This is a genomic window from Pseudonocardia sp. CA-107938 (assembly GCF_050936315.1).
In the GTDB taxonomy this organism is placed as follows: Bacteria; Actinomycetota; Actinomycetes; order Mycobacteriales; family Pseudonocardiaceae; genus Pseudonocardia.
The window spans coordinates 5,210,063-5,267,733 of the sequence record NZ_JBNJNA010000001.1; the positions used below are offsets into that span (position 1 = coordinate 5,210,063).

General features: G+C 73.4%; 49 protein-coding genes (2 of these 49 running past the window's edge). 23 read left to right on the top strand and 26 right to left on the bottom strand.

Annotated elements, in window-relative coordinates; genetic code table 11:
• Positions 1 to 2,447, bottom strand: partial view of an ATP-binding protein gene (locus ACQEVB_RS25745; RefSeq protein ID WP_432976079.1) — the 5' portion only. It extends 1 nt beyond the left edge of the window; only the first 2,447 of its 2,448 coding nucleotides appear in the window; it begins with the start codon at positions 2,445 to 2,447; only part of the stop codon is in view: it crosses the left edge, with 2 bases visible at positions 1 to 2.
• Between the two features lie 109 nt (positions 2,448 to 2,556).
• Here ACQEVB_RS25745 and ACQEVB_RS25750 point away from each other — a divergent pair, with 109 nt between their 5' ends.
• A complete protein-coding gene (locus ACQEVB_RS25750) occupies positions 2,557 to 2,976 on the top strand; it encodes an ester cyclase (RefSeq protein ID WP_432976082.1) in 420 nt (139 codons plus the stop codon).
• A gap of 145 nt (positions 2,977 to 3,121) precedes the next feature.
• On the opposite strand, the gene ACQEVB_RS25755 is transcribed toward ACQEVB_RS25750, so the two are convergent.
• The 3 genes from ACQEVB_RS25755 to ACQEVB_RS25765 all read right to left on the bottom strand — a co-directional run bounded on the left by ACQEVB_RS25755 (position 3,122) and on the right by ACQEVB_RS25765 (position 6,895).
• On the bottom strand, positions 3,122 to 3,949 hold the full coding sequence (locus ACQEVB_RS25755; protein WP_432976085.1) for a LytR/AlgR family response regulator transcription factor: 828 nt from the start codon (positions 3,947 to 3,949) through the stop codon (positions 3,122 to 3,124).
• A gap of 148 nt (positions 3,950 to 4,097) precedes the next feature.
• The gene (locus ACQEVB_RS25760; RefSeq protein ID WP_432976088.1) at positions 4,098 to 5,927 is read right to left on the bottom strand and encodes a flavin-containing monooxygenase; all 1,830 of its coding nucleotides are present in this window, start codon (positions 5,925 to 5,927) and stop codon (positions 4,098 to 4,100) included.
• A gap of 140 nt (positions 5,928 to 6,067) precedes the next feature.
• Positions 6,068 to 6,895 carry an LLM class flavin-dependent oxidoreductase gene (locus ACQEVB_RS25765; protein WP_432976091.1) on the bottom strand — a complete coding sequence of 276 codons (828 nt, stop codon included), beginning with the start codon at positions 6,893 to 6,895 and terminating at the stop codon, positions 6,068 to 6,070.
• 334 nt (positions 6,896 to 7,229) lie between these two features.
• Between ACQEVB_RS25765 and ACQEVB_RS25770 the strand changes: the two genes are divergently transcribed.
• The 5 genes from ACQEVB_RS25770 to ACQEVB_RS25790 all read left to right on the top strand — a co-directional run bounded on the left by ACQEVB_RS25770 (position 7,230) and on the right by ACQEVB_RS25790 (position 13,375).
• On the top strand, positions 7,230 to 8,105 hold the full coding sequence (locus tag ACQEVB_RS25770; RefSeq protein WP_432976094.1) for a PfkB family carbohydrate kinase: 876 nt from the start codon (positions 7,230 to 7,232) through the stop codon (positions 8,103 to 8,105).
• A gap of 87 nt (positions 8,106 to 8,192) precedes the next feature.
• Positions 8,193 to 9,059, top strand: a complete 867-nt coding sequence (locus ACQEVB_RS25775; RefSeq protein ID WP_432976096.1) for a hypothetical protein — start codon at positions 8,193 to 8,195, stop codon at positions 9,057 to 9,059.
• Positions 9,056 to 9,850 carry a DUF6585 family protein gene (locus ACQEVB_RS25780; RefSeq protein ID WP_432976099.1) on the top strand — a complete coding sequence of 265 codons (795 nt, stop codon included), beginning with the start codon at positions 9,056 to 9,058 and terminating at the stop codon, positions 9,848 to 9,850. The genes ACQEVB_RS25775 and ACQEVB_RS25780 overlap by 4 nt, the downstream gene beginning before the upstream one ends.
• A 40-nt stretch (positions 9,851 to 9,890) precedes the next feature.
• Positions 9,891 to 11,639: an ABC transporter transmembrane domain-containing protein gene (locus ACQEVB_RS25785; RefSeq protein WP_432976102.1), complete on the top strand. Its 1,749-nt coding sequence runs from the start codon at positions 9,891 to 9,893 to the stop codon at positions 11,637 to 11,639.
• Positions 11,636 to 13,375 carry an ABC transporter ATP-binding protein gene (locus ACQEVB_RS25790; RefSeq protein WP_432976105.1) on the top strand — a complete coding sequence of 580 codons (1,740 nt, stop codon included), beginning with the start codon at positions 11,636 to 11,638 and terminating at the stop codon, positions 13,373 to 13,375. Before ACQEVB_RS25785 ends, ACQEVB_RS25790 begins: the two co-directional genes overlap by 4 nt.
• 3 nt (positions 13,376 to 13,378) lie before the next feature.
• Here ACQEVB_RS25790 and ACQEVB_RS25795 read toward each other — a convergent pair whose 3' ends face one another.
• The 5 genes from ACQEVB_RS25795 to ACQEVB_RS25815 all read right to left on the bottom strand — a co-directional run bounded on the left by ACQEVB_RS25795 (position 13,379) and on the right by ACQEVB_RS25815 (position 20,133).
• Positions 13,379 to 13,762: an STAS domain-containing protein gene (locus ACQEVB_RS25795; protein ID WP_432976108.1), complete on the bottom strand. Its 384-nt coding sequence runs from the start codon at positions 13,760 to 13,762 to the stop codon at positions 13,379 to 13,381.
• Positions 13,763 to 13,905: 143 nt separating this feature from the next.
• Positions 13,906 to 14,802, bottom strand: a complete 897-nt coding sequence (locus tag ACQEVB_RS25800; protein WP_432976111.1) for a carbohydrate ABC transporter permease — start codon at positions 14,800 to 14,802, stop codon at positions 13,906 to 13,908.
• On the bottom strand, positions 14,799 to 15,719 hold the full coding sequence (locus ACQEVB_RS25805) for a carbohydrate ABC transporter permease (RefSeq protein ID WP_432976114.1): 921 nt from the start codon (positions 15,717 to 15,719) through the stop codon (positions 14,799 to 14,801). Before ACQEVB_RS25805 ends, ACQEVB_RS25800 begins: the two co-directional genes overlap by 4 nt.
• Complete coding sequence (locus tag ACQEVB_RS25810; RefSeq protein ID WP_432976117.1) at positions 15,716 to 17,110, bottom strand: extracellular solute-binding protein; 1,395 nt, start codon at positions 17,108 to 17,110, stop codon at positions 15,716 to 15,718. Before ACQEVB_RS25810 ends, ACQEVB_RS25805 begins: the two co-directional genes overlap by 4 nt.
• 14 nt (positions 17,111 to 17,124) lie before the next feature.
• Entirely contained in the window at positions 17,125 to 20,133 is a 3,009-nt protein-coding gene (locus ACQEVB_RS25815) for an alpha-mannosidase (RefSeq protein ID WP_432976119.1), read from the bottom strand.
• A 137-nt stretch (positions 20,134 to 20,270) separates the two neighbouring features.
• Here ACQEVB_RS25815 and ACQEVB_RS25820 point away from each other — a divergent pair, with 137 nt between their 5' ends.
• From ACQEVB_RS25820 to ACQEVB_RS25865, 10 genes are all read left to right on the top strand, one after another.
• Entirely contained in the window at positions 20,271 to 21,398 is a 1,128-nt protein-coding gene (locus ACQEVB_RS25820; protein ID WP_432976122.1) for a LacI family DNA-binding transcriptional regulator, read from the top strand.
• 55 nt (positions 21,399 to 21,453) lie between these two features.
• Positions 21,454 to 22,026, top strand: coding sequence for a TetR/AcrR family transcriptional regulator (locus tag ACQEVB_RS25825; protein ID WP_432976125.1), 573 nt, complete (start codon positions 21,454 to 21,456; stop codon positions 22,024 to 22,026).
• Between the two features lie 29 nt (positions 22,027 to 22,055).
• The gene (locus ACQEVB_RS25830) at positions 22,056 to 22,700 is read left to right on the top strand and encodes a maleylpyruvate isomerase family mycothiol-dependent enzyme (RefSeq protein WP_432976128.1); all 645 of its coding nucleotides are present in this window, start codon (positions 22,056 to 22,058) and stop codon (positions 22,698 to 22,700) included.
• A 4-nt stretch (positions 22,701 to 22,704) separates the two neighbouring features.
• Positions 22,705 to 23,892: a phosphotransferase gene (locus ACQEVB_RS25835; protein WP_432976131.1), complete on the top strand. Its 1,188-nt coding sequence runs from the start codon at positions 22,705 to 22,707 to the stop codon at positions 23,890 to 23,892.
• A gap of 111 nt (positions 23,893 to 24,003) precedes the next feature.
• Positions 24,004 to 24,147, top strand: coding sequence for a hypothetical protein (locus ACQEVB_RS25840; RefSeq protein WP_432976134.1), 144 nt, complete (start codon positions 24,004 to 24,006; stop codon positions 24,145 to 24,147).
• A gap of 129 nt (positions 24,148 to 24,276) precedes the next feature.
• A complete protein-coding gene (locus tag ACQEVB_RS25845) occupies positions 24,277 to 24,684 on the top strand; it encodes a DUF1801 domain-containing protein (protein WP_432976137.1) in 408 nt (135 codons plus the stop codon).
• A gap of 38 nt (positions 24,685 to 24,722) precedes the next feature.
• Positions 24,723 to 26,333 carry a histidine kinase gene (locus tag ACQEVB_RS25850; protein WP_432976140.1) on the top strand — a complete coding sequence of 537 codons (1,611 nt, stop codon included), beginning with the start codon at positions 24,723 to 24,725 and terminating at the stop codon, positions 26,331 to 26,333.
• Positions 26,334 to 26,363: 30 nt separating this feature from the next.
• Positions 26,364 to 27,107, top strand: coding sequence for a beta-phosphoglucomutase family hydrolase (locus ACQEVB_RS25855; protein ID WP_432976143.1), 744 nt, complete (start codon positions 26,364 to 26,366; stop codon positions 27,105 to 27,107).
• A complete protein-coding gene (locus ACQEVB_RS25860; RefSeq protein ID WP_432976146.1) occupies positions 27,104 to 29,461 on the top strand; it encodes a glycoside hydrolase family 65 protein in 2,358 nt (785 codons plus the stop codon). The genes ACQEVB_RS25855 and ACQEVB_RS25860 overlap by 4 nt, the downstream gene beginning before the upstream one ends.
• A gap of 2 nt (positions 29,462 to 29,463) precedes the next feature.
• The gene (locus ACQEVB_RS25865) at positions 29,464 to 29,949 is read left to right on the top strand and encodes a DUF6328 family protein (RefSeq protein ID WP_432976149.1); all 486 of its coding nucleotides are present in this window, start codon (positions 29,464 to 29,466) and stop codon (positions 29,947 to 29,949) included.
• On the opposite strand, the gene ACQEVB_RS25870 is transcribed toward ACQEVB_RS25865, so the two are convergent.
• Complete coding sequence (locus ACQEVB_RS25870; RefSeq protein WP_432976152.1) at positions 29,943 to 30,695, bottom strand: nuclear transport factor 2 family protein; 753 nt, start codon at positions 30,693 to 30,695, stop codon at positions 29,943 to 29,945. The two genes, ACQEVB_RS25865 and ACQEVB_RS25870, sit on opposite strands and share 7 nt — an antisense overlap.
• A gap of 57 nt (positions 30,696 to 30,752) precedes the next feature.
• Positions 30,753 to 31,454, bottom strand: coding sequence for a helix-turn-helix transcriptional regulator (locus ACQEVB_RS25875; protein WP_432976155.1), 702 nt, complete (start codon positions 31,452 to 31,454; stop codon positions 30,753 to 30,755).
• A 171-nt stretch (positions 31,455 to 31,625) separates the two neighbouring features.
• On the opposite strand from ACQEVB_RS25875, the gene ACQEVB_RS25880 reads away from it, so the two are divergent.
• Positions 31,626 to 33,869, top strand: a complete 2,244-nt coding sequence (locus ACQEVB_RS25880; protein WP_432980570.1) for a HelD family protein — start codon at positions 31,626 to 31,628, stop codon at positions 33,867 to 33,869.
• Here the strand turns inward: ACQEVB_RS25880 and ACQEVB_RS25885 are convergent, their stop codons facing one another.
• A complete protein-coding gene (locus tag ACQEVB_RS25885) occupies positions 33,870 to 34,598 on the bottom strand; it encodes a TetR/AcrR family transcriptional regulator (protein WP_432976158.1) in 729 nt (242 codons plus the stop codon).
• A gap of 60 nt (positions 34,599 to 34,658) precedes the next feature.
• On the opposite strand from ACQEVB_RS25885, the gene ACQEVB_RS25890 reads away from it, so the two are divergent.
• Entirely contained in the window at positions 34,659 to 35,039 is a 381-nt protein-coding gene (locus ACQEVB_RS25890) for a VOC family protein (protein ID WP_432976161.1), read from the top strand.
• A 33-nt stretch (positions 35,040 to 35,072) separates the two neighbouring features.
• Here the strand turns inward: ACQEVB_RS25890 and ACQEVB_RS25895 are convergent, their stop codons facing one another.
• The 3 genes from ACQEVB_RS25895 to ACQEVB_RS25905 are packed head-to-tail and all read right to left on the bottom strand — an operon-like array spanning position 35,073 to position 37,877.
• Positions 35,073 to 35,834 (bottom strand): 3-oxoacyl-ACP reductase, encoded by a 762-nt coding sequence (locus ACQEVB_RS25895; protein WP_432976164.1) that lies wholly within the window; start codon positions 35,832 to 35,834, stop codon positions 35,073 to 35,075.
• Positions 35,831 to 36,553, bottom strand: coding sequence for a gamma-glutamyl-gamma-aminobutyrate hydrolase family protein (locus tag ACQEVB_RS25900; protein WP_432976167.1), 723 nt, complete (start codon positions 36,551 to 36,553; stop codon positions 35,831 to 35,833). The genes ACQEVB_RS25895 and ACQEVB_RS25900 overlap by 4 nt, the downstream gene beginning before the upstream one ends.
• A complete protein-coding gene (locus ACQEVB_RS25905; protein ID WP_432980573.1) occupies positions 36,534 to 37,877 on the bottom strand; it encodes a glutamine synthetase family protein in 1,344 nt (447 codons plus the stop codon). Before ACQEVB_RS25905 ends, ACQEVB_RS25900 begins: the two co-directional genes overlap by 20 nt.
• 166 nt (positions 37,878 to 38,043) lie before the next feature.
• On the opposite strand from ACQEVB_RS25905, the gene ACQEVB_RS25910 reads away from it, so the two are divergent.
• Positions 38,044 to 38,466, top strand: coding sequence for a hypothetical protein (locus ACQEVB_RS25910; RefSeq protein ID WP_432976170.1), 423 nt, complete (start codon positions 38,044 to 38,046; stop codon positions 38,464 to 38,466).
• Positions 38,467 to 38,476: 10 nt separating this feature from the next.
• Entirely contained in the window at positions 38,477 to 40,897 is a 2,421-nt protein-coding gene (locus ACQEVB_RS25915) for a GcvT family protein (RefSeq protein WP_432976173.1), read from the top strand.
• 18 nt (positions 40,898 to 40,915) lie between these two features.
• On the opposite strand, the gene ACQEVB_RS25920 is transcribed toward ACQEVB_RS25915, so the two are convergent.
• The gene (locus tag ACQEVB_RS25920) at positions 40,916 to 41,746 is read right to left on the bottom strand and encodes a class I SAM-dependent methyltransferase (protein WP_432976176.1); all 831 of its coding nucleotides are present in this window, start codon (positions 41,744 to 41,746) and stop codon (positions 40,916 to 40,918) included.
• Between the two features lie 47 nt (positions 41,747 to 41,793).
• On the bottom strand, positions 41,794 to 43,608 hold the full coding sequence (gene recQ / locus ACQEVB_RS25925; RefSeq protein WP_432976179.1) for a DNA helicase RecQ: 1,815 nt from the start codon (positions 43,606 to 43,608) through the stop codon (positions 41,794 to 41,796).
• A 120-nt stretch (positions 43,609 to 43,728) separates the two neighbouring features.
• Between recQ and ACQEVB_RS25930 the strand changes: the two genes are divergently transcribed.
• Positions 43,729 to 44,073, top strand: coding sequence for a hypothetical protein (locus ACQEVB_RS25930; RefSeq protein WP_432976182.1), 345 nt, complete (start codon positions 43,729 to 43,731; stop codon positions 44,071 to 44,073).
• Positions 44,074 to 44,105: 32 nt separating this feature from the next.
• Here ACQEVB_RS25930 and tuf read toward each other — a convergent pair whose 3' ends face one another.
• From tuf to ACQEVB_RS25945, 3 genes are all read right to left on the bottom strand, one after another.
• Entirely contained in the window at positions 44,106 to 45,263 is a 1,158-nt protein-coding gene (gene tuf, locus ACQEVB_RS25935; RefSeq protein ID WP_432976185.1) for an elongation factor Tu, read from the bottom strand.
• A gap of 163 nt (positions 45,264 to 45,426) precedes the next feature.
• Positions 45,427 to 46,932: a hypothetical protein gene (locus tag ACQEVB_RS25940; RefSeq protein ID WP_432976188.1), complete on the bottom strand. Its 1,506-nt coding sequence runs from the start codon at positions 46,930 to 46,932 to the stop codon at positions 45,427 to 45,429.
• A gap of 61 nt (positions 46,933 to 46,993) precedes the next feature.
• Positions 46,994 to 48,196: an MFS transporter gene (locus ACQEVB_RS25945; protein ID WP_432976191.1), complete on the bottom strand. Its 1,203-nt coding sequence runs from the start codon at positions 48,194 to 48,196 to the stop codon at positions 46,994 to 46,996.
• 59 nt (positions 48,197 to 48,255) lie between these two features.
• Here ACQEVB_RS25945 and ACQEVB_RS25950 point away from each other — a divergent pair, with 59 nt between their 5' ends.
• Entirely contained in the window at positions 48,256 to 49,239 is a 984-nt protein-coding gene (locus ACQEVB_RS25950) for a DUF5937 family protein (RefSeq protein WP_432976194.1), read from the top strand.
• 84 nt (positions 49,240 to 49,323) lie between these two features.
• Here ACQEVB_RS25950 and ACQEVB_RS25955 read toward each other — a convergent pair whose 3' ends face one another.
• Together ACQEVB_RS25955 and ACQEVB_RS25960 are read right to left on the bottom strand one after the other, a co-directional pair.
• Positions 49,324 to 51,165, bottom strand: coding sequence for an ABC transporter ATP-binding protein (locus ACQEVB_RS25955; RefSeq protein ID WP_432976197.1), 1,842 nt, complete (start codon positions 51,163 to 51,165; stop codon positions 49,324 to 49,326).
• The gene (locus ACQEVB_RS25960) at positions 51,162 to 52,991 is read right to left on the bottom strand and encodes an ABC transporter ATP-binding protein (protein ID WP_432976200.1); all 1,830 of its coding nucleotides are present in this window, start codon (positions 52,989 to 52,991) and stop codon (positions 51,162 to 51,164) included. The genes ACQEVB_RS25955 and ACQEVB_RS25960 overlap by 4 nt, the downstream gene beginning before the upstream one ends.
• 136 nt (positions 52,992 to 53,127) lie before the next feature.
• Between ACQEVB_RS25960 and fgd the strand changes: the two genes are divergently transcribed.
• Positions 53,128 to 54,150, top strand: a complete 1,023-nt coding sequence (gene fgd, locus ACQEVB_RS25965; protein ID WP_432976203.1) for a glucose-6-phosphate dehydrogenase (coenzyme-F420) — start codon at positions 53,128 to 53,130, stop codon at positions 54,148 to 54,150.
• Positions 54,151 to 54,182: 32 nt separating this feature from the next.
• Here the strand turns inward: fgd and ACQEVB_RS25970 are convergent, their stop codons facing one another.
• From ACQEVB_RS25970 to ACQEVB_RS25985, 4 genes are all read right to left on the bottom strand, one after another.
• On the bottom strand, positions 54,183 to 55,088 hold the full coding sequence (locus tag ACQEVB_RS25970) for an RNA polymerase sigma-70 factor (RefSeq protein ID WP_432976206.1): 906 nt from the start codon (positions 55,086 to 55,088) through the stop codon (positions 54,183 to 54,185).
• Between the two features lies 1 nt (position 55,089).
• Complete coding sequence (locus tag ACQEVB_RS25975) at positions 55,090 to 56,259, bottom strand: NAD(P)/FAD-dependent oxidoreductase (RefSeq protein ID WP_432976209.1); 1,170 nt, start codon at positions 56,257 to 56,259, stop codon at positions 55,090 to 55,092.
• Positions 56,260 to 56,385: 126 nt separating this feature from the next.
• Positions 56,386 to 57,198 carry an AfsR/SARP family transcriptional regulator gene (locus ACQEVB_RS25980; RefSeq protein ID WP_432976212.1) on the bottom strand — a complete coding sequence of 271 codons (813 nt, stop codon included), beginning with the start codon at positions 57,196 to 57,198 and terminating at the stop codon, positions 56,386 to 56,388.
• Positions 57,199 to 57,390: 192 nt separating this feature from the next.
• Positions 57,391 to 57,671 carry the 3' end of an ATP-binding protein gene (locus ACQEVB_RS25985; protein ID WP_432976215.1) on the bottom strand. 688 nt of this gene lie beyond the right edge of the window, so 281 of the gene's 969 nt are visible here — the last part of the coding sequence; its start codon lies beyond the right edge, outside the window; the stop codon is at positions 57,391 to 57,393.

Sequence of the window (57,671 nt, forward strand, 5' to 3'; positions counted from 1 at the left end):
CACCGTTCCCGCGATGGCCGTCCGATCGCCACCTCGACGTCGTGCTGAACGCGCGGGTTCATGGGTGGCAGGCGGACCTCGAGCCGGGCGAGGAGCTCGTCGCGCGCTGCGCAGAGCTGCGTCGCGCGCTCGAGCGCACCCTCGGCCAGCGCGACGCCGGCGAGGCCCTCGAGGCACCACGACAGGTACATCGGGTTGCCGATCTCGTCGAACAGGTCGCGGCTCTGCGTGAACAGCTCCCGCGCGCGGTCGATCCGCCCGTCGGCCAGCTCGACGTGTCCCAGCTGGGTCGTGGACATCGCGGTAGCCCACGCGTCGCGGTACCGGCGCGCGGAGGCGAGCGCGATCTCGCTCAGCCGGCGCGCCTCCGCGGTCCGCCCGGACAGCATCTCCACGTGCCCCAGGTGGGCGAGCAACTGGTCGGCGGTGTGGTCGTCGCCTCGGCCGCGGGTCAGCCGCTCGCACTCCGACAGCGCCGAACCGGCGAGCTCGAGGTCGCCGGCGAGCGTGGCGTTGGTGCCGACGAGCCGCAACCCCTCGACGACGAGTCCGGCGTCGTGCGTCTCCCGGCCGAGCTCGATGCACTCGGTCGCCAGCAGGTGGGCGCGCTCCGCGGAGCCCGTGTGCATGGCGTGCCAGGCGAGCAGCTGCAGCGCCGCGCCGGTCTCGCGGCTCCGGCGCACCGCGCGGCTCTCGGCCAGCCCGCGTTCGGCGAGCTCGGCGGCCTGCGTGGTGCGGCCCATCAGGAGCAGGTCGTAGGCGAGTGCGACGAGCGCGGCGGCGCGTGCGGCTCGATCGCCGGCTCGCTCGGCGAGGGCGAGTGCGGCCTCGTGGTCGGCGACGGCGTCGGCGTAGCGGTCCTCCGACCGGGCGAGCACACCGCGGAGGGTCAGCGCGTTCACCCGGTCGCCGTCGGTGCCGGCGCGCTCGGCGAGGTCGACCAGGTCGGCGCACCAGCGGGTGGCCTCGGTGACCGCGAAGATCTCCATCGCCATCCGGGCCGCCGCTGCCAGTGCGGCGATCCGCGGTCCCGGCGGTCCCCCGCCGGGGAGGGCGAGCACGGCCTCGGCCGCGCGGACGCCTTCGTGCGCGAGCCCGTGCTCGACCCAGAACTCGGCCAGGCAGCCGAAGATCCGCACGGCGTCCGTCGTCTCGCGACGGGTCACCGCGTGCTGCAGGGCGGCCCGCAGGTTGTCCTGCTCGCGCTCGGCGTCGGCAGGCCCGAGCCCGGCGCAGAACGTCACGAACGCCGTGACCTCCGCCTCGCCCCCGCCGGACTCGCCCAGCTGTTCCAGGCCGTACTCGCGGATGGTCTCCAGCATGTCGACGCGCCCCTCGGCTCCGGTGGTGACCACGCTCGCCTCGACGAGCTCGCCGAGCGTGTCGAGCTCCGCGACCGCGGCCAGGGGGCATCCGCCGACGAACACCGACAGCGCGCGGAACAGCTCGCGGCCGCGGGGCGACAGGAGCTGGTAGCTCCAGTCGATCGCGTCGCGCATGGTGCGCTGTCGGGCCGGCAGGTCCCGCGGCCCGCCGACGAGCACCGGAAGGCGCTGGTCGAGCCGCGCGAGCAGCACGGCAGGCGGTAGCGTCCGCAGCCGGGCAGCAGCGAGCTCGATCGCCAGCGGCAGACCCTCCAGGCGGCGGCAGATCCGCGCGACCGTCTCGTCCGGTTCCAGCGACAGCCCCGCGGCGGTCGCGCGTTCGACGAAGAGCTGTGCTCCCGGCGCATCCGGCCGGTCCGTCTCGAGCGGCGCGATCCGGTACTCGCGCTCGGCGCGCACCCGCAACGGGACCCGGCTGGTCACGAGCGCGTCCAGGCCGGGACAGGCGGACAGCAGGGCCAGCACGTCGGATCCCGCGTGGACGACGTGCTCGAAGTTGTCGAGCAGCAGCAACGCGCGCCGATCCCGGAACGCTGCGACGAGCCGGTCCAGTACCGGCACCGAGCTGCGGTCGTCGAGCCCGGCCGCCCTGGCGACCGCCGCCGTGACCTGCCCGGCGGCACCCAGCGGCGCGAGGTCGACGACCACCGTGCCGTCGGGGTAGCCCTCGCGGAGCCGCTCCAGCACGTCCAGGGCGAGGCGGGTCTTCCCGACGCCGCCCGGCCCGGTGAGCGTGAGCAGCCGCGTCTCGCCCCGCACCAGCAGCTCGACGAGCGCGGCGGACACGCCGACCCGGCCGATGAGCGGGGGGAGCAGCTGCCCCGACGGCACTCCGGACGGCCCGGCCGGTCGGGCGGCGCCCAGGAGCGCGCTCCGGTCGGCCTCGTCGAGATCCAGGGCGTCCGCCAGCAGCCGCACGGTGTCGAGCCGGGGCAGCCGGTTCGGGTCGCGTTCGAGATCGCTGACCGCGCGCGCACTCACCCCCGCCTGCTCGGCCAGCGCCTCCTGCGTCAGGCCGGCCGCGAGCCGCAGCCGTCGCAGCTGGCCGGAGAAGGTGCTCATCGTTCTCCCTCGCTGCGCATCGTGGACCTGTCGCAGATCCTGTCAAGTGTCAGGCGGACGGTGGGTCGCCGTCGTGTTCGCGTCACGTGCGAACCCGCAGCCTGGGTCCATGACCCCAGACGAGATCCGGGCACGGGCCCGGCGCATCACCGAGGAGCTGTTCAACCAGGGCGATCTCGCCGTCGTCGACGAGCTCATCGATCCCGGCTACACCCAGTACCTGGCGGTGGAGGGCCGCACCACCGGCGCCGACGAGCTGACGGCGTTCGTCACGGCCATGCGGCACGCGTTCCCGGACCTGCGCGCGCACACGGAGCAGCAGATCGTCGAGGGCGACACGCTGGTCCAGCGGCTCACGCTCAGCGGCACGCACGACGGTGCCGAGTTCGGGGGGCTACCGGCGGCCACCGGCGCCCAGCTGCAGGTCGACCTGGTCGACATCTACCGGATCGGCCCGTCCGGCCGGTTCGTGCAGCGCTGGACCCTGTGGGACGAGCACGCCGTGCGGACCCAGCTGGGCATCGCCTGACCTGCGGAGGCAGCCCGGTCAGGGCACGACCGGGGCTGCCCCCTACGCGACGGGGAGGGTTCGTCGCGTTGCCGCGATCCAACCGGACCCGACGCCGCGGCACGACCCCCGAAAGTCGCCCCGCGACCGGTCGAGTCGACTCAGGTCAGCTCAGGTCGGACCAGTCGCCACGCAGCTCGGCGCGCACCGCGGCCAGGTGCCGGCGGCTGACGGGCAGCTCGACCTCGGCCGGGTCGCCGCCGGTGTCGACGTGCACGACGTGTCCGGGCGTCGTCTTGCGCAGCGCGGTGATCCGGCCGCGCGCGACGAGGAACGAGCGGTGGATGCGCAGGAAGCCGGCGTCGCGCCAGCGGGCCTCCAGCTCCCCGAGCGGCATGCGGACCAGGTGGTTCTCGCCGTCGGTGTGCAGCCGCACGTAGTCGCCCTGCGCCTCGACCCAGCGGACCGCCGAGCGCGGCACCATCGTGGTGGTACCGCCGAGCTCCACCGGCACGACCTCCTCGACGGCGGGCGCCGTGGAACCGGCGCGGACGGCGGCGATCCGGTCGAGGGTGGTGGTGAGCCGGGCGGAGTGCAGCGGCTTGAGCAGGTAGTCGACCGCGCCGAGGTCGAACGCGGCGACCGCCTTGTCCTCGTGCGCCGTCACGAACACCACCAGCGGCGGCGACGGCAGCGCGTTGCACGCCCTGGCCAGCTCCAGCCCGTCGACCCCTGGCATGCGGATGTCGAGGAAGACCACGTCCACGCCGGGGGCGGAGCTGTCGGTCCGCCGCGGGTCGGCGGCGAGGATCCGCATGGCCTCGACGGCGTTGCCCGCGGTCAGGATCGTGCCGACGTGCTCGTCGGCGCCGAGCAGGTACACGAGGTCGTCCAGGGCGGGACGTTCGTCGTCGACGGCGAGGACGGTCATGCCCTCGCCCGCGATGCCCGCACCGGCCGCCGGGCCGCGTCTGTCCAGAGTCGCTGCGATCACGGTTGCCCCCACCTCTGGGCCGGACGCCGGTCCGGCAGTTCTGCACCTACCTTCCTCCCAACGAGTGATGTCTATAACGGAAACGCATCACTGTTGGTAACGGCCTGAGCAGCAGCTTCGTGGTGCAGCGCCCGAACGGGTGGCGCGCTCACGACAGGTGATGGCGCTCTTGCAGGGCGTGGACGGGCGTGTCGATGCCCTCCTGGCGGGCCTTCAGCTGCAGCGCGAGGTAGAGCGAGTAGTAGCGGGACTGGTGCAGGTTGCCGCCGTGGAACCACAGCCCCTCCTGCTGGGTCGGCTTCCACATGTTGCGCTCCTCGCCCTCCCACGGGCCGGGATCCTTGGTGGTGTCGGAGCCCAGGCCCCACACCTTGCCCACCTTGTCGGCGATCTCCTGGCCGACGATGTCGGCGGCCAGTCCGTTCATCGAGCCGTACCCGGTGGCATAGACGACGACGTCGGCCGGCAGCTCCGTGCCGTCGTCGAGCCGCACGGCGTGCTCGGTGAGCTCCACGACCTGGCCCTGCACGACGGGGATGTCGCCGTTGGCCACCAGGTCACCGGCGCCGACGTCGATGTAGTAGCCGGACCCGCGGCGCAGGTACTTCATGAACAGGCCGGAGCCGTCGTCGCCCCAGTCGTGCCGGAAGCCCGACTTCTCCAGCCGTTCGTAGAAGTCCTTGTCCCGCTCCGCCATCGCCTCGTACTGCGGGATCTGGAACGTGTGCAGGATCCGGTAGGGCAGCGACGCGAAGATCGTGTCGGCCTTGAACGTGGTGACGCCGGCGGCGACGGCCCGCTCGGAGTAGAGGTCGCCGAGCCCGATGTCCATCAGCGTGTCGGACTTCACGATGTGGGTGGAGCTGCGCTGCACCATCGTGACGTCGGCACCGACCTCCCACAGCGCCGCGCAGATGTCGAACGCCGAGTTGTTGGAGCCGACGACGACGACCTTCTTGTCCTTGTACGCGTCCGGCCCGGGGTGCTGGGAGCTGTGGTGCTGCTCGCCGGCGAAGACGTCCTGACCGGGGAACACGGGTACGTTCGGCTTGCCCGACACCCCGAGCGCGAACACCAGCTGCTTCGGCTTCAGCACCACCTCCGTGCCGTCCCGGTCGACGGTGACCGTCCACTCCTTCGCGGCGTCGTCCCAGGTGGCGGTGCGCGCGGTGGTGGAGCCCCAGTAGTTGACCTCCATGACCCGCGTGTACATCTCGAGCCAGTCGCCGATCTTGTCCTTCGGCGCGAACACCGGCCAGTTCGCGGGGAACGGCAGGTAGGGCAGGTGGTCGTACCAGACCGGGTCGTGCAGGCAGAGCGACTTGTAGCGGCTGCGCCAGTTGTCGCCCGGGCGGGGGTGCTTGTCCACCACCACGTGGTCGACGCCGAGCTGGCGCAGCCGGGCGCCGAGCGCGATGCCGCCCTGCCCGCCGCCGATCACCACGACGTACGGCTGCCGGTCGGTGCCCAGCCCCTCGACCTCCGCCGTGCGCCGCTCCTTCCACGTCACCCGGCCCTTGAACGCCCCGTGCTCCACACCTCGTGGCCGGGTCGGGCCCCGGCGCTCCTCGTGCCCCTTCAGCTCGTCGAGGGTGGTGAGGAACGTGAACGCGCCCTCGTCGGTCAGCCGGACGAGGCCGGACCCCCGCCCGACCGCCGTCTCGAACGTGACGTATGCCGTGACGACGCCGTCCGCCTCGTCCGGCTCCTCGCCGTCGGCGACGCGGAAGTGCGAAGCGCCGGTGCGGGCCGCCGTCGCCGCCACCAGGTCGGCCACCCCGTCCCGGTTCTCGACGGTCGTGATGTTCCAGGTGAACGCCACGAGGTCGCGCCAGAAGCTCGTGGGGGCGAAGAGGGCGGCCGCGCGGTCGGCGTCGCCCGCGGTGAGGGCGGACTCGAGGTCGGCCAGCCACTGCTCCGCGCGTCGCCGCGCCGGTGAGGGGGCAGCGGCCGGCACCGGTTCGAGGATCTGCGTCATGGGATCGGCCTCTCCGGTCAGCGGCACCGCGACGTTGCGGCGCCTGCATCCGAACCAACCCGATCCACGGCGGCGAGGGAAGGGGTCCGGCGCCGTCGCCGCGCACGGACCTGCCTCGACGGTCAGGTCGGTCCCGCCGGCTACCGTCCGGCCAGCTCGGCGACGACGGACGCGAGGGCACGCGCGCCCTCGGTGCCGACCACGAAGTAGGTGAACCCGAGCTCGGCTCGTCGCCGGTGGATCTCCTCGGCTGCGGCAGCGGGGTCGTCGGGCAGGAACGCCAAGGAGTCCGCCGCCCGGACCTCGGCCGGGTCGGTGCCGGGCCCGGCCATGAACGGGGCGACCGAGTCGCCGACCACGGGCACGTGCAGCGCCAGCTCCAGGTCGCGCCGGTTGTCGAAGCCCTGCACCCGTTGCGTCGTCGTGGCGCGCGTCTCGGTCTGCGGCATCACGAAGGTCACCGTGTCGGCGAGCTCGGCGGCGAGTGCCTCGGACTGCGCGCTGCCCGCGGCGATGACGACCGGGGTGTGCCCGTCCAGGCCGTCGAGGTCGCGCAGGGCCGCGACGACGTCCCGCACCTGGTCCGGGCGCTCGCTCAGCGGAGTGGTCGGCAGCCCCAGCTCACGGAGCTGGGCGTTGAGCCCCGGCCGGCCGGTGCCGATGCCCATCTCGAACCGCCCCTCGGTGAGCACGGACAGCGAGTGCGCCTCCCACGCGGTGATCCACGCAGGGCGAACCGGCGACGCGTACACCCAGGTCCCCACGCGCAGGTCGGTGACCGTCGCCGCCACGGCGAGCGCCGGGCCCGGTGCCGGCTGCCACTGCGGCACGTCGGGCATCAGGATCGTCGAGTAGCCGCTGTCGGCAAGACCGCGCAGCTGATCACGCCACGACGGCAGGTCGGTGCTGATCGGCGCGACGACTCCGAACCGCAGCGGCCTGACCTCGCGCGTCGCATCGGTCGTCATGGGGCATTCCCTCCCGGTGGCCCGGCCGTATGCCGGGCGTCGTCTCCTCCACGAACGGGCGGCAGCGCGTTCGACACCGCACGACGATCGGTCGTGCGGTGATCAGCCTCGTGGTCGGATGCGGCCCTCGACAGTGCTGGCGTCACGACCTCGCGCACCGTTCGGCATGTCGCACGCATGCGGAACACACATGCGGCAGCGCGTCGGGCGCGTTCGCGTGCCAGGATCCGCAACTCGCCGGCGCGGAAACCGCGACTCGCGGACCTGGAGACCGCGACTCGCGGGCCGGTGTGGGGGCGCGGGCGGCGGCACGCCGGCCTGGCAAGGTGGGCGGGTGCGGACGCTGGTGGTCGTGGGTGCGGTCAACGTCGATCTGGTGGTGCGGGCGCCGCGGTTGCCCGGCCCCGGGGAGACCGTCGTCGGGCCGGAGATGCGCCGCTTCGGCGGCGGGAAGGGCGCCAATGCGGCGGTCGCGGCGGCGCGGGCCGCCGTCGACGGGGTGGCCGTGCGCTACGCGGGTGCCGTCGGCGACGACGAGCTGGGCACGAGTGCGCTGGCAGAGCTGCGCGCCGCCGGCGTCGACGTGTCGGCGGTGGCCGTGGTGGACGGGATCGCCACCGGGGTGGCGCTCATCGTCGTCGACGAGCGCGGCGAGAACCAGATCGCGGTGGGCGCGGGCGCCAACGGGCGGGTGGATCCGGGGACCGTGCGCGCGGCCGTCGAGGGCGCGGCGGCCGTGCTGGTGAGCACGGAGATCCCTGCGGACGCCGTCGTCGCGGCGGTGGAGACCGCTGCTGCGGCGGGCGTCGTCTGCGTGCTCAACCCGGCCCCGGTGCTGCCCGAGCTCGCCGGGTTGCTCGACCACGGGCCGGTGCTCACGCCCAACGCCGGGGAGCTGACCGACCTCGCCGCCGCGGCCGGCCTGTCCGGCGACACGCCGGCAGCGACGGCTGCCGCGCTGGCCGGGCGCACCGGCGCGCCCGTCGTCGTCACGTTGGGCGGGGGCGGGGTATTGGTGGCGGAGCCGGGTCACGAGCCCGTCCACCTGCCGGCCGAGCCGGTCACCGTCGTCGACACGACCGGCGCCGGGGACGCGTTCAACGGCACCCTGGCCGCCCGCCTCACCGCGGGCGACGACGTCGTCGCGGCCGCCCGTGCCGCGAACGCGGCCGCGGCGCGCGCCGTGACCACCAGCGGTGCTCGCGGCTGACGCTCCAATGTGACAGCCGTCACACCCGACCAACCGGGGGTGGCCGCCGTCGGTCGCCCGCCGGGACACCGGACGGGGAGGGACCGCATGACCACGCCGCAGGAGACCGGTTCGACGGCAGAGGACCTCGACACGACCCACGCACGGCTCGTGGCCGCCGCCGATCGCGGTGACGAGAACGCGCGCGTGGAGCTGGGCTGGCTGTGCGAGCTGCTCGGCCGCCGGGACACCGCAGAAGCCCACTACCGGCGGATCGACCGGAACCCGGTCGCGCTGCGGAACCTGTGGCTGTTGCAGGCCCGCACGGGTCACCCGACGCTCGCCGAGATGTACCGCGGGCTGGCCGCGAAGGCCGGCGACGAGTACGCGGGCCGCCGCGAGCACCGGTCGCTGCCCGAGCAGCACGCGAAGCAGATCTTCCGGCACCGGTCGCAGAGCTGGTACGAGCACGTCGAGCGGCGCTACCGGCCGCTCGCCGAGGCCGGTGACCCGAGGGCGATGCGGATCCTCGGCGAGGCCGCCGAGGGCCGCGGCGACACCTTCGGCGCCGCCGACTGGCTCGGCCGGGCTGCCGCCGCAGGCGAACCGGTCGCGCTGGCCAGGGCAGCGAAGGAGCGCCGGTCGACCGCCGTCGGCCGTGGTGTGCTGCTGGTGCTGGGTGCGCTCGTGGCGGCCGGCGTCGGGATGTGGCTCGTCCAGCCCGACCCGGCGCCAACCGTGAGCGCACCGGTCTGCGACGGGCAGACCATGGGTCCCGGGGACGAATGCATCGTCCTTCGCGGCGGTGGTGAGAGCTTCACCTACGAGCAGCGGATGGCGGAGCAGACAGCCGCCCGCAGCGCGTGGAAGGGCGACCAGCCCGGCGACGAGGTCGCGGGCTGGCTGCTGATCGCCGGCGGTGTCGTGGCAGCGGCCGGTGGGGCCGGCATGGTGGCGCGGGGAGGTCGGTCGTGACCGCGCCCGGGCCGACGCGCACGGTGGCCGAGGCCCCGCAGCCCGTGCGCGCGGCCGCCCTCGCCCACGGGCTCGGCGACCGGTACTTCGAGTACGGCGCCGCCGCGACGAAGGTGCTGGGCACCTGCCTGACCGCGCTGATCGGCGTCGCCGTCGCGATCTTCCTGTGGTCCGGCGTGGCGTCGACGAAGGACCCCGGCTTCCTGGTGGTGCTGGCCGTGCTCTTCACCATCGGCGGGGCCATGGCGGTGTACTCGGCCGGACAGGCGTTGGCGAAGACCGGCTCGACGATCCACCTCTTCGACGGAGGACTCGTGCACGCGACCGGCGGTGGCGCCGTCGCGTACCCGTGGACCGACACCGAGGTGCGGCGCGAGATCACCAACCACGTCCGCGGCAAGACGGTGACCAGCACCGACCACGTCTACCGGTTCACCAGACCGGGAACGCCGGAGCTGCGGCTGGAGTCGACCGCGTTCCAGCTGGCCGATCTCGGCCCGGAGATCGAGCGCCGGCTCACGACGGCAAGGGCGCCGCGCGACCTGGAGGCCGTGGCGTCCGGGCACACGGTGCGCTACGGCCCGCTCTCCGTCGACATCGCGACGCTCGGCACGCCGAAGGGCCTCGTGAAGTGGACGCAGGTGCGCGCGGTCGACGCCCACCAGGGGCAGGTCCGCATCTGGCTGTTCGAGGCGCGCAGGCCGCAGCAGGTGCCCGTCTCCGAGGTGCCGAACGTGTTCGTGTTCCTCGCCATGGCCGACGCGCTGCGGATCGACGCCCAGCGCGCGTAACCCGGGTGCCCCCGACGCGGCTGCTTCCTACGATCGGGACGTGCGGTTGCTTGGGGGGCTCGGTGTCGGCGATCTCGAGCCCGATCTGCGCGGGCCCGCCCGTTACCTGATCTGGCTGCTGCGCTGCCAGCCGTGGCGGCTGCTGCGGGCGATGGTGCTGAGCTCGCTGTGGATGACCGGGTTGGCCGTGCCGCCGTACCTGGTCGCCCGCGCCGTCGACGACGGGCTGCGCGCCGGCGACACCGCCGCGCTCCTCGGCTGGACGGCCGCGGTGGTCGTCATGGGCGTGGTCAGCGCGCTCCTCGGCGCGTACCGGCACCGCACGATGACGCTCATCCGCAACGACGCGGCGATGCGCACGCACCGGGTGCTCGTCCGGCACGCCGTCCGCACGGGCGCGGCGCTGCCGCGGACCGTGAACTCCGGCGAGGTCGCGAGCGTGGGCGGCACCGACGCGCGCACGATCGCCGAGTCGCTGACGTTCGCCGGGCCGGGGTTCGGCGCGATCGTCGCGTACGTGGTCGTCGGGGTGGTGCTGGCCGGGATCTCGCCGCTGATCGCCACCGTCGTGCTGGTGGGGGTGCCGGCGATCCTGGTCGGGCTCGGTCCGCTCCTGCGCAGGCTGCAGGGAGTGCAGGGCTCCTACCGGCGCCGGCAGGGCGAGCTGACGGCCAGGGCCGGCGACATCGTGGCCGGCCTGCGCGTGCTCGCCGGGCTGGGCGGTCAGCGCGGCTTCCACGACCGGTACGTCGAACGCTCCGCCGACCTGCAGGACGCCGGCTACCGCGTCGCCGGCACGAGCAGCTGGGTGCAGGCCGTCGGCCTGGGCGCGCCCGCGCTCTTCCTGGGCGGCGTCGTGTGGCTGTCGGCGCACCTCGCGGTGCGCGGCGAGATCAGGGTGGGCGAGCTCGTCGCCGTGTACGGCTACGTCGCCCAGCTGATCGCCCCGGTCGCGTTCCTCGTCGACGGGGCGGCGGGGCTGGCGCGCGGGCTCGTCTCGGCCCGGCGGATCGTGGCTGTGCTGTCGGTCCGCCCGGACCACGTCGACGACCGGCCGTGCGCCGCCTCCCCAGCGGTCGGCGGCGAGCTGCACGACCCGGTGTCGGGCGTGCGGGTGCCGGCCGGGTTGCTGACCGCGCTCGTCGCCGACGACCCGGCCGACGCGGTGGCGGTGATCGACCGGCTCGGCCGGTTCAGCACCACCGACGCGGGCGCGACCTGGGGCGGCGTGCCCGTCTCCGCCGTGCCGCTCGCCGAGCTGCGGTCCCGCGTGCTCGTCGCCGACAACCTGGCCCACCTGTTCCCCGGGGCCCTGCGCGCCACGTTCGGCGACGCCGAGCCGGCGGCGGTCGCCTCCGCCCTGCGCACCGCCGTGGCCGAGGACGTCGTCGACGGGCTGCCCGGCGGCCTCGACGGCCGGCTCGACGCGCAGGGCCGCAACCTGTCCGGCGGACAGCGGCAGCGGCTGCGCCTGGCCCGGGCGCTGGCCGCGGAGCCCGACGTGCTGCTGCTGGTGGAACCGACCTCGGCCGTCGACGCGATCACCGAGGCCGCGATCTACGAGCGGTTGCGGGCGAGCCGCGCCGGACGCACCACGGTCGTCGCGGCGAGCACCCCGCTGCTCCTGGACCAGGCGGAGCACGTCGTCCACCTGGTGCGCGGCCGCGTGCATACCGCCGGTACGCGCGCGGAGCTGCTGCGCGACCGGCGCTACGCGGAGCTGGTCCGGCGCGCCGACCCGCCGGAGGAGTCCGACCTGCCCGCCGCGCCGGTGGAGGTGGCCCGGTGACCAGCGACGCGGCGACGGCGCTGCCCGTCGCCGACCGGGCGGCGGTGCGGCGCGAGCTCCGGGCGCTGCTCGCCGGTGATCGGCGGGCGGTGGTCGGGGTGCTCGCGCTGACCGCGGCGGCCGCCGCCGCAGCGGCCGTGGCACCGTGGCTGGTCGGGAAACTCGTCGACGGCATCGCCGGCACGGGCCCGCCCGTCGACGTCGACGTGGTGGCGGCGCTGGTGCTGGTCGCCACCGTCGCCCAGATCGGGATCGTGCGGGCGGCCCGGCGCGCCGCGGCGCGGCTGGGGGAGCGGGTGGCGCGGCGGCTGCGTGACACGTTCGTGGGACGCGTGCTGGACCTGCCGCTCGCGGTGGTGGAGCGCGCCGGTACCGGTGACCTCACGACCCGCAGCTCCACCGACGTCGCCGTCGTCACCACCATGCTGCGCGACGCGATGCCCGACGCCGTCGTCGCGGTGGGGCAGGTGGCGGTGCTGCTCGGCGCACTGTTCGTGATCAACCCGCTGGTCGGTGCGTGCGCGATGGTCGGGGTACCGCTGCTCGTGGCCGCGACCCGCCGGTACCTGCGCCACGCCGCCGCGGCGTACCTGGCCGAGGGGGCGGCGGCGTCGGACGTGGCCGAGGAGCTGGCGGTCACCGCGGAGGGCGGGCGCACCGTCGAAGCGCTGCGACTCGGCCCGCAGCGCATCGCTGCCGCCGAGTCCGCGATCGACGGGCTGTGGCAGGCGCGGATGCGCACGCTCGTGCTGCGGCTGCGCCTCTTCCCGGTCTGCGAGTTCGCCTACAGCCTCCCCTCGGCCGCGGTCCTGCTGGTCGGCGGGCTCGGTCCAGGCGTGGTGAGCCTCGGCGCGGTCGTCACCGGCAGCCTCTACGCCTGGCAGCTGATCGAGCCGATGGACCGCGTCCTGCAGCGGTTGGAGCCCCTCCAGAGTGCGCTGGCGTCGCTCGCCCGCGTCATCGGGGTCGGCGAGGTGCCGAGGGCGGTGCAGGTGCCGGTGGTGCCGGCGTCGGGGCCGGAGGGGGAGCTGCGGGTCACCGCGGTGCGGCACGCCTACGTCCCCGGCCGGGACGTACTGCACGACGTCGGGCTGACCGTGGCGCCGGGGGAGCGGCTCGCGCTCGTCGGGCCGTCGGGGGCGGGGAAGTCGACGCTGGGCCGGCTGGTCGCGGGCATCGACCGTCCGCGGGCCGGCACGGTCACCGTCGGCGGCCGCCCCGTCGCGGATCTGGGACCGCAGGAACGCCGCGTCGTCATGGTCACCCAGGAGCACCACGTCTTCCTCGGCACGCTGCGCGACAACCTCGCGCTGGCCGCGCCGCACGCCACTGACTCCGAGCTCGTCGCCACCCTCGACGCCGTCGGCGCCCGGTGGGCGGCGGCGCTGCCGGACGGGCTCGAGACCGCGCTCGGCGCCGCCGGGACCGAGCTGGACGCCGGGCAGGAGCAGCAGATCGCGCTGGCCAGGGTGGTGCTCGCCGATCCCGACGTCGTCGTGCTCGACGAGGCGACGTCGTTGCTGGACCCCGCCACGGCACGCGCGGCGGAGCACTCCATGTTCGCGGTGCTCCACGGCCGCACCGTGATCGCGATCGCGCACCGCCTGCACACGGCGCACGACGCGGACCGCGTCGCCGTCATGGAGGACGGGCGCATCGTCGAGTGCGGTCCGCACGACGAGCTGATCGCCGCCGACGGGCCGTACGCGCGGCTCTGGCGGCACTGGCACGGGTGAGCGTCAGGCGCTCAGGGCCGACTCCACGTCGGGGTGCAGGGGCAGGATCTGCTGCAGGTTCATCGTGGTCCACGGGCGGATCACCGCGTCGTTCTCGGGCGGGGCCACCAGCCGGACGGCCGGCCCGAGCGCGCCCGGGGTACGGGTGGTGGTGCGCCCGGCGAGGTCGGCCAGGATCCCCAGCCCGGACGAGCCGAGGAACGTGACCCCGGACAGGTCGATGACCACCGTGGTGGCGTCGGGGCGCTCCTGCCAGACCCGCTCCAGCGCGTCCATCAGCTGGCGCGCGGTGAGCAGGTCGACCTCGCCCTCGACGGTGACGACGGTCGTGTCGTCGCTCGTCCGGCCCACGGTCACGGCGATGGTCGGTCGGTCACCGGAACTCATTCTGACCACGTTAGTGGGAACGGACCTCCCTCGCCCGGTCCACCGCACCCTCCCGTCGAGAACGACGTTACGGTGATTTTGAATCGATACAGTTCGCCACAACGTCGTTCTCGACGAGGGCGCGGGCCGGGGTCGAGGTCGGCTCAGCCCTTCACCGCACCGCCGAACGTGAACGCGCCGCCGAGCCGCCGCGACAGGAACAGGTACAGCAGCACCGCGGGCGCCGAGTAGATCATCGAGTAGGCGGCCAGCTGCCCGTAGACGACGCCGGCGTACTGGCTGAAGAACGAGTAGATGCTCACCGACGCCGGCAGCTGGTCGTTCGACACCAGCAGCATGAAGGGCACGAAGAAGTTCCCCCACAACCCGATGAACGTGTAGAGCGTCACCACCGAGAGGCCGGGCCACATCAGCGGCAGCACGACCCGGCGCAGCGCCTGCATCGACGAGGCACCGTCCGTCCAGGCCGCCTCCTCCAGCTCGATCGGCACCGAGTCCATGAAGTTCTTGGCCAGCCAGATCGCGATCGGCAGGGCCGTGGTGGCCATGAACAGGATGGTGCCGAGGTAGGTGTCGATCAGGTTGATCTGCACGAACAACCCGTTCACCGGCACCATGATCGCCGTGATCGGCAGGCCCGTCATGAACAGCACGGTGAGCATGAACGGGCGCTTGAACCGCGACCGGTACCGCGACAGCGGGTACGCGGCGAGCACCGCCGCGACCATCGTGACCAGCGTGGCCCCGCCGCAGAGGATCAGGCCGTTGAGCATCGGCCGGTAGGTGGTGTCCTCGTTGAGCACGGCCCGGAAGTTGTCCAGCGACCACTCCCCGGGCCACTGCACGGAAAGCCCAGCCTTCGCGTCGAACGAGGCGAACACCAGCCACAGCAGGGGGACGACGTAGCAGGCGCCGATGCCGACCAGCACCAGGTTGACCACGCCCTTGCCGACCAGCCCCCGGGACCGCCGCCGGTGGGCCACGACAGCCGGTGCGGTGGTCGGTGAGGTCGTGATCGGTGCGGCGATGTCCGCGCTCATGCCGGGTTCTCCTCGAGCTTCAGGCCCCGCAGGTAGACCAGCGAGAACAGGGCGCCGATGCAGAGCAGGATCAGCGCGAGCGCCGTGCCGTACCCCAGTTGCGAGTACTGGACGGCCTGCTCGTACGCGAACACCGGCATGGTCCGGCTGTGCCCGCTGGGCCCGCCCTTGGTCATGGCCCAGATCAGGCCGAACACCGAGAGCGTCTGCAGGGTGATCAGCATCAGGTTGGTCGCGATCGAGCGCCGGATCATCGGCAACGTGATCGAGATCAGCGTCCGCCAGTTGCCGGCGCCGTCGACCCGGGCCGCCTCGACGATGTCCTGCGGCACGTCGGAGAGCGCCGCCGAGTAGACGAGCATCGAGAACGCGGTGCCGCGCCAGATGTTCGCGATGGACACGGCCAGGATCGGGAACGTGAAGAGCCAGTTCTGGCCGGATCCGCCGAACCAGGCGAGCACGTTGTTGAGCGTGCCGCCGTCGCCGAGGAAGGTCAGCCAGAGGTAGCCGATGACGACCTCGGGCAGCACCCACGCGCCGATGACGATCGCGCTCACCACCGCGCGCACCGCGGCCGTCGCCGAGCGCATGAGCAGCGCCAGCAGGAGGCCCAGCACGTTCTGCCCGATGATCGCCGAGACGACGGTGAAGAACAGCGTGTACAGCACGGACGACCGGAAGTCCGCGCTGCCGAACGCCTTCACGTAGTTGTCGAACCCGACGAAGTTCGTCTCCGACGCGCCGGTCAGCTGCAGGTCGGTGAACGAGGCGATGACGCCGTAGAGGATCGGCCCGGCCAGGAACACGCCGAGCAGCAGCACCGCCGGACCCAGCGGCAGGCCGCGCACGAGCGCGCGCCTGCCGCGGGCCGGCCGATCGAGACCCTGCAGCGCGGTCCGGTCGGCGGTGACGGTCATGACCCGGCGGGCTGCACGTCGTTGCCGGCGATGGACTTCACCTGCTCGTCATAGCCCTGGGCGGCCTGCTCGACGGTCGCCGAGCCGGTGATGAGCTTCTCCGTGGCCAGCTGGATCTCCGCGGAGATGCGGGGGTAGACCGCGTAGGCGGGCCGGTACTTCGTGACGTCGACGAGCGAGGCGAAGAACCCGTTGGTCGGGTTCGCCGACAGGTACGTCTGGTCGTTGGCGACGTCGGTGCGGACGGGGATCTGCACGTTGTCGATCGCCCAGGTGAGCTGGCGCTGGCGGTCCGACAGCAGCTTGGTCAGCTCCCACGCGCCGTCCGGGTTGTCCGAGTTGTTCGGGATCGCCCAGGTCCACCCGCCGGACAGGCTGATCTTGCCGGGCGCCTGACCGGTCTGGGTCGGCATGTACGCGGTGCCCATCACCTTGTTCCAGTCCGGCCACGGGCTGGCGCCGGTGGGCAGCCAGTTGTTCGTGAGCCACGAGCCGTCGATCGCGATGGCGAGCTTGCTCTGCGGCAGCAGCTCCTGGCCGACCTTGTTGGTCCAGGTGGTCTCCAGCGCCTGCTGCGGGGACGGGCCCAGGCCCTCCTTGAAGACCGTGTCGACGAACCGGAGCGCGTCGGTGAAGCCCTTGCTCCCGGTGATCCACTTCTGCGACGCGTTGTCGTAGAGGGTGTCCTGCGTGCCGTAGAGCAGCATCTCGAAGCCCTGCATGGACGACGCCTCGCCGACGCCCTTGCCGGCGTAGACGTTCAGCGGGATGACGCCGGGCACCTTCGCCTTGACGGTGCGGGCCGCGGCGAGGATCTCGTCCCAGTTCTTCGGCTGCCAGTCCGCCGGCAGGCCGGCCTGGGCGAGGAGGTTCTTGTTGAACCAGATCCCGCGGGTGTCGGTGCCGTCCGGGATCCCGTACGTCTTGCCGTCGAGCGCCTTGCCGGCGCTCTGCGCGGTCTTGGTGAAGTTCGCCCAGTCCGACCAGCCGGCGATGCGGTCGTCGAGCGGGCGCAGGAAGCCGGCCTTGATGTCGGAGTTGATCTGGAACGTGTCCTCGTAGACCAGGTCGGGCGACGTGCGGGTCGAGCGCATGGCCAGCTGCAGCTTCGTCGGGTACTCCGCCTCGCCGGCGAGCACCGGCTGCAGGTCGACGGTCACCCCGGGGTGGCTCTTCTCGAACTCCGCCTTGACCTTGGTCAGGAAGTTCTTCTGCACCTCGGAGGCGCCGAACTGCCGGTAGCTGACCGTGATCTTCGACGTGTCGCCGGGGGCGGCGGCACCGCCACCGCCGGATCCGCCGCCGCACGCGGCGATCGTCGCCATCGCGACGACGGCCGTCGCGGCGGCCAGGATCCGCCGGGAGGCTGACGTCGTTGTCTGCCGTGCCATCTGTGTTCCTCTCGTCAGGCTCGCTCGAAGCGCAGGGTGAGGATCTGGAAGGGGCGCAGCGCCACCTCGACGCCGCCGTCGACGAGCTCCGGGGGCTCCTCGTCGAACGGCCGCTCCAGCAGGTCGGTCACCGCGACCGACGCCGCCGCGAAGCCGAGCGCGAGCCGAGCCTTCGCCCGCGCGCCGTGGGCCTCGTACACGCGGACGACGACGTCCCCGGACGCGTCGTCGGCGAGCTTCACCGCCGAGACGACGACGCCGTCGTGGCTGGAGCTGACCAGCGGGACGACCGCGCCCGAGCCGGGCACCCGCCGCTCGGGCAGGTTGATGCGGAAGCCCTCGCGGGTCGCGCCGCCGACGTCGACGCCCGGCACCAGCGCGTACCGCAGCACGTGCTCGCCCTGGTCGGTCTCCGGGTCGGGGTAGCGCGGGGCCCGCAGCAGCGACAGCCGCACCGTGGTCGTGGTGCCGCCGTCGGGGCGGATCGCGCGCGCGACGTCGTGGCCGTACGTCGCGTCGTTGACGACGGCCACGCCGTACCCCGGCTCGGCGACGTGCAGGAACCGGTGCGCGCAGATCTCGAAGCGCGCCATGTCCCAGCTGGTGTTCTCGTGGGTGGGCCGGTGCAGGTGCCCGAACTGGGTCTCCGCCGTGGAGCGGTCGGCCCGCACGTCCAGCGGGAACGCCGCCTTGAGGAACGTCTCGGTCTCGTGCCAGTCGATCTCGGCGGTGCAGTCGACGCGCGGCGAGCCGGGGGAGAGGGTGATCGTCTGCACCGCGGTGGACGAGCCGAACGAGCGGCGCACCCGCACGCCGGCGGCCCCGTCGACCGCCACCTGCTCGATGCCGTCGACCTGGTCGAGGTCGGTGACGACCCGCCGGTACGTGTGGTCGACGTCCCAGGCGTCCCAGTGCGCCGGCAGGTCGGGGTGGATCTGCAGCAGGTTGCCGGCCGTGCCGGGCGCGATCGCCTCCCGCCCGGAACCCGCGTCGACGACGGAGACCAGCAGGCCGCGCTCGTCGACCCGGGCCGTGACCAGCCCGTTGTCGAGCACGTACCCGCCGCCGTCGGCGGCGACGGTCACCGGGTCGGTGGCCGCGGCCGGGGCAGCGGCGCCGGCGGCCACACCGGACCGCTCGTGCGGGGCTGCGTTGAAGACGAGCTCGCCGTCGCCGTCACCCGCCAGTGCCTGCTGCGCGGCGGCGATGATCGCCTCCAGCTCGCCGAACAGGCGCTGGTAGGTCTTGCGGCTCTCGCGGTGCACCCAGGCGATGGAGCTGCCCGGCAGGATGTCGTGGAACTGGTGCAGCAGCACCGTCTTCCAGATCTGGTCCAGCTCGGCGTACGGGTACGGGTGCCCGGCGTGGACGGCGGCGGTGGCGCTCCACAGCTCGGCCTCCCGCAGCAGGCTCTCGCTGCGCCGGTTGCCCTGCTTGTTCTTCGCCTGGCTGGTGTAGGTGCCCCGGTGCAGCTCGAGGTACATCTCGCCGACCCACACCGGCGCCTTCGGGTACTCCGCCAGCGCCTTCTCGAAGAACTGCGCGGGCGGCTCGATCTCCACCCGGGCCGAGCCCTCCAGGTTCTCCAGCCGGGCGGCCCGGCCCAGCATCTCCCGGGTGGGCCCACCGCCGCCGTCGCCCCAGCCGAACGGGACGATCGAGCGGTTGGCGCGGCCCTTGTCGGCGAAGTTGCGGACGAGCCTGCCCATCTCGTTGCCGGTGAACGCGGCGTTGTAGGTGTCGACGGGCGGGAAGTGCGTGAACACGCGGCTGCCGTCGAGCCCCTCCCACCAGAACGTGTGGTGCGGGAACGTGTTGAACTGGCTCCAGCACATCTTCTGCGTGAAGAACCACTTCGACCGCGACAGGTGCACCAGCTGCGGGAACGCCGCGGTGTAGCCGAACGAGTCCGGCAGCCAGATCTCCTCGGTCTCGATGCCGAGCTCCTCGAGGAAGAAGCGCTTGCCGTGGACGAGCTGGCGGGCCAGCGCCTCGCTGCCGGGCATGTTGGTGTCGGACTCCACCCACATGCCGCCGACGGGCACGAGCTGCCCGTTCGCCGTCTTCTCCTTCATCCGCTCCCACAGGTCGGGGCGGTGGTCGCGCATCCACTCCCACTGCTGCGCCGACGACATCGCGAACACGAGCTCGGGGTGGTCGTCCATCAGCGCGGTGACGTTCGCGATCGTGCGACCGACCTTGCGGACGGTCTCGCGCAGCGGCCACAGCCAGGCCGAGTCGATGTGCGCGTGCCCGACGGCGCTCACGCGGTGCGCGCTGGCCACGGCGGGGGCGGAGAGCGCGGGGGCGAGCACGGCACGGGCCGCGGCGGCCGTTGCGGGCACGTCCTGCAGGTCGAGGGTGCCGTCGAGGGCGTCCTCGAGCGCGCGCAGGATGTTCCAGCGCCGCGGGTCCTCGAACGCCAGCTCGTGCATCACGCCGTGCAGCACCTCGACGTCGTGGACGAGCTCCCAGACCTCCTGGTCGAAGGTGGCCAGCTCGATGCGCCGGACCCGGTAGAGCGGCTCGTCGCCCGCGGTCTCGACGTCGCCGAGCAGGGTCGGCTGGTTGTGCGACACATTCGGGTTGGCGGCGGCCTCGACGTACAGGTCGATGGTCTCGCCGCCCTCGGCCTTGTCGGCGATGCGCACCCACGTGTTCGCGGGGTTCAGGCCCTTGACCGCGGTGCCGTCGGGCCGGTGCACCAGGCCCTCCGCGGAGAAGCCGGCCTGCCCCTGGGCGAACCCGAGGTCGATCACGGCCTCGACGGCCTTGCCGGCCCACTCCGCCGGCACGGTGCCGGTGACGTGGAACCAGCTGGTGCTCCACGCCGGGCCCCACGGCTCGTTCCCCTCGAGGGGGCGGTAGGTCGCCGCGATGCCCTCGGCGGCCGGGACGGGTTCGCCGGGCGCGTGCCAGACCTCCGTGTGCAGGGGCGCGGTCTCGCCGTAGACCGCGGGGCGGACGCGCTCCCGCAGGATCCGGTCGATGCGGGCTTCGACCAGTAGCCGGTCGTCGTGCATGCGGGCTCCTCGTCGGGCCAGGGTTCAGCATTGAGCTGGTCGGACAGGCACGGGCGACGTTAGATTCAATGCTTTAATGCGTCAATGGTCGTTCTCCGTGACCGGCCGTGCAACCTGAGTGAGCGGGAGGAGGCGCCATGGAGCCGCCGCGCGGGGTGTCGCTCTTCGCCTGGGTCAAGCAGGAGCTGCTGGACTCGATCGCGCGCGGCGAGTTCACCGCCGACCAGCCGTTCGTCACGCAGCGGGAGATCGTCGAGCGGTTCGGGGTCTCCACCACGACCGCTGTCCGCGCGCTGAACGAGCTCGTCGCGGAAGGGGTGGTGGTGCGCAGGCGCGGCCGCGGCACGTTCGTCGCGCCGCGCCCGATGCCCGCCCGGGCGCCGTCCGGGGTCGGCCGCACCATCGCCTACGTCAGCCCCGATCCCGGCAGCGGCCACGAGTCCGTGCTGCTCGCCGGGCTGTCCGGGCAATGCGGCGAGCTCGGCCTCCGCGTCACCATCGAGCACACCCGCGACGTCGACCACGAGACGCAGGTCCTGCGCGCGCTCACGTCCGGGGCGCAGCCGGTGGACGGCGTCGTGTTCTTCCCGCGGGAGCGGTCCCTCGCCGCCGGGGTGGTGGAGGAGCTGCGCCGCGCCGGGCTGCCCGTCGTGCTGGTGGACCGGTACTTCCCCGGCACCCCGACCGACGCCGTGCTCTTCGACGACGAGGCAGTCGGCCACGACGTGACCGTCGCGATGATCGAGCGCGGGCACACCGGACTCGCCGTGCTGTGGAGCGAGGTGGAGGTCACCAGCGTCCGCGACCGGCTGGCCGGGCACCGCCGCGCCCTGCGCGAGCACGGCCTGGCCGAGCTGCCGGAGTGGTCGGCGCTGCGCACCTACAGCCGGCTGGGCCCGGACGCCCGCCAGGAGCGGCTGCTGGACTGGCTCCGCTCCGAGACCCGGCCGACGGCGTTGATCGGCGGCAACGCCCCGACGGTCGCGATGGTCGTGCACGACCTGCTCGGGCTGCAGACGGGCTTCCCCGGTGCGCTGGAGATCGCCAGCATGGACCAGTCGCTGCCCTTCGACGCGTCCTCGCCGCTCACCGCCGTCGCGGCCGGGCTGCCGACCCGGGCCATGGGGCAGGAGGCGGGCCGGCTCGTGGCGGCACGGCTGGACGGCGACACCTCCCCGCCCCGGCACGTCGTGCTGGCGGCCGAGCTGCAGGTGCCCGACCGCGGCCACAACACCCTCGGCGTGATCGGGGCTGCCACCAGCTGAGGGCAGCCGGTTACAACACTTGTGGTGAAAAATACCACAGGCGTAGTATGACGTCGTGGCGAACCGACGTGAAGCGCTGCTCGACGCGGGCGTCCGCGTGCTGGGCGGCCACGGGATGCGCGCGCTGACGCACCGCGCCGTCGACGCCGAGGCGGGCCTCCCGGCCGGCGCGACCGCGAACTACTTCCCGAGCCGGGAGCGGCTGCTCGAGGCGATCGTCGAGTGGGTCTCGGAGCGGGAGCGCGCCAACTTCGACGAACTCGCGAGGTCGACGTGCCCGACGACACCGGCGGAACTGGCCAGGGTCGTCGCCGCGGCCGTCCGCGGCGCGGCCGGTGCGCACCGGCACCTGACGCTCGCCCGGTACGCGATCCTCGTCGAGGCCGGGCACAACACCGCCATCCGTCGGCGCGTCGCCGAGACCGGCGACACGGTCGGCGCCTGGTTCGCGGCCTGGATGCGGCTCATCGGCTCCCGCGATCCCGACCACCTGCACCTGGTGGGCGACTACGTCACCGGGCTGGTCCTGCACCAGCTCGCCATGCCGGACCCGACGTTCGACCCCACCGACAAGATCACCACCTTGCTGGAGTCCCTCGTCGAGCCGGCCCGTAGCGGCGCGCCATGAGCAGCCGCGACATCGGAGGGAGCGGCCGGATGGATCGCACCGAGGCCTGGACGGCGATCGACGCCCATCGGCGGGAGATCGTCGCGCTGCTGGAGAGCCTGTCGGCCGAGGAATGGCAGCAGCCGTCACTCTGCGCCGGCTGGACCGTGCGGCAGGCTGCCGCGCACGTCGCCCTGCAGAACACCCCCTGGACGCAGCTGCCCCGCGCGCTGGTCGACGTCGCCCGCCACGGCGGGATGAACGGAGCGATCCACGCCGTGGCGTGCCGCCACGCGGAACTGCCCGTCAACGTCCTCGTCGACGAGATCCGGGACCGCATCGGCGTCTGGCAGGCGCTGCCGTCGGTGACCTACCACGAGACCGCGATCGACTACCTCGTGCACGGCCAGGACATGGCCCTGCCGCTCGGGCGCGCCCTCCCGATGCCGGGGCGGCTCGCGGCGCTCGCGGCGGACCGGGTGTGGTCGAGCGGGCGGATGTTCCACGCGCGGCGCAGGTACGCCGGCTACCGGTTCGTGGCCGACGACGTGGACTGGGCCGTCGGGGAGGGCCGTGAGGTCCGCGGCCCGATCGGCGCCCTGCTCCTGCTCCTCACGGGCCGCGTCGCCGCGCTCCCGGAGCTGACGGGACCCGGGGCGGCCGCGCTGCGCGCCCGTCCGACGTCGCCGGCCTGAGGAGATGCTCCCCACCGCGCCTCGCACGGCCCTCCTCGGCGCCGCCGCCGTCGAGGACGCCCACTTCGCCGAGCTCGTCGCCGCCCAGCTCGGCGAACCCCGGGTGGTGGTCCTGACCTGCGCGGTCGCCACCCATCCGTACGACCGACCGGCGATCACGACGGCGGCTCGCCACCTCGTCACCGGCACCGCCGAGACCCTCGACGGTCGAGTGGTCGAGTTCGGCTTCTTCGTCAAGGTCGTCCACGCGTACCGGCGCTCGCCGCTGCGGTTCGCGGTGCCCGCGCACCTTCGGGAACGAGCTGCCGAGCTGGTGCCGTGGCGCACCGAACCGGACCTGTACCGCTCCGAGCTCCGCCACCGCCTGCCACGCGGCCTCGCGATGCCGCGCCCGCTCGCCGTCCACGACCTCGACGACGAGTCGGCCGCGCTGTGGCTGGAGCGGGTCCCGACCCGCCCGCAGCGGTGGGACGTCGCCCGCCACGCGCGGGCCGCCCACCTCATGGGACGGTTCGCGGCGTCCCCTGCCGTGGCGGCGCTGGTCACCGCGGTCCACGGCGCCCGCACCCCGCGCGTCTACGCCGACGGCTGGTTGGCCGGTGTCGTGCAGCCGGCGTTCTCCGCGGCCGACCTGTGGGCGCACCCCCTCGTCCGGGACGCGTTCGACTCCTCGCTCCGGCGCCGGATCGACGCGGCGTTCGAGGCCCTGCCGGCGCTGCTCGACGAGCTCGACGAGGCGCCCGTCGCGTCGGCGCACGGTGACGCCTGCCCGGCCAACCTGCTGGTCGCCACCGATCGTGCGGACCTCGTCATGGTGGACCTCGGCTTCTGCGGCCGGGCCCCGCTCGGCACCGATCTGGGGCAGCTCGTGCTCGGCGAGGTGGCGGCCGGACACCGACCCGTCGCCGAGCTGCCCGCGCTGGAGACGGCGTGCCTGGACGCCTACGCGGCCGGCGTCGCCGCCGAGGCCGGTGCCGTGGACGCAGCCCGCCTGGAGCGCATCCACGCCGTCCTGATGACGATCTTCGCGGCGCTGCCGGCGGTGCCGGTGGAGCACCTCGACGACGAGCCGACCCCGGCGCTCCGCGCGCGCGTCCGCGGCAGGGCGTCGGTGGCCCGCTTCGTGCTGGACCGGCTCCACCGCACGCGCAGGTACGGTGCCGGACGTAGCCACGTTGGGCCGGATGCGTGATTGCCACCTGATCGGGTGCATGGTGGCGCCGCGCAGCGGGTACACCCGGTCATGGCAGGTGAGCACGACGCTGGCGACGTCCCCGACGGTGGGGTCGGTGAAGCAGGACCCGTGTCCCGGCAGGCAGCCGACGACGTCGCGCAGGTGATGCGCGGGAAGCGCTGGCTGCAGCGGGTCGTCGAGCTCGCCGACGCGGTCGCCCCGATGGCCGTCGAGCCGGGCGCCGGGTCGAACCCTGCTTCCAGGGCTTCCTGACCGCACGCCGCCCGTGTGAACAGCGTCACACCGGCCAACCTCTCCCTCTGCTGCGCGATCGATACCGGTGTCGCCGTCGCAGCCGGTGAGGGGAGGGCTGCGGCGGCGACGCGCCGGTACGGTCCGGCCATGGGTGACGACCGACGTGATCCGCGGGTGGACGAGTACATCGACGCGCTGCTGCCCTGGCAACAGGCGATCTGCCGGGAGGTCCGCGAGCTGGTGCTCGCCGCGGACCCCGAGGTGACCGAGACGATCAAGCGCACGGTGCAGCCGTACTTCGTCTGCCACGGCAACGTCGCGGCGCTGCTCGCGACGAAGAAGCACGTCAACGTCTTCCTCTACGACGGCGCGATCGTCCCCGACCCGCACGGGATCATCACGGCCGGGCACGACAACGCCACCGCGCGCACGGTCGCCGTGCAGCCGGGCGGCACCGTGCCGGCCGCGCCGCTGCAGCAGATGTTCCGCGACATCATCGCCAACAACCGGGCCGGCGGCTGGCGGAAGATCAAGAAGGCGGCCGCCGGCCCCTGAGGGCGGAACCGGGTCGCCGCGCGGCATACGCTGTGCAGGTGACGGCGCAGCCGGCACCGGAGGGGGTGCCCGACCTGGTGGCGCCGATGCACGTCTCGGCCGGGTCGGGTCAGCCACCGGTCGGGCCGGACTGGGTCGTGGAGCTCGCCTGGACCGGGCACCGCTGCATCGCCTACGTCGATCCGGCCCGCGAGGCGGGGCGCCGGGTCCGCCTGATGTCCGCCAAGGACGTCTCCATGACGGCGGCGTACCCCGAGCTGGCGGCCCCGCTGGAGCGGCATTGCCCGCCCGGCGGCATGGTCCTCGACGGCACCGTCGTCGCGCGCGGCGAGGAGCACGCCCCCCGCGCTCGCCGGCTGGCCCGGCGCAGCGGCCGGCACAAGCCGAGCGAGGCGCACATCCGGCGGGTACCCGTCGACTTCCAGGTGGCCGACCTGCTGTGGCTCGACGGGCACAGCACGGTGGAGCTGCCCTACCGGGACCGCCGGGCCCTCCTGGACGGCCTGGGCTTCGACACCGCCCCGGTCTGGAGCACGTCGCCGTTGCCGCTGTCGGAGCTCGACACGATGCTGCGGATCGCCGACGCGAAGGGCGTCGACGCGCTGCACGCCCGGCACCTCGGTGCCCGCTACCGGCCGGGCGGCCGCTCCCCGCTGTGGGTGAAGGTGCCGGTGCCGCGCGTGCGCCAGGTCGTGGTGGGCGGGTGGACGCCCACCGACGTGCACCGCCCGGACACGATCGCGAGCCTGCTGCTGGGCGTGCCGGACGGAGCGGGCGGCCTGCGCTACGTCGGCCGCGTCGGGGTGACGGGCGAGCACCGCAGGCGGATGTCGGCCCTGGTGCAGCTGCGCAGGCCGCTGTCGCCGTTCTCGGGGGCCGTGCCGAACGAGGTGGCCCGGCACGCCGTCTGGGTGGCGCCGGAGCTGGTCGGCAGCGTCGAGTTCACCGGCTTCAGCGCGGGCGGGCGACTGCGGCTGCCGCGCTGGTTGGGGCTGGTCGATCCGGCCGAGCGGCTCGACCCGGCGGACCTGCGCGACCGCGGTGAGGCCGGCGACACCGGGCGCTGGGCGCGACCCGAGTCGGTGCCGCGGGCCGAGCCGGAACCCGCGCCGGCGCCGACCGAGGCGCCGCCCGAGCCCGAGCCGGTCGCCGACCCGGGTCCGCCCACGCAGCCGGTCGATCCACCGGTCGAGTCCTCGCGGCGGCTGGAGCAGCACTTCGTCTACAACGCGCTCAACACGATCGCCGCGCTCATCCGCACCGATCCCGGCCGGGCCCGCGAGCTGCTGTTCGGGTTCGCCGACCTGTCCCGCGCCGCCGACCAGCCCGGCGACGCCTGGACTCGCCTCGGCACCGAGCTCGACGCCGTCCGCGGCTACCTCGCGCTGGAGCAGGCCCGGTTCGGCGCCCGCCTGCGCGTCGAGATCGACGTGCCGCAGCACCTGCACGGGCTGTCCGTGAGCCCCATGGCGCTGATCTCGGCCGTGCGGGACGCGGTGCAGCGCGACATCGAGCCGCTGCCCGAGGGTGGGGTGCTGAGCGTGCGCGCCGATCCCGTCGAGGCGGGGGAGCGCTGCGAGGTGCACGTCCAGGGCGGGGAAGGCGCGGCGGTGGCAGTCGTCGCGCAGCCGCTCGACCTGTCTGTGTGACCGTTCCACCATGGTCGGTACCGTGCGCGCATGCTCGGGCTGCCCGACGGTACGCGTGCGTGCCTCTTCGACCTCGACGGCGTCCTCACCGACACGGCCAGTGTCCATGCGGCGGCCTGGAAGCAGATGTTCGACGACTACCTGCGGATGCGTGCGGAGCGGGACGGCACCGAGTTCCGCCCTTTCGACGTGAAGAGCGACTACGGGCCGTACGTCGACGGCAAGCCGCGCCTGGAGGGGACGGACTCGTTCCTGCGGTCGCGCGGCATCGAGCTGCCCCGCGGCGGCCCGGACGACGCCCCGGACGCCGAGACGCTGACCGCCCTGTCCACGAAGAAGAACGACCTGGTCCAAGAGAAGATCAGGACGGTCGGCGTGGACGTCTACCCCGGCTCGGTCGCGTACCTGCAGGCGGTGAAGGCGGCCGGCATCGCGACGGCGGTGGTGTCGTCGTCGGCGAACGCGGCGCAGGTGCTCGACGTTGCCGATCTCGCGCAGTACATCGACACCAGGGTCGACGGGGTCACCGCGAAGGAACGGGGGCTGACGGGCAAACCGGCGCCTGACACGTTCCTCGCCGCGGCCGCCGACCTCGGCGTCGACAAGGAGGCGGCGGTGGTGTTCGAGGACGCGCTGGCCGGTGTGGAGGCCGGCCGGGCGGGTGGCTTCGGCTTCGTGGTCGGTGTCGACCGGCTCGGGCAGGCCGACGCACTGCGCGAGCACGGCGCCACCGTGGTCGTCTCGGACCTCGCGGATCTGCTGGAGGAGAGATGAGTCCGGACCCGCGACCGTTCCTGGTCGAGCCGTGGCAGGTGCGCGAGCCGCGGCTGGACCTGGCCGCGCTCGGGCAGGCCGAGTCGGTGTTCGCCCTGTCCAACGGGCACATCGGGCTGCGCGGCAACCTCGACGAGGGCGAGCCGCACGCCACGCCGGGCACGTACCTGAACTCGTTCTACGAGAAGCGGCCGCTGCCGTACGCCGAGGGCGGGTACGGGTATCCCGAGTCCGGTCAGACGATCATCAACGTCACCAACGGCAAGCTGATCCGGCTGCTGGTGGAGGACGAGCCGTTCGACCTGCGCTACGGGCAGGTGCGCCACCACGTGCGGACGCTCGACCTGCGTGCGGGCACGTTGACGCGCGAGGTGGAGTGGGTCTCGCCGGCCGGGCGGGCGGTGAAGGTGCGCAGCGTGCGGATGGTGTCGCTGACGCAGCGCGCGATCGCCGCGATCCGCTACGAGGTCGAGGTGCTCGACGAGCCGGCACTGCTGGTCGTGCAGAGCGAGCTCGTCGCCAACGAGCAGCTGCCGGCGAAGACGGGCGGCGACCCGCGGGTGGAGGCGGCGCTGACCGATCCGCTGGTTGCGGAGTTCCACCGGGCCGGCGAGACCAGCGCGACCCTGATCCACAGCACCCGCCAGTCCGGGCTGCGGATGGCCGCCGCGATGGACCACGAGGTGCGCGGGCCGAAGGGCACGCAGATCTCCACCGAGGCGTTCGAGGACATCGCCCGCACCACCGTGATCACCCGGCTCGAACCGGGCACCACGCTGGCCGTCGTCAAGTACCTCGGGTACGGCTGGTCCTCGCAGCGCTCCCAGCCCGCGCTGTACGACCAGGTGCGCGCCGCGATCGCCGCCGCCCGCTACACCGGCTGGGACGGGCTCCTCACCGAGCAGCACGAGTACCTCGACGAGTTCTGGACGACCGCCGACATCGAGCTCGACGGCGACGCGGAGCTGCAGCAGGCCGTCCGGGTCGCGATCTTCCACGTCCTGCAGGCGACGGCGCGGGCCGAGCGCCGCGCGATCGGCGCGAAGGGGCTGACCGGCGAGGGCTACGACGGGCACACGTTCTGGGACACCGAGACGTTCAGCCTGCCGATGATGTCGTTCCTGGTGCCGGAGGCGGCGGCGGACGCGCTGCGCTGGCGGCAGTCGATCCTGCCGCTGGCCAGGGAACGCGCCGAGCAGCTGGGCCTCCAGGGCGCCGCCTTCCCGTGGCGGACCATCCGGGGCCACGAGTGCTCCGGGTACTGGCCGGCGGGCACGGCCGCGTTCCACATCAACGCCGACATCGCCGACGCCGTGCGCCGGCACGTCGCCGCCACCGGGGACAAGGTCTTCGAGCGCGAGGTCGGGCTGGAGATCCTCGTCGAGACGGCCCGGTTCTGGCGGTCGCTCGGCCACCACGACGCGTCGGGCGAGTTCCGCATCGACGGCGTCACCGGGCCCGACGAGTACACCGCGATCGTCGACAACAACGTCTACACGAACCTGATGGCGCAGCTGAACCTGCGCGTCGCCGCCGACGTCGCCGGCCGGCACTCGCGGGCGGCGCACCGGCTGGGCGTCAACGCCGAGGAGATGGCGAGCTGGCGCGACGCCGCCAAGGCCATGCGCATCCCGTTCGACGACGTGCTCGGCGTGCACCCGCAGGCGGAGGGCTTCACCCACCACCAGCAGTGGGACTTCGAGGGCACGCCCCCGGAGAAGTACCCGCTGCTGCTGAACTTCCCGTACTTCGACCTGTACCGGAAGCAGGTCGTGAAGCAGGCCGACCTGGTGCTGGCGATGCAGCTGCGGCCCGACGCGTTCACCGACGAGCAGATGCGCCGCAACTTCGCCTACTACGAGGCCGTCACGGTGCGGGACTCGTCGCTGTCGGCGTGCACCCAGGCGGTGGTCGCGGCCTGGACGGGGCACCTCGACCTCGCCTACGACTACCTGGCCGAGTCGGCGCTGATCGACCTCAACGACCTCGCCGGCAACTCCGATCACGGCGTCCACATCGCGTCGATGGCCGGCACCTGGACGGCGCTCGTCACCGGGTTCGGCGGAATGCGCTGCGACAACGGTGGCATCGCGTTCGCGCCGCGGCTGCCGGCCGCGCTGACCCGGATCTCGTTCGGGCTGTGCTGGCACGGCCGCCGGCTGCGCGTCACGCTGACGCCGGAGGAGGCGGAGTACCGGCTGGTCGACGGCCCGCCGATGCGGCTGGCGCACCACGGCGAGCCGGTCGCGCTCGCCGCGGAGCCGGTGGTGCTGCCGATCCCGCCGGCCATGCCGGTCGACCCGGTGGAGCAGCCCTACGGCCGGGCACCGCGCGCGCGGCACCCCGGAAGCTGACCGTGGGGAGCCCCGTCGAGAACGGTCGCCAGGAGGGGCCGCTGCAGCGGGCCGACCGGAACCTCATCGAGCTGCTCCAGGAGCTGCGCGTCGCGCAGACCGGGGTGCAGATCCTGTTCGCGTTCCTCCTGTCGCTGTCGTTCACCGACCGCTTCTCCGCGCTCGACGACGCGCAGCGCGTCATGTGGGTGGTGACGCTGCTGCTCTCCGTCGTGACCACCGGGCTGATGATCGCCCCGGCCGCGGTGCACCGGCGCACCTTCGCCCGCGGCCGCAAGGCCGAGACGGTCGCGCTGGGGCAGCGGCTGTTCACGTACGGGCTGGGCACCCTCGCCCTGACCCTGGCCGGTGCGGTGCTGCTGGTCCTCGACGTCGTCGTCGGGCGGACCTTCGGCATCGTCGTCGGCGCTGGCACGGCGCTGGTGCTGGGCGGGCTGTGGTTCGTGCTGCCGCTGCGCCTGCTGCGCGGCGCGGCACCTGCTCAGTAGCGCATCGGCCGCGTACTGACGAACGTCCAGGCGTGCGCCACCCGCCCGTCGCGGACGGCCAGCACGTCGATGCCGCCCGCGACCGCCCGGCCGTCGACCACGCCCTGCCAGAGCAGCGCCGCCGTGCCGCGCGCGACGTCCAGCACGGGCTCGCGGTGCGGGACGAGCGTCAGCCCGGTGCGGGTGGACCGGAACCGCTGCGCGTAGGCGGCCATCGCCTCCGGGCCGCGGACCTCGTCGGCACCGTCGGGGTTCCTGGCCAGCCAGATCGACGCGTCCGGGGTGACGACGTCGGCGGGGCGGGAGGTGTCGCCGTTCCACAGCGGGGTCCAGCCGGCGACCGCTGCGGCGAGGTCGGCGCGCGTGGCGCCGCCGGCCCCGGCGATGTCGGGGGTGGGGGCGCGCCGCTCTCCCACGATCGTCCAGTTGTCGGCGACGAGGCCGTCGCGCAGCACGCAGACGTCGGCACCGGTGAGGACGGTGCCGTCGCGCAGCGTGGCGTCCCACGTGTAGGCGAGCCGGTCGGCGCCGTCGATCACGAGCGTGCGCGGCGCGAACCGGATGCCGCGCTCCTGCTGGTAGGCGGCGACGAACTGCTGGGTGGCGCCCGGGCCGACGACGTCGTCCAGGCCGGCTCGGGTGCCGGCCCACTGCCGGCCGTCGGGGGCGATGAGGTCGTGGGCGAGTGCGGCGTCGTCGCTCCACATCGCGCACCAGGTGTCGGGGATCTTCTCCGGGTCGGTCATGGGCACAGCCTCGGACCCGTCGGCGACACCGTCCTGTCGGTGTTTCGACCCGGTTTCTCAGTCGTGCAGCGGGCGGGCCCCGATCCGGCGCAGTTCCGGCGCCAGGTCCACCTCCCGCTGCGGCACGGGTTCCGCGGTCGCGCACGCGGCGACGATGCGGTCGAGGCGGAACGCGCGCACGGCCGTTCGCAGCCGGCACCACCCGAGCACGTACCAGCCCTCCGTGCCCCACAGCACCCCGAGCGGCTCCACGGTGCGGCGGCTCTCCTGGCCGGCGCGATCGACGTAGGTGACGTCCAGCACGCGACCGGCGACGACGGCGTCGGTGATCTGGTCGGCAGCCGGGGAGGTGGGCCCGTGCGGGGCCTGCGCGTCCAGCCGGAACACCTGACCGGTGAGTCGGCCCTCGGTGCGCCGCACGTCGGCGGGGAGCGTGGCGAGCACCTTCTGCGCGGCCGAGCGGGCGGCCCGGTCGAACGGCGAGCCCGCCGCGGTGCGCAGCGCCACCGAGATCGCGAGCGCCTCGGCGGCCGTCAGGGCCAGCGGCGGCAGGGTGCGGTCGCGGTCGAGCGCGTACCCGCCGGTGCGGCCCGGCTCCGCCCAGATCGGCACGCCGGACTGGCGCAGGGCGTCCAGGTCGCGCTCCACCGTCCGGATGCTGACCTCGAACCGGTCGGCCAGCCAGCGCGCGCTGCGCGGCCGGGGCGCCACCGCCCGGAGCTCCTCGACCAGCGCGTACAGCCGATCGGTCCGGTTCACGGTCGACAGGCTACGGACCCATCGCGCCGCGGCCTCCGCGTACCGCTGGTAAGTTGGTCAGTCTGCTTCCTGGAGCGACGGCGTGAAGGTGACCTGCCGGTGTCGAACCGCACTACCCCGACCACACCCGACACGGACGACGGGATCGAGCACGAGCGCGGCTACGTCGAGATGCTGTACCGCCATCTCGACGACCGCCGCGCCGAGACCGCCCGCCGGCTGGAGTCGGTCCTGCACGACGAGACGGTCGGCACGCCGCAGGCGTTGACCGAGCGCGACGCCGCGGCCGCCATGTACACCGACCGGCTCGCCGCGCTGCGCGCCGCCGAGCACGGCCTGGTGTTCGGCCGCCTCGACACCGACGAGGGCGAGCGCCGCTACATCGGCCGGCTGGGCATGCTCGACGAGCAGAACGAGTACGAGCCGATCCTCATGGACTGGCGGGCGCCCGCGGCGCGCCCGTTCTACACGGCCACCGCCGCGTCGCCGGAGGGGATCCGGCGCCGCAGGCACCTGCGAACCCGCCGCCGCGAGCTGCTCGCCGTCGACGACGAGGTGCTCGACCTCGACGACCCGACGGCCGCCAACTCCTCGCGCAGCGGCCTGACCAGCGAGGCCGCGCTGCTGGCTGCAGTCGGGGCGAGCCGCACGGGGCGCATGGCCGACATCGTCGCCACGATCCAGTCCGAGCAGGACGCGATCATCCGCTCGAAGCCGTCCGGCGTGCTGGTGGTGCAGGGCGGTCCGGGCACCGGCAAGACGGCGGTGGCGCTGCACCGAGCCGCCTACCTGCTCTACACGCACCGCGACCGGCTGGCCCGCCGCGGCGTGCTCGTCGTCGGCCCGAACCCGACGTTCCTGCGCTACATCGGCCAGGTCCTGCCGTCGCTGGGCGAGACCAGCGTGGTGCTGGGCACCGTCGGGCAGCTGTTCCCGGGTCTGGACGCGCGGCGCGCCGAGCCCGTCGCCGTGTCCGAGGTGAAGGGCCGGATCGAGATGGCCGCGGTCATCGCGGCCGCGGTGCGCGACCGCCAGCAGCTGCCGCGCAAGCCGATCCGGCTCGTCGTCGAGCAGCAGGAGGTGCGCCTCGACCGCGACGTCGTCGGCGCCGCGCGCACCCGCGCCCGGCGCTCGCGCAAGCCGCACAACGAGGCCCGGCGGATCTTCCGCAAGGAGGCGATCCGGCTGCTCGCCGAGCAGGTGGCGCGCAGCATCGCCGGTGCCGCCGGCACCCGCGGCCTGCTGGACGCCGGTGATCTCTCCGACATCCGCGACGAGCTGGGCGAGAGCCCGGAGCTGGCCCGCGAGCTGGACGCGCTGTGGCCGACGCTGTCGGCGCAGGAGCTGCTCACCGACCTGTTCGCCGACGAGCGCAGGCTGAACTCCGTCGCCCGCCGGCTGCCGGCGCAGGACCGGGCGCTGCTGCTGCGCCCGAAGCCCGCTCCGGACGCCGATCCGAGCACGGTCTGGTCGCCCGCCGACGTCCCGCTCCTGGACGAGGCCGCCGAGCTGCTGGGCGACGACGGTTCCGAGGCGGCCGCGCGGGAGGCCGAGGCGCTGCGCGAGGAGATCAGCTACGCGCAGGGCGTGCTGGACGTCCTCGACCTGGAGGAGGACCTCGACCCCGAGCTGCTCCGCGCCACCGACGTCGTCGACGCCGACCGGCTGGCCCAGCGCCAGGCCGTCCGGCGCTGGGACTCGACGGCCGACCGGGCCGCCGCCGACCGGGAGTGGACCTACGGCCACGTGATCGTCGACGAGGCGCAGGAGCTGTCGCCGATGGCGTGGCGGCTGGTGATGCGCCGCTGCCCGAGCCGGTCGATGACGATCGTGGGCGACATCGCGCAGACCGGTGACCTGTCCGGCTCGTCGTCGTGGCAGGAAGCGCTCGGCCCGTACGTGGCCAACCGGTGGCGGCTCGAACAGCTCACCGTCAACTACCGCACGCCGGCCGAGATCGCCGCCGTCGCCGACGACGTGCTCGCCGTGATCGAGCCGGGGCTGGCGGCGCCGCGGTCCGTGCGCAGCACCGGGGTGCCACCGCGGGCGGTCGCCGTCGACGCCGGCACCCTGGAGGACGCCGTCGCGAAGATCGTGATGGAGGAGTCGGCGGAGGTGGGGGAGGGACGCACCGCCGTGCTCGCCCCGCTGGCGCGCGTCGAGGCGTTGCACGAGCGGATCGTCGGTGCCCCGGAAGGCGGCGAGGTCGACCTGGAGGCCCCGGTCGTGGTGCTGCCCATCAGCGCGGCGAAGGGCCTGGAGTTCGACGCGGTCGTGCTCGTCGAGCCGGCGGAGGTCCTCGCGGAGAGCCCGCGGGGCGCCAACGACCTGTACGTGGCGCTCACCCGATCGACCCAGCGCATGGCCGTCGTGCACGCCGAACCGCTGCCGGCGATGCTGCACCGCCTGTCCTGATCAGGCCCGCCGTTCGATGAGAGCGGCGAGCCCGTCCAGGGTGCGGGCGAGGCCGAACGCGAAGGCGCGCTCCGCCGAGTACGCGGCCTGCTGGTGCTCCCCGGCGGCGGCGCCGACCCGCGCCGCGAGGGGGACTGCGGACGGGTCGAGGTAGCCGGCCAGCCGGGGCCCGGCGTGCGCCCAGAACTCCTGGGCGGCCGCGGTGGTGGGGGTGCGTCGTGCGCGGTCGGCGGCCGACCGGACGTAGTCGAGCACGAACGACAGCGCCGCGTCGCGCTCGACGTCGGTGAGTCCGGTGCCGTCGAACGCGCGCAGCTCACGGTCGTACTTCGCGATCGTGCCGGGGCCGACGGCGACCCGGTCGTCGACGGCGTCGAGCAGCCACGGCCTGGTCCGGTACAGCTCGTGGTTGGCCTCGGCGACGGCCCGGACCCGGTATCGCCAGCTGCCCTCGACGGTGCTCGGCGGCATGGCGGCGTGCGCCGCATCGACCATCAGGACGATCAGGTCGTCCCGGCTCCCGACGTAGGTGTACAGCGACATCGGGGGCACGTCGAGCACAGCCGCGACGTCGCGCATGACGACGGCGGCCAGGCCGTCGCGGTCGGCGACGGCGAGTGCGGCGTCGACGATCGCGGACACGCTGGTGCGCCGCTTGGGGCCGCGCCGGCTGGGCGGCGGGACGGCCGGATGGTCGCGCCAGAGCAGGTCCGTCAGGTCGGGTGGCACGCCGAGCCCTTTCTCCGTACGTTGTATATCGTACAGCGTACAGAATAACTGGAGGTGCCCGTGCCCGTCACATCGGCCGCCGTGTCGCTCAACGTCCCCGACGTCGTCGCGTCGGCGGAATTCGCGAAGCGGCACTTCGGGTTCGTCGAGATCATGGCCACCGACGGCGTCGAGTCCTTGCGCCACGAGGCCAGCGGGCTGCAGGTGATCTTCCTGCGCACCGGGCTGACCACGTTCAAGCCGGCCGACATCGCCGGCTCCGCAGGGGAGGGCCTGCTGGTCGTCCTCGTGCTGGACGAGGGTCTCGACGAGGAGTTCGCCCGCATCGCCGCGGCCGGCGCGCCCGTCGCCACCCCGCCGGAGACCGAGCCGTGGGGCGAGCGCTACTGCCAGTTCCGCGACCCGAACGGGATCGTGTGGCAGCTGGTGCAGTGGGTGTGACCGGCCCGGTGATCGGCCGGGCCGGCCACGGGATCACACCGGGGTGACGTAGGCCCCGCTGATGCCGCCGTCCACCAGGAACGTGCTCGCGGTGATGAACGACGCGTCGTCGCTGGCCAGGAACGCGACGGTGGCCGCGATCTCCTCGGGCTGCGCGAACCGGCCCAGCGGGATGTGCACCAGCCGGCGCTGCGCGCGCTCCGGGTCGGCCGCGAACAGCTCCTGCAGGAGCGGGGTGTCGACCGGCCCGGGGCACAGCGCGTTGACCCGGATGCCCTCGCGGGCGAACTGCACGCCCAGCTCGCGCGACATCGCCAGCACCCCGCCCTTGGACGCGGTGTAGGAGATCTGCGAGGTCGCCGCGCCCATCACGGCCACGAACGACGCCGTGTTGACGATCGCGCCCTTGCCGGCCCGCTGCATGTGCGGGATCGCGGCGCGGCAGCACAGGTACACCGAGGTCAGGTTGACCTCCTGCACCCGCTTCCACGCCTCCAGGCCGGTGGTGAGGATCGAGTCGTCCTCCGGCGGGGAGATCCCGGCGTTGTTGAACGCGACGTCGACCGAGCCGTACGTCTGCGCCGCTGCGTCGAACAGCGCGTTGACCTGCTCCTCGGACGTCACGTCGGTCTGCACGAACAGCCCGTCGACCTCCTTGGCGGCGGCCTCGCCCGCGACCGGGTCGACGTCGCCGATCACGATCTTGGCGCCCTCCTGCGCCAGTCGCCGCACCGATGCCAGCCCGATGCCGCTGCCGCCGCCGGTGACGACGGCCGTCCTACCCTCGAACCTCACGCTTGCGTCCTCTCTCGTGCTGCGGCGACCAGAGCGCCGAAGAGCCGGGGATCGTCCTGCTCGGGATGCCACTGGACGCCGACGACGAAGGGGTGTCCGTCCAGCTCGACGGCCTCGATCGTGCCGTCGGCCGCACGGCCGGTGACCGTCAGACCCGCCGCGAGCCGGTCGATCGACTGGTGGTGGTGGCACTGCGCGGTGACGGACGGGCCGAGCGCGGCGGCGACCCGGCTGCCCGGTTCGAGCGCGATCTCGACCGTGCTGAACACGCCGGGCGCGACGTTGTGCTTCTCGTGGCCGACGACGTCGGGCAGGTGCTGGTGCAGCGTCCCGCCGAGGGTGACGTCGAGCAGCTGGTGTCCGCGGCACACCGCGAGCAGCGGGATGCCGCGGTCGAGTGCCCGCTCGATGATCGCCTGCTCTGCGGCGTCGCGCTCGGGACGCGGTGCCCCGGTGCGCGGGTGCGGCAGGGCGCCGTAGCGGTCCGGGGCGACGTCGGGACCACCGGAGATCACGACGGCGTCGAGCCGGTCCACGGCCGCGGCGGCCGCGACCAGCGGCGGGACCAGCACCGGCACCCCGCCGGCGGCGACCACCGAGTTCGGGTAGGTGTAGGGCAGCAGCACCGACTCGGTGTCCCAGACGCCGTACTGCGCCTGCTCGCCGTAGGCGGTGATGCCGACCAGCGGGCGCGTTGCATCAGAGCCGCTCGAAACCACGCCGCCGCTCCCAGTCCGTCACCGCCGAGTCGAACGCCGCCAGCTCGATCCGGGCCGCGTTCGCGTAGTGGTCGACGACCTCCTGCCCGAACGCGTCCACGGCCGCCGTCGAGCCGGAGAACAGCTCCGCGGCCTCGCGCAGGGTGGTCGGCACCCGCGGCGCGTCGCTGGTGTAGGCGTTGCCCGTGAACGCCGGCTCCAGCGGCAGCTCGTTGTCGATGCCGTGCAGGCCGGCCGCGATCAGCGCCGCGACGCCCAGGTAGGGGTTCATGTCGCCGCCGGGCACCCGGTTCTCCACGCGCAGCGACGGGCCGTGCCCGACCACCCGCAGCGAGCACGTGCGGTTGTCCAGGCCCCACGCCACCGCGGTGGGCGCGAACGAGCCCTCCGCGTACCGCTTGTAGGAGTTGATGTTGGGCGCGAAGAGGTAGGTGAACTCGCGCAGGCACGCCACCTGGCCGGCGAGGAAGTGCTCGAAGAGGGAGGAGAAGCCGTGCTCGCCGTCGCCGGCGAACGCGTTGCCGTCCTCGCCGCGCAGCGAGATGTGGATGTGGCAGGAGTTGCCCTCGCGCTCGTCGTACTTGGCCATGAACGTCAGCGACATCCCGGCCTGGTCGGCGATCTCCTTGGCCCCGGTCTTGTAGATCGAGTGGTTGTCGCAGGTGGTGAGCGCGTCGGAGTAGCGGAACGCGATCTCGTGCTGGCCGTAGTTGCACTCGCCCTTGGCCGACTCGACGATCATGCCCGCGCCCGTCATCCCGTTGCGGATGCGGCGCAGCACCGGCTCCACGCGCGCGGTGCCGAGCATCGAGTAGTCGACGTTGTAGAGGTTCGCGGGCCGCATGTTGTGGTAGTTCGCCTGCCACGCCGCGTCGAACGTGTCGGCGAAGAGCATGAACTCCAGCTCGGTGCCGACGTCGGCGACCAGACCACGGTCGGCCAGCCGGTCCAGCTGCCCCTTCAGGATCTGCCGCGGCGACGCGACGACGGGCGAGTCGTCGCCCCACACCGCGTCGCACAGCACCAGCGCCGTCGCCTCGTGCCAGGGGACCAGTCGCAGGGTCGCGAAGTCGGGGCGCAGCACGAAGTCGCCGTAGCCGCGCTCCCAGCTCGACATCGCGTAGCCGTCGACGGTGTTCATGTCGACGTCGACGGCGAGCAGGTAGTTGCACGCCTCAGCAGCGTGCGGCACGACCTCGTGCAGGAAGTACTGCGCCGCGCACCGCTTGCCCTGCAAGCGGCCCTGCATGTCGGTGAACGCCAGCAGCACGGTGTCGATCCGGCCGTCGTCGATCTGCGTGCGCAACTGCTCGAGCGTGAGCATCCCCTGCCTCATGGGGCGCACACTACGGGCCGCGTTCCGGGTGGTCGGCGGGTACGGCGAGTCCTTTGCGGAGGGTCGTCGACCGGCCGCGCTCGGTGTTGCGTACGACCGGGTGATCGTGGCCGGTTCACGCACCGCGGCGGACCGTCGGCGAGATCCTTCTGGGATGCGCTCGTCGATCAACCTCGCCGTCCAGGCGGCCGTCCTCATCGCCGTGCTGCTGATGCGGGCCGCCCAGCCGGGCTGGCTCCTGATCATCTTCGTGCTGACCGTCGTCGGCCCGGTGATCGTGCTCGCGCAGGTCGTCGTGGCGGTGTTCGCGCTGCGCAGTCGGCGTCTGCCCGTGGCGGTCGCCGTACCGTTCGCGGTCGCGGCGGCGAGCCTGCTGGCGGCGAACCTCCTGCTCGCCGACATGGACGACGCGCGCGAGTTCCCCAGCCCGCTCGAGACCGTCGTCGGCCCGCTCCCCGACGCCACCGACGTCGGCGGTCCGCTGCTGCTGGTGTGGGCGGCGGCGATCGTCTGGGTGCTGGTCGCGATGATCGTGAAGAGGGCAGCGTTCCGGCGCGGGCCGCGCCGCGCCACGTAGGCTCGCCCGCGTGACCGATCTTCCGGCCCGCGCCCGCATCGTGATCATCGGCGGAGGCGTCGGCGGCGCCTCGATCGCCCACCACCTCGCCGAACGCGGGGAGACCGACGTCCTGCTGATCGAGCGCTCCGAGCTCACCAGCGGCTCCACGTTCCACTCGGCCGGGCTGGTCGGCCAGCTGCGCTCCGACCCGGCGCTCACCCGCATGAACGTGCACTCCGCCCAGCTCTACCGCGACCTCGACGTCGGGTGGGTGGAGACGGGCTCGCTGCGCCTGGCGTCCAGCCCGGAGCGCATGGAGGAGATCCGTCGCCAGCACGGCTGGGCCAGCCGGGCCGGCCTGCCCCTGGAGCTGATCTCCGCCGACGAGGCGCGCGAGCTGTTCCCGCTGATGAGCACGGACGGCGTGCTCGGTGCGGCCTTCACCCCGACCGACGGGCAGGTCGACCCCTCCCGGTTGTGCATGGCGCTCGCCGCGTCGGCGCGGGCGCGGGGTGTGCGGATCGCGCAGCACACGCGCGTCGTCGCGATCGACACCGCCGAGGGTCGGCACGGACGGTCGGTCACGCGGGTCCGCACCGACAATGGTGACGTCGAGACCGCGATCGTCGTCGACGCGGGCGGCATGTTCGCTGCGCAGATCGCCGAGCTGGTCGACGTGCGGGTGCCGGTGGTGCCGATGTCGCACCAGTACGTCGTCACGGCGCCGCTGCCGGCCGGCTCGCTGCCCGAGGGTCGGGTGCTGCCGTCGCTGCGCGATCCCGACCTGCTCGTCTACTACCGCCAGGAGATCGACGGTCTCGTCATGGGCGGGTACGAGCGGCAGTCGGCGCCCGCGTGGGCCGATCACCGCCCGCCCACGGACTTCAACGGGAAGCTGCTGTCCCCGGACTGGGACCGGTTCGCCGAGATCGTCGAGAACTCGCAGGTCCGGGTGCCGGTGCTGGCGCAGACCGGCGTCCAGTCGATGATCAACGGGCCCGAGGCGTTCACGCCCGACAACGAGTTCTGCCTGGGCGAGACCGAGGTGGCCGGGTTCTTCGTCGCCGCCGGGTTCTGCGCCCACGGCATCGCCGGAGCGGGCGGGATCGGCCTGGTGATGGCCAACTGGATCGTCGACGGCGACCCGGGCATGGACCTGTGGCACATGGACGTGCGCCGATTCGGCCCGCAGTACCGCTCACCGCGCTACACCCTCGCCACGGTCACCGAGAACTACGAGAGCTACTACGACATCCGCTACCCCGGCACCGAGCGGGCGGCCGGACGGCCCCTGCGCACGTCACCGGCGTACGCCTGGCACGCCGAGCACGGCGCGGTCTTCGGCGAGAAGGCCGGTTGGGAGCGGGTGAACCACTACTCGGCCACCGGATCCGAGGAGCTGCGGCCGTCCGGCTGGGCGGGCCGGAACTGGTCGCCGAGCGTGGAGGTCGAGCACGTCGCCGTCCGCGAGTCGGCGGGGATCTTCGACGAGTCGTCGTTCGCGAAGATCGAGATCACCGGCCCGGACGCGGCGTCGTTCGTCGCGCACGTGTTCGCCGGCCAGGTCGACCGCGAACCCGGCACGTGCACCTACACGCAGGCGCTCAACGAGCGCGGGGGCATCGAGGCCGACGTGACCGTCACGCGGTTCGGTGAGCACCACTTCTCCCTCGTCACAGGCACTGCGTTCGGCCCGCACGACCTCGGCTGGCTGCGTCGCCAGGCCCGGCTCACCGGCGCCGACGTGCACCTCGAGGACGTGACCGCGGCGTGGGCGTGCTTCGGCATCTGGGGTCCGCGGTCGCGCGAGCTGCTCGCCCCGCTGACGCCGGCGTCGCTGGAGACCTTCGACTTCCCGTACCTCACCGCGCAACGGACCACCGTCGCCGACGTGCCGGTGCGCGCCCTGCGCGTCACGTACGTGGGGGAGCTGGGCTGGGAGCTGTACTGCCCCACAGAGTTCGGGGCCGCGCTGTGGCGCGAGCTGGCCGCCACCGGTGCCACTCCGGGCGGGTACAAGGCGATCGAGAGCCTGCGGCTGGAGAAGGGCTACCGCGCCTGGGGCACCGACATCGGCCCGGAGACCACGCCCGACGAGGCGGGTCTGCGTTTCGCCGTCCGCGACGGGGGCGGGTACGTGGGCGCCGCGGCCCTCGCGGCCGCGCGGGAGCAGGGGGTCACCCGCCGCATGCGCGCGCTCGTCCTGGACGACCCGCGCGCGGTCGCGCTCGGCGGCGAACCCGTCCGGTTCGGCGACCGCGTGGTCGGGCAGGTGACCTCCGGCGGCTACGGCTACACCGTCGCCCGCTCCATCGCCTACGCCTACCTGCCCGAGGACGCGTGGGACTTCGGCACCCGCGTCGAGGTCGCGGTGGACGGCAACCCGGTCGGCGCCGAGGTGGCGCGCAGCCCGCTCTACGACCCGAAGGGGGAGCGGGTCCGCGCCTGACCAGAGCCAGGGATCCGGTCAGCCGAGCCGAAGAAGGTTCATCCGGTAGTCCTCGACCTGAGGGAGCTGCAACTCGGCCATCGTCGCGATCATCACCCGGTACTCCTCCGGCAGCCCGTCGTGGACCTCGGCAGGCAGGGTGGTGAACGTGTGCGAGCCGAGCAGCCGAGTTCCCGGGCGCCAGTCCTCGATGATCCGCGGGTCGGGGCAGTTCCAGCGCAGTCGCGCCGCGACCTTGCCGAGAGCGTCGTGGCTGTCCTGGGTGTCGATCATGCCGGGACCGGTGGTGTCGACAGCGAGCAGCGCGCCCGGGAAGCGCTCCGCGAGCACGTCGACGACGTGCCGTACCTCCTGCTCGGCCAGGTAGCTGAGCACCGCCTCCGCGGCCAGGAAGTACGGGCCGCCGGTGGTCAGCGCTGCGGTGGTCCACTCGTCGTCCAGCACGGAGCCGGCGAGCATCCGGCGACGGGAGCTGTCGGTGAAGAACGTCCGGCGGAGCTCGATGACGTCGGGCAGGTCGAGCTCCCACCACCGGGCACGGCCGTTGTCGGTGCGCTCGTAGCGGGTGTTGAGCCCGGCGCCGATCTCCACCACCGTCGCGTCCGGGTGCTCGGCCAGGAAATCGCGCGTCCAGTGGTCGAACAGGTTCGTGCGCAGGACGCTGCCGATCAGGCTCGACCCGCCGTCGAACCGCGTGAAGTCGTAGTCGATCGCGGCCACCATGGCCTCGGCCAGCGGATCGCGCAGCACGGCTTCGGGTTTGCGACTCTCCACGGCCCGTCCGTACAGCGGGATCAGCAGCGTCTCCTGCACCGTGCCCAGGCGAACGCCTTGCTCCGACGATGTCATGGCTGCAGCATACTGCTAAATGGTTATCGTTTTCATTGACGGGTCGATCAGTCGGCGAGCGCCGCCAGCACGCCCTCGCCGTACTTGGCGAGCTTGTTCTCCCCGATCCCGCTGATCCGGCCCAGCGCGGCCAGGTCGGCCGGCTTGCGCGTGGCGATCTCGCGCAGGGTGGCGTCGTGGAAGATCACGTAGGCGGGCACGCCCTGCTCGCGCGCGGTCGCGCCACGCCACTCGCGCAGCCGCTCGAACACCGGCGCCGCCTCGGCAGGCAGGTCGACCTGCGGCTTCGTCCCGCGGGAACGGGAGCGGGCGGCCTTCTTCGGTTCGCGGCGCATCATCACCTGGCGCTCGCCGCGCAGCACGGGGCGGCTCTCCTCGGTGAGCACGAACGTCTGGTAGTTGCCCTCCACGCTGAGCATCCCCTGCGCCATCAGCTGGCGGATCACGCCGCGCCACTCGGCCTCCGACAGGTCGGCGCCGACGCCGAAGACCGACAGCGAGTGGTGGTCGAACTGCTCCACCTTCTGCGTGCGCTTGCCCAGCAGGATGTCGATGATCTGGCCGGCGCCGAACTTCTGCCGGCGCTCGCGGTCGAGCCGGAACACCGTGGAGAGCACCTTCTGCGCGGCCACCGTGCCGTCCCACGACTCCGGTGGGGCCAGGCACGTGTCGCAGTTGCCGCACGGCTCGCCGGGCTGGCCGAAGTAGTTGAGCAGCTGCACCCGCCGGCACTGCACGGTCTCGCACAGCGCGAGCATGGCGTCGAGGTGCTGGGAGAGGCGGTGCTTGTGCGCGCGGTCGCCCTCCGAGTCGTCGATCATCTTCCGTTGCTGGACGACGTCGGCGAGCCCGTACGCCAGCCACGCCGTGGACGGCAACCCGTCGCGGCCGGCGCGCCCGGTCTCCTGGTAGTAGCCCTCGACGGACTTCGGCAGGTCCAGGTGCGCGACGAACCGAACGTCGGGCTTGTCGATGCCCATGCCGAACGCGATGGTCGCCACCATGACCACCCCGTCCTCGCGGAGGAAGCGGGCCTGGTTGGCGGCGCGGACGGGCGCGTCGAGCCCCGCGTGGTACGGCAGCGCGGGAATGCCCTGGGCGACCAGGAACTCCGCGGTCTGCTCCACGGACTTGCGCGAGAGGCAGTAGACGATGCCGGCGTCGCCCGGGTGCTCCGTGCGGATCAGGTCGAGCAGCTGACGGCGCGGCTCGTTCTTCGGCTCGATGCGGTACTGGATGTTGGGCCGGTCGAAGCTCGCCACGAAGTGCTTGGCGCTCTCCAGGTCGAGCCGCGTGGCGATCTCGGCGCGCGTGGCCGCGGTGGCGGTGGCGGTGAGCGCGATGCGCGGCACGTCCGGCCAGCGCTCGTGCAGGTGCGACAGCATCAGGTAGTCGGGCCGGAAGTCGTGGCCCCACTGGGACACGCAGTGCGCCTCGTCGATCGCGAACAGCGCGATCTTCCCGCGCTCCAGCAGCCGCACGGTGGACTCGACGCGCAGCCGCTCCGGGGCCAGGTAGAGCAGGTCCAGCTCGCCGGCGAGGAACTCCTGCTCGACGAGGCGGCGCTCGTCGAGGTCCTGCGTCGAGTTGAGGAACCCGGCCCGGACGCCGAGCGCGCGCAGGGCGTCGACCTGGTCCTGCATCAGCGCGATCAGCGGCGAGATCACCACACCCACGCCGGGCCGGACCAGCGCCGGGATCTGGTAGCAGAGCGACTTCCCGCCACCCGTGGGCATGAGCACCAGCGCGTCGCCCCCGCCGGCCACGTGCTCGACGATCTCCGCCTGGTCACCACGGAACGCGTCGTAGCCGAACACGCGGCGCAGGACGTCGAGCGGGGTGGCGGCAGTGTCGGGGAGCACATCGCCAGGGTAGGCCCGGGGCCCGACAGCGCGGGCCCGAACCCCGGACCTCACACACCGCGCGGCCACGCACGTCCGACCCCGGCGAGCCGCCCACGGGCCACTGGGGAAGATGTGCCCGTGACGACGGACGCCTCCGCACCTGATCAGGTGCCGGATCCGGTGAAGGACACCCGCCAGCCCGTGGTGACCTCGTTGGGCATCATCCTGGGCTTCCTGCTGAACTTCCTCGCCCAGTGGGCGGTCCGTGACGACGGCGAGGCCGTGGTGCGCGACGCGACCGACTGGGTCATCGTGATCACGATGAGCGTCGCGATCACGCTGATGATCGTGGTGCTGTTCCGCACCCTCAGCGCGGCGTACGAGGTGGCGGATTCGGTGCGGCGCTACCGCCTCAGCTTCCGCATGTACGTGGTCGCGATCAGCCTGGTGTTCCTGGGGATGGGCGTCTCGCTGTTCGTGTGACCGGGCCGGCCGAGGCCGACCCGGTCACACCGTCATCCCACCGAGAGCACGGTGCCGGCGGCGACCGTGCGGCCGCCCTCGCGCACCGCGAAGCCGAGACCCGGCTCGACGGCCGCGGGGGAGCCGAGCACGACGCCCACCTCCACCGTGTCGCCGGGCGCGGCCGGCGTGGCCAGCACGAGCCGGCCGGGCACGTCCGCCGTCCGCAGGAAGAACTGCGGCCGGTACCCGTCGACGACGGGCTTGTGCCGCCCGCCCTCGGCCTCCGTGAGCAGGTACAGCCGCGCTGTGAACGACGCGTGCGCCGCGACCGTGCCGGGCGCCGCGAGCACCATCCCGCGCCGCAGCTGGTCCCGGTCCACCCCGCGGAGCAGGAGGGCGGCGTTGTCGCCGGCCTCGCCGCGGTCCATCGGCTTGCCGAACGTCTCCACTCCGGTGACGACCGCGGAGAAGCCGGCACCGATGGCCTCGACGGTGTCGCCGACCGCGACCGTGCCGCGCTCGATCGCCCCGGTCGCGACTGTGCCGCGGCCGGTCACGGTGAGCACGTTCTCCACGGGCAGCAGGAACGGCCCGTCGAGGTCGCGCGGCGGCAGGGGCACGTGCTCGTCGACGGCGGCGAGCAGCTCCAGCACCGACGCGACCCACACCGGGTCACCCTCGAGCGCCCGCAGCCCGGAGGTGCGGACGATCGGGGAACCCGGGTAGCCGTGCTCGGCGAGCAGCTCGGAGAGCTCGAGCTCGACGAGCTCCAGCAGCTCCGCGTCGGCGTCGTCGGCCTTGTTGAGCGCCACGACGAGGTGCTCGACGCCCACGCGCCGCGCGAGCAGCACGTGCTCGCGGGTCTGCGGCATGATCCCGTCCTGCGCCGACACCACCAGCACGGCGCCGTCCAGCTGCGCCGCCCCGGTGATCATGTTCTTCACGTAGTCGGCGTGGCCCGGCATGTCGACGTGCGCGTAGTGCCTGGTCGGGGTCTCGTACTCGACGTGCGAGATCGTGATCGTGATGCCGCGGCGGGTCTCCTCCGGCGAGCGGTCGATCCGCTCGAACGGCGTGTACTTCGCGCCGCCCTGCTCGGCGAGCACCTTGGTGATCGCCGCGGTGAGGGTGGTCTTGCCGTGGTCGACGTGCCCCATGGTGCCGATGTTGAGGTGCGGCTTCGATCGCACGTAGGCCTGCTTGGCCATGATCGCTTTCCCTGTGTGCTCCGGTCCTGTGACCCCGCGGTCGGGCGACCCCCGCCCACGGGGTCACCTCAGGACTGGTGGGAGGGGGTCAGCGCTCGGCGCGATCCAGGTAGCGGGCCATGTCGACGATCATCCACCACGCGGCAACGGGTTTAGCGCTCTCTCACTGGTACGAGACGAACACCGGCCGCGTCGGGCCGACCGCCATCGTCTGCGCGGGCGTGAACGTCGGCGAGTCCTCGTCGATGAAGTTCTTCCAGCCCCACCGGATGCCGGCCGGTGCGGCGGCGTGCAGCGCCGTCCAGGTGGCGAACTTCAGCGCCGGTGTGCCGAACCCGTCGGCGTGCACGACCACGGCGAGCTCGTCGTTGCCCGTGTCGAGGCGTTCCCGGCCGGCGATCATCGACGTGCGGAACTGGTGCAGCATCACCAGCTTCTGCGGCAGCGCCCGCTCGCGGGTGAGCTGCGCGAGCCAGCCGATCACGGCGTTGACCTCGTCGATCCCGACGGACCCGATCTGCGTGCGGTGCACCTGCGCGGGCCCCAACCGCCACTCCGGGTCGAGCGCCAGCCCGACGTGCGGCTCGGCGAGCAGCTCGGCGTAGCGACCGGCCTGGGTGAGGAAGTCGGTGCGCCCGGGCTGCAGGTCCAGCACCACGTACATGCCGGCCGCGCCGGCCGCGTCCACCCACGGTCGCAGCTGCGCCACGGTCGCCTCCGCGGAGTAGTCGCCGTCCGGGCCGGGTGCGGAGGAGGCGACGGTCGCGATCAGCTCGAACGCCGGCACGACGGGCTCGCCGGCCACCGGCGCGTACTGCGCGGCCAGGTCCTGCGCCCGGCGTACGGCGCCGGTGACGTCCTGCTCGCCGAGCACCCCCAGCGCCGGGGCACCGGGGTGGCCGTAGAGCGCCACCATGGTGCGGCCGGGGAAGAGCACCTGCCCGCCGCCGGGGAGCTGCCGGCCGGCGCTGCTCGTCGCGAGCCGGGCGGCCAGCCGCTCGGGTGGGCCGAACGATGCGCCCAACGCGACGACGTGCCCGGCCGTCCCGGGGGACGGGCTGGTGCGCGGATCGCCGCCGGGCACCGTGCCTGCTCGGGCCCCGGCGGCCCGCGCCACCGCGACCGCCCCGGCCTGCCCGGGTGCGCCGTCACTGAGGACGAGCAGGTCGGCGGGCTGGGTCGGCGCCACGACGGGCAGCCGGTCGGCCGACGGCACGGCGGCCAGCCCGGTGGACGCCGCCCAGCGCGCTGCGCCCGAGCCGGCGGCCCATACGGTCGCTGCGCCGAGCCGCGTCAGCTCGGCGCGGATCCCGGCCGGGTCGCCCGCGGCAGGGACGGGGAACACGGGGATCCCGCGACGGGCGCCTTCCGCCAGGACGTTCGGCGTGGCCGGGTCGCCCTCGCCGACGACGACGGCGGCGGGGGAGCGGCGCAGCAGCTGCCGGCTCGTCGCCACGGCCAGGGCACCCGGGTCCTCCTCGGTGAGGACGACGATCGGGCGGTCCGGTAGCGCAGCGACCACGGCCGGTGCCGGGGGTGCGGAACGCCGCGCGGACGTCGCCTTCGGCCCGGCGGAGGCGCCGGTGGCCATGATCGCGAGCGCCGTCGCGATCGTCACCGCCGTCCGTGCCCGCAGCGCCACCACCCCCTGTGACGGACCGTATGCCATCAGCAACCGCAATGGGCGGTCCCGCGCCGTGCAGCGCGATGAGGCCGGAGATCTGGGGCACCTACCCCGCCATGCGCGGCACACGCGGCGCCGACCGGCTGGTGAGCGACCGACCGACGAGCAGGACGGTGCCGATGCCGGCCAGCGCGAGCACCGGCACCACCACCGGGATCGGCAGGTGCTCGGCCAGCGCACCGGCGGCGGCGAACCCGAGCCCCTGGGTGACCATCATGCCGCCGCTCAGCAGCGTGAACGTCCGGCGCCGCACGTCGTCCGGGATCGTCGCGACGGCGATCTGGTCCAGCCCGATCATGTAGCTGCTGCCGAGCCCGCCCAGCACGAGGAGCGCGATCGCCAGCGGCAGCGACGGTTCGATCCCGAACCCGAGCACCGGCACGAACGCGAACGCCGCGATCGGCACGACCAGTCGGGTGCGCCGGTCGGCCGGCAGCAGGGTGCCGGCGAGCACCTCGCCCAGCACCGCCCCGACGGGCAGGCCGGCAAGCAGGAGGCCGACTGCGACCGGACCGCCGTCGATCAGGTGGGAGTACGGCACGGCCACTGCCTCCGGCGCCACCGCGAAGAAGGGCGGCAGCCACGTCATCGCGAGGACCGGCCGGATCCCCGGGACGGCGAGCAGCCGGCGCAGCCCGTCCAGCACGCCGTGCGATGCCGCTTCCGCTGCCGTCGGCAGGTGCCGGCGGGTGCCCACGAGCAGGACGAGCGCCGCCAGCGCGTGCCCTGCGGCGGCAGCGGCGAGCGCCTGTGCCGGCGTCACGAACACGAGGGCGACGCCGCCCGCGGCGAACCCCACGAGCTGCGCGTTCTGCCCGATCATCCGCAGCAGCGACCGCCCGTACGGGAAGCCGGTGGTGCCGAGGAGCTCGGGCAGCGTCGCCGCCCTGGTCCCGGTGAAGATCGGGTCGATGAAGCCCTTGGTGGCGAGCAGGATCAGCACCACGGCGACGGGCGTGCCCGGCACCGCCATCAACGCGACCAGGCAGGCGACCACGAGCTCCGTGACCACCAGGACGTCGCGGGCCGGATGGGTCCGGCCGACCCCGCCGAACAGGACGGAGCCGATGCCCATCGGCACGAACCCGACCGCGAACGTGACCGCCGACAGCAGCGGTGACCCCGTGCGCTGGTAGACGAGCACGGCGAGCGACACGTCGGCCAGGATGATCGCGAGCATGGTCAGGACGTGAGCGCCGAGCATCGCGCGGAACTCGGCATGGCCCAGGACGGTGCGGTAGGACGTCACGGCGGGAATGGTCGGGTACCGGCGGAGCAGCTCGCGAACCCTTCGTCCACAATCGAAACGTGGCTCTCGACCTGCGACTCGGACCCGTCGACGTCACGGGCATCCGGTTCGCCCGGTCGCCGATGTGGGAGACCATGGAGGCGACGCGCACCGTGCGCGAACCGCTGCGGCAGGCGTACCACCTGTCCTGGCTGCGCGCGGTCGACGTCGACGCCTGCGCCGACGCGCTGGCCGTGCTCGAACCCCTCACACCGCGTGGCGGAAACCAACCGGACTTCCTGATCCCCATCCCGTCCGGCCCCACGACGACCATCGAGGACGACCTCGCCGCCGTCGCAGCGATCCCGATCGACATCGTCGTGGCCGAGCTGGAGCGGTCCCTGCACGCGCCGCAGGCCTCCGACCAGGTGCGGGCCGGTGTGCGCGCACTGCTCGCCGACCCCGGACACAGCCTCGAGCGCATCGTCGCGGCGCAGCGCTCCTGCTGGGACCACCTCGTCCGGCCGTACTGGCCGGCCATCGACGACCTCCTCGCCGCCGACATCGCCCACCGCGCCGCGCAGCTGGCCAGCGGCGGGCTGGCCGCCGTCATCGACGGGCTGCACCCGTCCATCAGCTGGAGCGACGGCGTGCTCGTGTTCGGCGGCAACTACCACGGCGCCACCGACGAGGTGCGCGGCCGCGGGCTGGTGCTCATGCCGGGGGTGTTCACGTGGCCGCACACCGTGGCCGCGACCGATCCGCCATGGCAACCGACCGTCGTCTACCCCGCCCGGGGCGTCGGCACGCTGTGGCCGCCCGGCAGCAGGCGCACGCCCGGCGCGCTCGGCGAGCTGCTCGGCGCGTCCCGGGCGCGGCTCCTCGTCGCCCTGGACGAGGAGGCGTCCACCTCGGTGCTCGCCCGCCGCGTCGGCCTCGGCCTGCCCACGACGTCCGAGCACCTGCGGGTGCTGCGCGCCGCGGGCCTCGTCACCGCTCGCCGTGCCGGCCGGGAGGTGCGCCACCGCCGCACGGCCCTCGGCGCCGCACTGGCCGGCGCGTGAGCCCGCCGCGACAGTCCCGGCGAGTTGCCCGGTTCGGGACGGCGAGTTGCCCGGTTCGGGACGGCGAGTTGCCCGGTCCCCGGCTCAGGTGATGCTGGACCGCCAGGCCGCGTGGAGGTCGGCGAAGTCGCCGTCCTCGCCCAGCAGCTCGGTGGGGGAGCCGTCCTGGACGACCCGGCCGTCGGCGAGCACCAGCACGCGGTCGGCGATGAGCACCGTGGACAGGCGGTGGGCGATGATCAGGGCGGTGCGGCCCGCCAGTACCGTCTCCAGCGCCTGCTGCACCGCTCGTTCGGACGGCACGTCGAGCGACGACGTGGCCTCGTCGAGCAGCACGACCGCGGGATCGGCGAGGATGACCCGCGCCAGCGAGACGAGCTGGCGCTGGCCGGAGGAGAGCCGGCCCCCGCGCTTGCGCACGTCCGTGTCGAAGCCGTCCGGCAGCGCCTCGACGAACGTCCGAGCCCCGACGGCGTCGGCGGCCGCGACGATCTCGGCGCGCGTGGCGTCGGGGCGGCCCATCGCGATGTTCTCGGCCACCGTCCCCGAGAACAAGAACGACTCCTGCGTGATCATCACCAGTGCCCGGCGGAGGTCGGCGTCGGCGATGTCGCGCAGGTCGGTGCCGTCGAGCCGGACCGCGCCCTCGGTGGGGTCGTAGAACCGGGCCGCGAGCTTCGCGATCGTCGACTTGCCGGCCCCGGTGGCGCCCACCATCGCGACCGACTGCCCGGCCGGGATGCGCAGATCGAACGTCGGCAGCACGACGCGGTCGGGTGCGCGCTGGTACGCGAAGCCGACGCGGTCGAACTCCAGCTCGCCGCGCACGGGCGCCGGCAGCGCCACGGGCACGGCCGGTTCGGGCACGCCCGGCGCGGTGTCGAGCACGGTCGCGATCTTCTCCAGCGCCGCCGCTGCCGACTGGTAGGAGTTGAAGAACTGCGCGAGCTCGTCCAGCGGGTCGTAGAAGCGCCGCAGGTAGAGCAGGAACGCCGTCAGCGCGCCGAGCTCCAGCGCCCCGCCCAGCACCCGGGCCGCGCCCAGCGCCAGCACCACTGCCAGCGTCACGTTGCCGACGAGCCGGATGGCGCCGGTGTACCAGGCGAGGGTGCGGAACGCCTCGGCGTTGGCGTCGCGGTAGTCGGTGGCGAGCACCTCCATGATCTCGTCGTTGCGCTGCTCCCGCCGGTACGCCGCGACCGCCCGGATCCCGTTCATGGACTCGACGAACTGGACGATGAGCCGGGCGACGGTGGTGCGGGTGCGCCGGTAGCTGGCGCGCGAGCTGCGCTGGAACCACCGGGTGAGCAGCAGGAGCGGCACGAACCCGCCGAGCACGATCAGGGCCAGCACGGGGTCGAGCCACAGCAGCAGCACCGCGATGCCGGCCACCGACAGCAGTGCTCCGATGAGCCCGTCGAGGCCCTTCTCGAGCATGTCGGCGAGCGAGTCGACGTCGCTGGTCATGCGGGAGATGAGCCGGCCGGAGGTGAACGACTCGTGGAAGTCCAGCGACAGCCGTTGCCCGTGCCGGAAGACCCGGCGGCGCACGTCGAGGAGCACGTCCTGGCTGACGCGGCCCGCGAGGAGGGTGAACACCGCGTGCAGGCCGGCACCGGCCAGCCCGGCCGCGGCGTACCCCACGATGCCGACGGTGAGCGGACCCGCGTCCCCGGCGAGCGCCGCCGGGATGCCGGTGTCGATCGCGAAGGCCACGAGCAGCGGGCCGGCCAGCAGCAGCCCGACCTCGCCGATCTGCAGGAGCAACGCCAGCGCGACGGCGAGGCGGTGCGGCCGGATCAGGTCGGTGACGAGCGCGCGGGCCCGTCGCTGCATCCGCAGCCCGGCCGTGCGGCCGACGACGTCGACCTCCTCCTGGGTGGCCTGGTCGGCGACACCTTCCCAGGCGGTCACGTCCGAAGTCACGTCCGAACCTCCTCGTCCGAGGCCTCCAGGCTGGACATGAGCGCCCGGTACGCGGGATCGGTGGCGAGCAGCTCGCGGTGCGTGCCGACGGCCGCGATCCGCCCGTCGACGAGCATCGCGACGCGGTCGGCGAGCTGCACCGTGGACGGGCGGTGGGCCACGACCAGCGCGGTGACCCCGGTGGGCCGCCCGCGCTCGGGATCGGGCCCGAGCACCCGCCGGAGCGCGGCCTCCACCTCGGCCTCGGTGTGCACGTCCAGGGCGGACAGCGGATCGTCCAGCACGAGCACGGGCGGATGCCCGAGCACCGCCCTGGCCAGCGCCAGCCGTTGCCGCTGACCGCCGGAAAGCGCGAGGCCCTGCTCGCCGATCCGGGTGTCGAGACCCCAGCGCAGGGCGGCGACGAACCCGTCGGCGCTGGCGACGCGCAGCGCCTCCCAGATGTCCTCGTCGGACGCGTCCGGCATGCCGAGTGCGACGTTCTCGCGCACGCTGGCCGAGATGAGCACCGCGTCCTCGAACGCCGTCGCGACGGTCCGGCGCAGGTCGGCCAGACGCAGGTCGCGCACGTCGATCCCGTCGACGGTGACGCTGCCGGAGGTGACGTCGTAGAGCCGGGGGACGAGCGCGACGAGCGTGGTCTTGCCCGACCCGGTGGCGCCCACCAGTGCCATCGTCTCGCCGGCCGGCACGGTCAGGTCCACACCGTCGAGCACCGGCCGGTCCCCGTCCGGGTAGGTGAACCTGACGTCGCGCAGCACCAGCTCGCCGCGCACCGGCGTCGGCAGGGCGACCGGTGCGGCGGGATCCACGATGTCGGGCAGCACGTCGCGCACCTCGATGTAGCGCCGGGTGGCCGCAGCGGCGTTGCTCGCCTCGGCGAGCAGCCAGCCCAGCGACTGGATGGGCCAGGCCAGGTAGGTGAGCACCGTGACGACGGCGACGAGCGTGCCGAGCGTCATCGCCCCCTGCGCGACGCCGTACGCGCCGATCGCGAGCACGACGGCGATCGTCAGCTCGGGCATCGACATCACCCACAGCCACAGCCACGCCAGCAGCCGGATCTTCACCAGCTCCGTGCCGCGCAGCTCGCGCGCGTCGGCCAGGAACCGCCGGGCCAGCGTGCGGCCACGGCCGAACGACTTGAGCACGCGGATGCCCAGCGCCGACTCCTCGACGAGGGTGGCGAGGTCGCCGGCCTGGTCCTGCGCCCGCCGGGCCGCCGCGGAGAACCGCCGCTCCAGCGACCTCGTCGCGACGATCGTGGGGAGCGACAGCACCGCGACGATCAGCCCGATCCAGGGCGACAGCCAGACCAGCACGAGGATGCCGGCCACCCCGGCCACCACGTTGATCACGAGGAACAGCCCCGCGAAGGCGACGAACCAGCGGATCGTGGTGAGGTCGGAGGAGATGCGCGACATCAGCTGGCCCGACGGCCAGCCGTCGTGGAACGACACCGGCAGCCGCTGCAGGTGCCGGTAGAGGTCCATGCGCATGGCCTTCTCGACGTCGTTGGCCGGGCCGGCCACGAGCATGCGCCGCACGGCGATCAGCACGGCCTCGGCGATGCCGAGCGCCACCACCCCGGCCACCAGCCACGGCAGCGCGGAGAGGTCGCCGTGCCCGATCGGCCCGTCGACGATCTCGCGGGTGACCAACGGCATGGCCAGGCCGGCGAGCGTGGCCGTTAGCGCGGCGAGCCCGCCACCGATGAAGGCGGCGCGCCACGGCGCGACGTAGGGTGCGAGCCGGCGCAGCGTTGCGAGTGGGACGCGGGCGCCGGCAGTGGGATCATCGGGTGGGGAATGATCAGGGCTGCTCATGGCTTGACCCACCGTACGAAGCTGGACGGCGCGCTGCATGCGAGTTTCGGCTGCAGAGGTGGGTGCACCCGCACCACGCTCGCGCTTCGACCCGGGTCGAGGTCAAGCCGGACCAGCTCTGTCGAGGACGAAGGACGTGCACAAGGTGACCGGTGGGGCAACACTGCGGATCGGGTACAAGGCGTCGGCCGAGCAGTTCGGGCCGCGCGAGCTCGTCGAGTTCGGGGTACGTGCGGAGGAGGTCGGGCTCGACTCCGCCGTGGTCTCCGACCACTTCCTCCCGTGGCGCCACAACGGCGGGCACGCCCCGTTCGCCCAGGCGTGGCTCACGGCCGTGGGAGAGCGGACGTCGCGGATCATGCTGGGCACGTCGGTGCTGACCCCGACGTTCCGCTACAACCCGGCCGTGCTGGCCCAGACCTGGGCCACGTACGGGCTGCTCTACCCCGGCCGCGTGATGCTCGGGGTCGGCACCGGCGAGGCGCTCAACGAGATCGCCGTGTCGGGCCGGGAGTGGCCGGAGTTCAAGGAGCGCTACGCACGGCTGCGCGAGTCGATCAAGCTGATGCGCGAGCTGTGGAGCGGCGAGACGGTGAACTTCGACGGCGAGTACTACAAGACCGTCGACGCCACCATCTACGACATCCCGGAGCAGCAGATCCCGATCTACATCGCGGCCGGCGGTCCGCAGATGGCCAAGTACGCCGGCCGCGCCGGCGAGGGCTTCATCTGCACGTCGGGCAAGGGCATGGACCTCTACACCGAGAAGCTCATGCCGGCCGTCGCCGAGGGCGCCGAAGCCGCGGGGAAGAAGCTCGACGACGTCGACCGCATGATCGAGATCAAGATGTCCTACGACCGCGACCCCGAGGCGGCGCTGGAGAACACCCGCTTCTGGGCCCCGCTGTCGCTGACGGCGGAGCAGAAGCACACCGTCGGCTCGGCCGTCGAGATGGAGCGGCTGGCCGACGAGCTGCCCATCGAGCAGGTCGCGAAGCGGTGGATCGTCGCCTCCGACCCGGACGAGGCCGTCGCCCAGATCAAGCCGTACCTCGACGCGGGGCTCAACCACCTCGTGTTCCACGGCCCCGGCCAGGACCAGGAGCGCTTCCTCACCCAGCTCACCGAGGACGTGGTGCCTCGCCTGCGCGACCTGTGACAGTGGTCGGCCGGGCTGGCCCGGCCGACCGCTCACGGCTGCACGTCGTGGACCTCGCCCGTCGCCATCGCGCGCAGCTTGTCGGGGTTGGCGACGTTGTGCACGACGGCGATGCGGCCGTCGGCGTCCAGCTCGACGGTGAGGGTGGCGATCACCCGCCCGGCGCCGGTGAAGACCAGGCCGGGCCCACCGTTGATGTCGACGAGGTCGACGGCCATGTCGTGGATCTCGACGCCCTCGTACGGGCGGCTGGCGACGCCGACGAGCCAGGCGGCCACGCGGTGCGCGCCCTCGATGGGCCGGGTGGCCTGGCGGACCTTGCCGCCGCCGTCGGTCCACAGGGTGACGTCGGGGGCGAGCAGGTCCATCAGGGTGTTGATGTCGCCGCCGGTGGCGGCGGCGAGGAACCGCTCGGTCGCCTTCGTCCGGCGGTCCGGGTCGTCCTGGAAGCGGGGGCGGCGGGCCTGCACGTGGTTGCGGGCGCGGTGGGCGATCTGGCGGACCGCGGCCTCCGAGCGCTCCACCGCCGTCGCGATCTCGCTGTAGTCGAAGGCGAAGACCTCCTTGAGCACGAACACGGCGCGCTCGAGCGGGCTGAGCGTCTCCAGCACGACGAGCATCGCCAGCGAGACCGAATCGGCGGCGTCGACGGTGGCGCCCGCGTCCGTGCTGGTGGTGCGGATCGGCTCCGGGAGCCACGGGCCCACGTAGGTCTCGCGCTGGTGGCGCGTGGACCGGAGCCGATCCATGGCCAGGTTGGTGGCGATGCGCGCCAGGTAGGCCTTCGGGTCGGCGACCTGGCTGCGGTCGGCGGCCGACCACTTGAACCACGCGTCCTGCACGACGTCCTCGGCGTCGGCGGCCGTGCCGAGGACCCGGTAGGCCACGGAGAACAGGAAGCGGCGGTGCTCGGCGAAGGTCTCCTGGTCGTCGGCCACGTCAGGCGGTCCGGGTCGCCGCGCCGCCGCGCCGCCACATCAGCAGCGTCACCGCCGGGATCCGCTTCATGACGCCGAAGGTCTGCCACGGGCTCGCGCTCACGGCCTCCTTGTAGGCGACCGCCCAGCGGCCGGTCAAGCAGAACCGGCCCGGCGTGTCGTCGGCGCGGGTGAACTGGATGACCGCGTCGCGGCGGCCGATGCTGACCGGCTGGTGGAAGTAGCCGAAGCGGAACGGGCGCGCCGGCTTGCCGGCGAGGACGCGGGCGATGGTGCGCGCCGCGTGCGCCGCGGTGGGGATGCCGCTCTGGCAGGTGCCGTGCAGCACACCGAAGCCCTGGCGGACCGCGGCCGCGTCGCCGACGGCGAACACGTCGGGGTGCGACACCGACCGCAACGAGGGGTCGGTGACGATGCGGCCGCGCTCGTCGACCTCCAGCCCCGCGGCCGCGGCCAGCGGCGACACCCGCACCCCCGTGGTCCACAGCACGGCGTCGGCCGGGAGGTGGGTGCCGTCGGCGAGGTCCACGCCGTGGTCGAGCACCTTCACCACCTCGGCGCCGGTGTGGGACTGCACGCCGAGCCGGTCCAGCCCGCGGTGCAGGTAGGCGCGTGCCCGCGGTCCCATCATGGCTCCGGGCTCGTCGCGGCCGAGCAGGTGCACGGCCAGGCCCGGGTGCTGCTCGGCGATCTCGGCGGCGGCCTCGACCCCGGTCAGCCCGTTCCCGACGACGACGACCGGGGCGCCGTCGGGCAGCGTCGTGAGGCGCTGGGCGAGCAGTCCGGCGTCGTGGGCGCCGTCCAGGGTGAAGGCGTGGGTGTCGGCACCGGGGACGGTGCTCGTGTCGCTGACCGCGCCGAGCGCGTGGACGAGCACGTCGTAGCCGAGCACCCGCTCGTCGTCGACCCGCACGGTGTGCGCGTCGGCGTCGATGGCGGTGACCCAGCCCTGGACGAACTCGATGCCGGTGCCGTCGAGCATGGTCGGGATGTCGAGGACGGCGAGGTCCTGACCGGAGGCGGTCTGGTGCAGCCGCAGCCGCTCGGTGAACCGCGCGTCCGGGTTGACCAGGGTGACGTGGACGTCGCCGCGACCGCGCACGCGCGCGGCCACGCCGAGCGCTGCCGTCATGCCCGTGTAGCCGGCGCCGAGGACGAGGACGTTGGTCATGGGGTGCTCCCTTGTTCCGAGGTGACAAACCCCAGACGTAGGCAGGCAGCCCGTCTGTGACATCGCGGCGGAAAAATCTTGCCGGACCGCGATCTCCCCTGATCAGCGCAGGTACGGAGACCCGGACTAGCGGAACGACCCCGGGATCGAGCCACCGGCCACCAGCCGGCGGGTGCCGCCGCGGGTGGCGCCGTGCAGCCTCGGCAGCTGCACCGCCGAGCGGGGCATCGGGCTGCGCGCCCGCAGGACCGGCCAGGCGGGGGCGGGCGGCAGCAGGCCGTCGAGGCCACTGCTGGCCGGGCCGAGGCTGGACCGCAGCAGTTCCTGGAACTCGTCGTACTCCGCGACCGCGGCACCGACGTCGCCCTCGGCGAGCAGTGCCTCGATGAGCGCGCGCCGCGCGCTCTCCCGGCTCGGCGCGGACCGCACGACGATGCGGGCGAGCTCGACGGCCTCGTCGGCGCGGTCCTCCGCGGAGAGGTGCAGGCTGCGGTCCTCGAGTGCGTGCAGTCGCAGCTGGCGGAAGCGCTCCCGCTCGACGGCGATCCAGGCGGCGTTCCAGTCGGGCAGGATGTCGCAGGTCAGTGGGGTGATGTCGGGCTCGTCCGACGCGGGGATCTCGGGCAGGGCCCGGATCAGCGCCATGGCGTCGGCGAGGTCGACCTCGACCGCGGCGGCCAGCTCGAGCGGCGCATCGGCGGTGTCGTGCGGGTCCTCGGCGAGCACGCCGGGTACGTCGATCGACTCGACCGCCTCGGTCAGCGCGCGCAGCGCGGTGGCGCGCGGCACCCCCGGCCACAGGTCGGCGGCCAGCGCCGGGCGCGGCTGCGGCCGCGGGTGCACCGCGAGGTAGGCCACCACGCGGCGGGCGTCCACACCCAACGGTACGGAGACACCGTCGACGGAAAGGGTGAAGGAGCCCAGCACGGACACGCGCACCGTGCCCGCCGTCCGAAGTCGTCGTTGATCGTCAGACATGATTGCCCCGGGTTCGGTATTCCATGTGTGTGGACTCGCCTGTGCCCCGAGTGGGCCGAGCCGCGGACGAGTGTTCTCCGCCCGAGCCCGATTGCCAAGGGGTGTTTGCGTCACAACAGCCACGTTGCGTGGCCGGCGACGCACCGAAGGGCATCATACCGGGCGGCCGGCGTGCAGCCGGACGTGGGTTCCCGACCGGTCCGACCACACGTGGAGGGACTCGCAGATCTGCCGGGCGATCCACACCCCGCGCCCCCGCGGGTCCGACGAGTGCGGCGCAGCGAGGCCGGGCAGGGGGTCGCGCAGCGTCCCCCGATCGTGGATCTCGCAGACGGCGCCGTCGGTGATCCCGTCGCCGTCGAGCCACACGTACAGGCGGGCGTCGGCACTGCCGTACTCGACGGCGTTGGTGGCCACCTCGTTGACGGCGAGCA

Coding starts and splice junctions, on each gene's coding strand:
- ACQEVB_RS25795 (WP_432976108.1), bottom strand. CDS start 13,762: ATGAGTTCCGGTGACCGACCGACCATCGCCGTGACCGTGGGCCGGACG.
- ACQEVB_RS25910 (WP_432976170.1), top strand. CDS start 38,044: ATGCGCTCGTCGATCAACCTCGCCGTCCAGGCGGCCGTCCTCATCGCC.
- ACQEVB_RS25860 (WP_432976146.1), top strand. CDS start 27,104: ATGAGTCCGGACCCGCGACCGTTCCTGGTCGAGCCGTGGCAGGTGCGC.
- ACQEVB_RS25765 (WP_432976091.1), bottom strand. CDS start 6,895: ATGACGACCGATGCGACGCGCGAGGTCAGGCCGCTGCGGTTCGGAGTC.
- ACQEVB_RS25750 (WP_432976082.1), top strand. CDS start 2,557: ATGACCCCAGACGAGATCCGGGCACGGGCCCGGCGCATCACCGAGGAG.
- ACQEVB_RS25855 (WP_432976143.1), top strand. CDS start 26,364: ATGCTCGGGCTGCCCGACGGTACGCGTGCGTGCCTCTTCGACCTCGAC.
- ACQEVB_RS25810 (WP_432976117.1), bottom strand. CDS start 17,110: ATGGCACGGCAGACAACGACGTCAGCCTCCCGGCGGATCCTGGCCGCC.
- ACQEVB_RS25870 (WP_432976152.1), bottom strand. CDS start 30,695: ATGACCGACCCGGAGAAGATCCCCGACACCTGGTGCGCGATGTGGAGC.
- tuf (WP_432976185.1), bottom strand. CDS start 45,263: ATGGCCAAGCAGGCCTACGTGCGATCGAAGCCGCACCTCAACATCGGC.
- ACQEVB_RS25880 (WP_432980570.1), top strand. CDS start 31,626: ATGCTGTACCGCCATCTCGACGACCGCCGCGCCGAGACCGCCCGCCGG.
- ACQEVB_RS25830 (WP_432976128.1), top strand. CDS start 22,056: ATGGATCGCACCGAGGCCTGGACGGCGATCGACGCCCATCGGCGGGAG.
- ACQEVB_RS25975 (WP_432976209.1), bottom strand. CDS start 56,259: ATGACCAACGTCCTCGTCCTCGGCGCCGGCTACACGGGCATGACGGCA.
- ACQEVB_RS25835 (WP_432976131.1), top strand. CDS start 22,705: ATGCTCCCCACCGCGCCTCGCACGGCCCTCCTCGGCGCCGCCGCCGTC.
- ACQEVB_RS25940 (WP_432976188.1), bottom strand. CDS start 46,932: ATGGCATACGGTCCGTCACAGGGGGTGGTGGCGCTGCGGGCACGGACG.
- ACQEVB_RS25920 (WP_432976176.1), bottom strand. CDS start 41,746: ATGACATCGTCGGAGCAAGGCGTTCGCCTGGGCACGGTGCAGGAGACG.
- ACQEVB_RS25760 (WP_432976088.1), bottom strand. CDS start 5,927: ATGACGCAGATCCTCGAACCGGTGCCGGCCGCTGCCCCCTCACCGGCG.
- ACQEVB_RS25905 (WP_432980573.1), bottom strand. CDS start 37,877: ATGCTCACGCTCGAGCAGTTGCGCACGCAGATCGACGACGGCCGGATC.
- ACQEVB_RS25960 (WP_432976200.1), bottom strand. CDS start 52,991: ATGAGCAGCCCTGATCATTCCCCACCCGATGATCCCACTGCCGGCGCC.
- ACQEVB_RS25805 (WP_432976114.1), bottom strand. CDS start 15,719: ATGACCGTCACCGCCGACCGGACCGCGCTGCAGGGTCTCGATCGGCCG.
- ACQEVB_RS25800 (WP_432976111.1), bottom strand. CDS start 14,802: ATGAGCGCGGACATCGCCGCACCGATCACGACCTCACCGACCACCGCA.
- ACQEVB_RS25815 (WP_432976119.1), bottom strand. CDS start 20,133: ATGCACGACGACCGGCTACTGGTCGAAGCCCGCATCGACCGGATCCTG.
- ACQEVB_RS25845 (WP_432976137.1), top strand. CDS start 24,277: ATGGGTGACGACCGACGTGATCCGCGGGTGGACGAGTACATCGACGCG.
- ACQEVB_RS25775 (WP_432976096.1), top strand. CDS start 8,193: ATGACCACGCCGCAGGAGACCGGTTCGACGGCAGAGGACCTCGACACG.
- ACQEVB_RS25820 (WP_432976122.1), top strand. CDS start 20,271: ATGGAGCCGCCGCGCGGGGTGTCGCTCTTCGCCTGGGTCAAGCAGGAG.